General features: G+C 46.9%; 55 protein-coding genes (1 of these 55 running past the window's edge). 8 read left to right on the forward strand and 47 right to left on the reverse strand.

All coding sequences use genetic code 11. The annotated features are described in order from the left end of the window. Nucleotides 1–189 precede the first annotated feature (189 nt). The 3 genes from KNO87_RS11145 to KNO87_RS11155 all read left to right on the forward strand — a co-directional run bounded on the left by KNO87_RS11145 (nucleotide 190) and on the right by KNO87_RS11155 (nucleotide 4,151). Nucleotides 190–1,719, forward strand: coding sequence for a Ppx/GppA family phosphatase (locus KNO87_RS11145; RefSeq protein ID WP_214795742.1), 1,530 nt, complete (start codon nucleotides 190–192; stop codon nucleotides 1,717–1,719). 2 nt (nucleotides 1,720–1,721) lie between these two features. After that, a complete protein-coding gene (locus KNO87_RS11150) occupies nucleotides 1,722–3,887 on the forward strand; it encodes an RNA degradosome polyphosphate kinase (protein WP_214795740.1) in 2,166 nt (721 codons plus the stop codon). Between the two features lie 93 nt (nucleotides 3,888–3,980). Further along, on the forward strand, nucleotides 3,981–4,151 hold the full coding sequence (locus KNO87_RS11155) for a DUF1427 family protein (RefSeq protein WP_012726630.1): 171 nt from the start codon (nucleotides 3,981–3,983) through the stop codon (nucleotides 4,149–4,151). A gap of 28 nt (nucleotides 4,152–4,179) precedes the next feature. Here KNO87_RS11155 and KNO87_RS11160 read toward each other — a convergent pair whose 3' ends face one another. The 5 genes from KNO87_RS11160 to KNO87_RS11180 all read right to left on the reverse strand — a co-directional run bounded on the left by KNO87_RS11160 (nucleotide 4,180) and on the right by KNO87_RS11180 (nucleotide 9,831). Further along, complete coding sequence (locus tag KNO87_RS11160) at nucleotides 4,180–4,749, reverse strand: hypothetical protein (RefSeq protein WP_214795738.1); 570 nt, start codon at nucleotides 4,747–4,749, stop codon at nucleotides 4,180–4,182. A 3-nt stretch (nucleotides 4,750–4,752) separates the two neighbouring features. After that, entirely contained in the window at nucleotides 4,753–5,655 is a 903-nt protein-coding gene (locus KNO87_RS11165; protein ID WP_214789810.1) for a deoxyribonuclease IV, read from the reverse strand. 81 nt (nucleotides 5,656–5,736) lie between these two features. After that, nucleotides 5,737–7,080, reverse strand: a complete 1,344-nt coding sequence (locus tag KNO87_RS11170; RefSeq protein WP_214787439.1) for a DEAD/DEAH box helicase — start codon at nucleotides 7,078–7,080, stop codon at nucleotides 5,737–5,739. Nucleotides 7,081–7,141: 61 nt separating this feature from the next. Further along, the gene (locus tag KNO87_RS11175) at nucleotides 7,142–8,080 is read right to left on the reverse strand and encodes a sugar ABC transporter substrate-binding protein (RefSeq protein WP_214795736.1); all 939 of its coding nucleotides are present in this window, start codon (nucleotides 8,078–8,080) and stop codon (nucleotides 7,142–7,144) included. Then, entirely contained in the window at nucleotides 8,077–9,831 is a 1,755-nt protein-coding gene (locus tag KNO87_RS11180) for a sensor histidine kinase (RefSeq protein WP_251126579.1), read from the reverse strand. Before KNO87_RS11180 ends, KNO87_RS11175 begins: the two co-directional genes overlap by 4 nt. Nucleotides 9,832–9,960: 129 nt before the next feature. On the opposite strand from KNO87_RS11180, the gene KNO87_RS11185 reads away from it, so the two are divergent. Beyond that, entirely contained in the window at nucleotides 9,961–10,914 is a 954-nt protein-coding gene (locus tag KNO87_RS11185) for a 4-hydroxy-3-methylbut-2-enyl diphosphate reductase (protein WP_214795732.1), read from the forward strand. 41 nt (nucleotides 10,915–10,955) lie between these two features. On the opposite strand, the gene KNO87_RS11190 is transcribed toward KNO87_RS11185, so the two are convergent. From KNO87_RS11190 to KNO87_RS11315, 26 genes are all read right to left on the reverse strand, one after another. Beyond that, nucleotides 10,956–12,068 (reverse strand): Nif3-like dinuclear metal center hexameric protein, encoded by a 1,113-nt coding sequence (locus KNO87_RS11190; protein WP_214795730.1) that lies wholly within the window; start codon nucleotides 12,066–12,068, stop codon nucleotides 10,956–10,958. Next, on the reverse strand, nucleotides 12,068–12,784 hold the full coding sequence (locus KNO87_RS11195) for a tRNA (adenine(22)-N(1))-methyltransferase (protein ID WP_214795728.1): 717 nt from the start codon (nucleotides 12,782–12,784) through the stop codon (nucleotides 12,068–12,070). The genes KNO87_RS11190 and KNO87_RS11195 overlap by 1 nt, the downstream gene beginning before the upstream one ends. Nucleotides 12,785–12,880: 96 nt before the next feature. Then, nucleotides 12,881–13,219, reverse strand: a complete 339-nt coding sequence (cccA, locus tag KNO87_RS11200) for a cytochrome c550 (RefSeq protein WP_012726639.1) — start codon at nucleotides 13,217–13,219, stop codon at nucleotides 12,881–12,883. A gap of 132 nt (nucleotides 13,220–13,351) precedes the next feature. After that, a complete protein-coding gene (gene rpoD / locus KNO87_RS11205) occupies nucleotides 13,352–14,446 on the reverse strand; it encodes an RNA polymerase sigma factor RpoD (protein ID WP_012726640.1) in 1,095 nt (364 codons plus the stop codon). A 35-nt stretch (nucleotides 14,447–14,481) separates the two neighbouring features. Further along, the gene (gene dnaG, locus KNO87_RS11210; protein ID WP_214795726.1) at nucleotides 14,482–16,293 is read right to left on the reverse strand and encodes a DNA primase; all 1,812 of its coding nucleotides are present in this window, start codon (nucleotides 16,291–16,293) and stop codon (nucleotides 14,482–14,484) included. 127 nt (nucleotides 16,294–16,420) lie between these two features. After that, nucleotides 16,421–17,263, reverse strand: coding sequence for a pyruvate, water dikinase regulatory protein (locus KNO87_RS11215; protein WP_214787425.1), 843 nt, complete (start codon nucleotides 17,261–17,263; stop codon nucleotides 16,421–16,423). Further along, on the reverse strand, nucleotides 17,250–17,879 hold the full coding sequence (gene ccpN / locus KNO87_RS11220) for a transcriptional regulator CcpN (protein ID WP_012726643.1): 630 nt from the start codon (nucleotides 17,877–17,879) through the stop codon (nucleotides 17,250–17,252). Before ccpN ends, KNO87_RS11215 begins: the two co-directional genes overlap by 14 nt. Nucleotides 17,880–17,900: 21 nt before the next feature. Next, a complete protein-coding gene (gene glyS / locus KNO87_RS11225) occupies nucleotides 17,901–19,955 on the reverse strand; it encodes a glycine--tRNA ligase subunit beta (protein WP_214795725.1) in 2,055 nt (684 codons plus the stop codon). Beyond that, complete coding sequence (gene glyQ, locus KNO87_RS11230) at nucleotides 19,948–20,841, reverse strand: glycine--tRNA ligase subunit alpha (RefSeq protein WP_214789808.1); 894 nt, start codon at nucleotides 20,839–20,841, stop codon at nucleotides 19,948–19,950. Before glyQ ends, glyS begins: the two co-directional genes overlap by 8 nt. 295 nt (nucleotides 20,842–21,136) lie before the next feature. Beyond that, the gene (recO, locus tag KNO87_RS11235; RefSeq protein WP_214787421.1) at nucleotides 21,137–21,886 is read right to left on the reverse strand and encodes a DNA repair protein RecO; all 750 of its coding nucleotides are present in this window, start codon (nucleotides 21,884–21,886) and stop codon (nucleotides 21,137–21,139) included. 3 nt (nucleotides 21,887–21,889) lie between these two features. Further along, nucleotides 21,890–22,798 carry a GTPase Era gene (gene era / locus KNO87_RS11240; RefSeq protein WP_214787419.1) on the reverse strand — a complete coding sequence of 303 codons (909 nt, stop codon included), beginning with the start codon at nucleotides 22,796–22,798 and terminating at the stop codon, nucleotides 21,890–21,892. 30 nt (nucleotides 22,799–22,828) lie between these two features. After that, on the reverse strand, nucleotides 22,829–23,176 hold the full coding sequence (locus KNO87_RS11245; protein WP_214795723.1) for a diacylglycerol kinase family protein: 348 nt from the start codon (nucleotides 23,174–23,176) through the stop codon (nucleotides 22,829–22,831). Beyond that, a complete protein-coding gene (gene ybeY, locus KNO87_RS11250) occupies nucleotides 23,173–23,649 on the reverse strand; it encodes an rRNA maturation RNase YbeY (RefSeq protein WP_214787415.1) in 477 nt (158 codons plus the stop codon). Before ybeY ends, KNO87_RS11245 begins: the two co-directional genes overlap by 4 nt. Further along, nucleotides 23,627–25,714 (reverse strand): HD family phosphohydrolase, encoded by a 2,088-nt coding sequence (locus KNO87_RS11255; protein WP_214787413.1) that lies wholly within the window; start codon nucleotides 25,712–25,714, stop codon nucleotides 23,627–23,629. The genes ybeY and KNO87_RS11255 overlap by 23 nt, the downstream gene beginning before the upstream one ends. Nucleotides 25,715–25,755: 41 nt before the next feature. Continuing rightward, nucleotides 25,756–26,712: a PhoH family protein gene (locus tag KNO87_RS11260; RefSeq protein WP_214789806.1), complete on the reverse strand. Its 957-nt coding sequence runs from the start codon at nucleotides 26,710–26,712 to the stop codon at nucleotides 25,756–25,758. 134 nt (nucleotides 26,713–26,846) lie between these two features. After that, entirely contained in the window at nucleotides 26,847–27,263 is a 417-nt protein-coding gene (locus KNO87_RS11265) for a hypothetical protein (RefSeq protein ID WP_214787411.1), read from the reverse strand. A 5-nt stretch (nucleotides 27,264–27,268) separates the two neighbouring features. Further along, complete coding sequence (gene floA / locus KNO87_RS11270; protein WP_214787409.1) at nucleotides 27,269–28,255, reverse strand: flotillin-like protein FloA; 987 nt, start codon at nucleotides 28,253–28,255, stop codon at nucleotides 27,269–27,271. Further along, a complete protein-coding gene (locus tag KNO87_RS11275) occupies nucleotides 28,252–28,764 on the reverse strand; it encodes an NfeD family protein (RefSeq protein ID WP_074033372.1) in 513 nt (170 codons plus the stop codon). The genes floA and KNO87_RS11275 overlap by 4 nt, the downstream gene beginning before the upstream one ends. A gap of 131 nt (nucleotides 28,765–28,895) precedes the next feature. Beyond that, nucleotides 28,896–29,345 carry a GatB/YqeY domain-containing protein gene (locus KNO87_RS11280; protein ID WP_074033373.1) on the reverse strand — a complete coding sequence of 150 codons (450 nt, stop codon included), beginning with the start codon at nucleotides 29,343–29,345 and terminating at the stop codon, nucleotides 28,896–28,898. 34 nt (nucleotides 29,346–29,379) lie between these two features. Then, nucleotides 29,380–29,574 (reverse strand): 30S ribosomal protein S21, encoded by a 195-nt coding sequence (gene rpsU, locus KNO87_RS11285; RefSeq protein ID WP_029334745.1) that lies wholly within the window; start codon nucleotides 29,572–29,574, stop codon nucleotides 29,380–29,382. A 74-nt stretch (nucleotides 29,575–29,648) separates the two neighbouring features. Continuing rightward, a complete protein-coding gene (gene deoC / locus KNO87_RS11290; RefSeq protein ID WP_214787408.1) occupies nucleotides 29,649–30,314 on the reverse strand; it encodes a deoxyribose-phosphate aldolase in 666 nt (221 codons plus the stop codon). Between the two features lie 79 nt (nucleotides 30,315–30,393). After that, complete coding sequence (gene rarD, locus KNO87_RS11295; RefSeq protein ID WP_214787406.1) at nucleotides 30,394–31,272, reverse strand: EamA family transporter RarD; 879 nt, start codon at nucleotides 31,270–31,272, stop codon at nucleotides 30,394–30,396. Between the two features lie 108 nt (nucleotides 31,273–31,380). Next, nucleotides 31,381–32,538 (reverse strand): bifunctional cystathionine gamma-lyase/homocysteine desulfhydrase, encoded by a 1,158-nt coding sequence (locus tag KNO87_RS11300; RefSeq protein ID WP_214795721.1) that lies wholly within the window; start codon nucleotides 32,536–32,538, stop codon nucleotides 31,381–31,383. Continuing rightward, nucleotides 32,504–33,442 (reverse strand): PLP-dependent cysteine synthase family protein, encoded by a 939-nt coding sequence (locus KNO87_RS11305; protein WP_214795719.1) that lies wholly within the window; start codon nucleotides 33,440–33,442, stop codon nucleotides 32,504–32,506. The genes KNO87_RS11300 and KNO87_RS11305 overlap by 35 nt, the downstream gene beginning before the upstream one ends. A gap of 1 nt (nucleotide 33,443) precedes the next feature. Further along, nucleotides 33,444–33,911, reverse strand: coding sequence for an S-ribosylhomocysteine lyase (locus KNO87_RS11310; protein WP_214787399.1), 468 nt, complete (start codon nucleotides 33,909–33,911; stop codon nucleotides 33,444–33,446). Nucleotides 33,912–33,927: 16 nt separating this feature from the next. Next, nucleotides 33,928–34,551, reverse strand: a complete 624-nt coding sequence (locus KNO87_RS11315; RefSeq protein WP_214795717.1) for a class I SAM-dependent methyltransferase — start codon at nucleotides 34,549–34,551, stop codon at nucleotides 33,928–33,930. Nucleotides 34,552–34,859: 308 nt separating this feature from the next. Between KNO87_RS11315 and KNO87_RS11320 the strand changes: the two genes are divergently transcribed. Continuing rightward, a complete protein-coding gene (locus tag KNO87_RS11320; protein WP_214795714.1) occupies nucleotides 34,860–38,513 on the forward strand; it encodes a S8 family serine peptidase in 3,654 nt (1,217 codons plus the stop codon). A 45-nt stretch (nucleotides 38,514–38,558) separates the two neighbouring features. Here the strand turns inward: KNO87_RS11320 and KNO87_RS11325 are convergent, their stop codons facing one another. From KNO87_RS11325 to hrcA, 6 genes are all read right to left on the reverse strand, one after another. After that, a complete protein-coding gene (locus tag KNO87_RS11325) occupies nucleotides 38,559–39,311 on the reverse strand; it encodes a 16S rRNA (uracil(1498)-N(3))-methyltransferase (RefSeq protein WP_214795713.1) in 753 nt (250 codons plus the stop codon). A gap of 3 nt (nucleotides 39,312–39,314) precedes the next feature. After that, nucleotides 39,315–40,253 carry a 50S ribosomal protein L11 methyltransferase gene (gene prmA, locus KNO87_RS11330; RefSeq protein WP_214795710.1) on the reverse strand — a complete coding sequence of 313 codons (939 nt, stop codon included), beginning with the start codon at nucleotides 40,251–40,253 and terminating at the stop codon, nucleotides 39,315–39,317. A gap of 18 nt (nucleotides 40,254–40,271) precedes the next feature. After that, on the reverse strand, nucleotides 40,272–41,378 hold the full coding sequence (gene dnaJ, locus KNO87_RS11335; RefSeq protein ID WP_214787390.1) for a molecular chaperone DnaJ: 1,107 nt from the start codon (nucleotides 41,376–41,378) through the stop codon (nucleotides 40,272–40,274). 110 nt (nucleotides 41,379–41,488) lie between these two features. Beyond that, on the reverse strand, nucleotides 41,489–43,315 hold the full coding sequence (gene dnaK / locus KNO87_RS11340; RefSeq protein ID WP_214787388.1) for a molecular chaperone DnaK: 1,827 nt from the start codon (nucleotides 43,313–43,315) through the stop codon (nucleotides 41,489–41,491). 29 nt (nucleotides 43,316–43,344) lie between these two features. Then, the gene (gene grpE, locus KNO87_RS11345) at nucleotides 43,345–43,932 is read right to left on the reverse strand and encodes a nucleotide exchange factor GrpE (protein WP_214787386.1); all 588 of its coding nucleotides are present in this window, start codon (nucleotides 43,930–43,932) and stop codon (nucleotides 43,345–43,347) included. Between the two features lie 17 nt (nucleotides 43,933–43,949). Next, nucleotides 43,950–44,972 carry a heat-inducible transcriptional repressor HrcA gene (hrcA, locus tag KNO87_RS11350; protein ID WP_214795708.1) on the reverse strand — a complete coding sequence of 341 codons (1,023 nt, stop codon included), beginning with the start codon at nucleotides 44,970–44,972 and terminating at the stop codon, nucleotides 43,950–43,952. Nucleotides 44,973–45,164: 192 nt separating this feature from the next. On the opposite strand from hrcA, the gene KNO87_RS11355 reads away from it, so the two are divergent. Then, nucleotides 45,165–45,770, forward strand: a complete 606-nt coding sequence (locus KNO87_RS11355) for a DUF1054 domain-containing protein (protein WP_214795706.1) — start codon at nucleotides 45,165–45,167, stop codon at nucleotides 45,768–45,770. 45 nt (nucleotides 45,771–45,815) lie between these two features. Here the strand turns inward: KNO87_RS11355 and hemW are convergent, their stop codons facing one another. From hemW to lepA, 5 genes are all read right to left on the reverse strand, one after another. Beyond that, a complete protein-coding gene (hemW, locus tag KNO87_RS11360; RefSeq protein ID WP_214795704.1) occupies nucleotides 45,816–46,970 on the reverse strand; it encodes a radical SAM family heme chaperone HemW in 1,155 nt (384 codons plus the stop codon). 67 nt (nucleotides 46,971–47,037) lie between these two features. Further along, on the reverse strand, nucleotides 47,038–48,219 hold the full coding sequence (locus KNO87_RS11365; protein ID WP_214795701.1) for a DUF1015 domain-containing protein: 1,182 nt from the start codon (nucleotides 48,217–48,219) through the stop codon (nucleotides 47,038–47,040). A gap of 10 nt (nucleotides 48,220–48,229) precedes the next feature. Then, nucleotides 48,230–49,393: a phosphoglycerate dehydrogenase gene (locus KNO87_RS11370; RefSeq protein WP_214795699.1), complete on the reverse strand. Its 1,164-nt coding sequence runs from the start codon at nucleotides 49,391–49,393 to the stop codon at nucleotides 48,230–48,232. Next, complete coding sequence (serC, locus tag KNO87_RS11375; protein ID WP_214795697.1) at nucleotides 49,371–50,441, reverse strand: 3-phosphoserine/phosphohydroxythreonine transaminase; 1,071 nt, start codon at nucleotides 50,439–50,441, stop codon at nucleotides 49,371–49,373. Before serC ends, KNO87_RS11370 begins: the two co-directional genes overlap by 23 nt. A 114-nt stretch (nucleotides 50,442–50,555) precedes the next feature. Beyond that, complete coding sequence (gene lepA / locus KNO87_RS11380; RefSeq protein WP_214693159.1) at nucleotides 50,556–52,379, reverse strand: translation elongation factor 4; 1,824 nt, start codon at nucleotides 52,377–52,379, stop codon at nucleotides 50,556–50,558. A gap of 219 nt (nucleotides 52,380–52,598) precedes the next feature. Between lepA and rpsT the strand changes: the two genes are divergently transcribed. Beyond that, on the forward strand, nucleotides 52,599–52,859 hold the full coding sequence (gene rpsT / locus KNO87_RS11385) for a 30S ribosomal protein S20 (RefSeq protein ID WP_012726675.1): 261 nt from the start codon (nucleotides 52,599–52,601) through the stop codon (nucleotides 52,857–52,859). A 27-nt stretch (nucleotides 52,860–52,886) separates the two neighbouring features. On the opposite strand, the gene KNO87_RS11390 is transcribed toward rpsT, so the two are convergent. Both KNO87_RS11390 and holA read right to left on the reverse strand, forming a co-directional pair. Then, the gene (locus tag KNO87_RS11390) at nucleotides 52,887–53,324 is read right to left on the reverse strand and encodes a GNAT family N-acetyltransferase (protein WP_214795695.1); all 438 of its coding nucleotides are present in this window, start codon (nucleotides 53,322–53,324) and stop codon (nucleotides 52,887–52,889) included. Between the two features lie 9 nt (nucleotides 53,325–53,333). Then, the gene (holA, locus tag KNO87_RS11395) at nucleotides 53,334–54,353 is read right to left on the reverse strand and encodes a DNA polymerase III subunit delta (RefSeq protein WP_214787371.1); all 1,020 of its coding nucleotides are present in this window, start codon (nucleotides 54,351–54,353) and stop codon (nucleotides 53,334–53,336) included. Between the two features lie 81 nt (nucleotides 54,354–54,434). Between holA and KNO87_RS11400 the strand changes: the two genes are divergently transcribed. Further along, on the forward strand, nucleotides 54,435–54,599 hold the full coding sequence (locus KNO87_RS11400) for a YqzM family protein (RefSeq protein ID WP_214787369.1): 165 nt from the start codon (nucleotides 54,435–54,437) through the stop codon (nucleotides 54,597–54,599). Between the two features lie 61 nt (nucleotides 54,600–54,660). Here the strand turns inward: KNO87_RS11400 and KNO87_RS11405 are convergent, their stop codons facing one another. From KNO87_RS11405 to KNO87_RS11415, 3 genes are all read right to left on the reverse strand, one after another. After that, nucleotides 54,661–56,778 (reverse strand): DNA internalization-related competence protein ComEC/Rec2, encoded by a 2,118-nt coding sequence (locus KNO87_RS11405; protein ID WP_214795693.1) that lies wholly within the window; start codon nucleotides 56,776–56,778, stop codon nucleotides 54,661–54,663. Nucleotide 56,779: 1 nt separating this feature from the next. Continuing rightward, nucleotides 56,780–57,355 (reverse strand): helix-hairpin-helix domain-containing protein, encoded by a 576-nt coding sequence (locus tag KNO87_RS11410; RefSeq protein ID WP_214795691.1) that lies wholly within the window; start codon nucleotides 57,353–57,355, stop codon nucleotides 56,780–56,782. Between the two features lie 252 nt (nucleotides 57,356–57,607). After that, nucleotides 57,608–57,671 carry the 3' end of a methyl-accepting chemotaxis protein gene (locus KNO87_RS11415; protein ID WP_214787362.1) on the reverse strand. The gene runs 1,580 nt beyond the window's last position, so 64 of the gene's 1,644 nt are visible here — the last part of the coding sequence; its start codon lies beyond the right edge, outside the window; its stop codon occupies nucleotides 57,608–57,610.

The following is a 57,671-nucleotide window of genomic DNA, read 5'->3' on the forward strand; positions in this document are numbered from 1 at the left end:
TGTTCGTCATATCTGTCACAGGGGGAAAAGTTTTTTGGACCGGGCGATTCATCTCCAACCTACGCTGGGCTTCGCCCCGAGACGCTTAGAGGAGGGAGAATTCTCGCCTGATTTAGTTAAAATTCACGTAAATCATATGTTCGTCCAAAACCTTGTCGATTACACTAAGAATATGAAGGGGATGTTTTTATGGAAAAGAAACTTGCAGTCATTGACATTGGGTCCAACTCGATCCGGAATGTCATCTTTGAAGTCAATGAGGAAGGACAATATTTCGAGCGCTTAAACGTGAAAGAAGTTGCTCGTTTATCTAGTCATATAAGTGATTCGAATGAAATGACAGATGACGGAATCGCTGCTTTGATCGATACGCTACGTCATTTTAAAGAATTGAATGATTATCATACTGTTACCGATGTACTTCCTGTCGCGACAGCCGCCATCCGTAACGCGAACAATTCGGATGACATCTTACAGCAGGTGAAAAACGCCACTGGTATGACGATTCGCTTACTAAGTGATTATGAAGAAGCATTCTATGGGTACTCTGCGATTGTCAATTCGACGTATGTTGAAGATGGTTACTCCGTCGATATCGGTGGAGGATCAATGGAGGTCACCTATTTCCAGAACCGTGAACTCGTCTTTTATCATAGCTTCCCGTTTGGAGCCGTCACCTTGACGAAAGAGTTCATGAAAGACGATACAATGACGAAAGACGAACGTAAAGCTTTGACCTCATACTTAAAGAAAGCTTTTAAAGAAATCGAGTGGCTAGAACCACATGGTGTCCCACTTGTCGGCGTCGGAGGGACGGCCCGTAACTTAGTTCGTGTCGAACAGACCATGTCGAACTTTCCACTTGAAGGAATCCATCAGTATACAATCTCATCCGATCAACTCGAGGAAGTCATTGACGAACTTGTAAGCATGTCGAGCAAACAACTCGGACGACTCGATGGACTTTCAAAAGATCGCGTGGATATCATCTCCCCAGCTGTCACAGCGATTGGTGAACTTGCGAAATATTTGAAGGTGCCCGAATTCACGATGAGTAACAATGGACTTCGTGAAGGGTTGTTCTATGAGAACTATTTACACGAGCACGATAAAGTCCGGTTTGCAGATGTAAAAGAAGAAAGTTTTCGTCATTTTGAAAAACAATACGATGTAAATCCGACCCGCCATCAACATTTGATTCGATTGGCTCGTCAGCTATATACCGGACTCATCGAAGAGAAGGCCATCAAGCCGAAACCGTTCGAACCTGGTCTCCTTGAAGGTGCTTGCCGACTTGCCTATATTGGCGAATATATCGACCATAATAATAAGAGCGACCACACATTCCATTTGATCACGACGAATGACTTCAAAGGATTGAATAATGAAGACCGGCTCGCACTAGCGCTCGTCACGTCATTTAAATCAAAACGCGTGTTAGAACAACATATCGAGGCATTCCCTAAGTGGTTTGACCAAAAATTATTAAAGAGTCTTGAGCTGCTCGGTTCGATTGTCAAACTCGTCGATGCCCTCGATTTGACAGAGCGACAAATCGTCTCCGATGTTCATGTGTCTAGCTCGAAGGATGGTCTCACAATCTCGCTTGATACGAACGAGTCTGCTCGATTTGAGTTACAGCGCAGCACACGACACAAAAAACATTTAGAGCGCGCCATTGATCAATCGATTGAAATCGTCATGAACGAGGAGGAGTAAGCATGTCCGAATATACGTATGAACATTTCAATAATCGTGAACTTAGCTGGCTCGACTTCAACGAGCGTGTCCTCGAGGAAGCGATGGATGAGCGAAACCCTTTGATGGAACGACTGAAGTTTCTAGCAATCTTCAGTTCCAACCTCGACGAATTTTATATGGTTCGTGTCGGAGGACTAAAAGATGAGGTGCTCGCAGGGTTTAACCGTCCGGAAGACAAGACAGGACTCACTCCGAAGCAACAGATTAAAGCCATCTCGATGCGTGCTCAAGAACTTGTTGAGACACAATACGCGACTTACAAGAAAATCACGAAGCAGTTATCGAGTCAAAACGTACGATTTTTACGTCCAAAACATTTGAATAAGGCGCAACAAGAATTCGTCAAAGAATATTTTCGGACACACGTCTTCCCGGTTTTAACGCCGATTGCGGTCGATGCCTATCGTCCCTTCCCGATGCTATTATCAAAATCATTGAATATTGCCGTTGAAATCGCTTCGAATGACGAAGGAAAGAAACGACTCGCCCTCGTTCAAGTTCCCTCTGTCCTTCCTCGTTATCTTGAACTACCTACCGATGACGAGGAGCACACCGATTTGATTTTGCTCGAAGATATCATTATTCAATTTATCGATTCCCTATTTAAAGGGTTTGTCGTCGAATCGACGATGCCGTTCCGAATCACCCGAAATGCTGATATGCCTTTTCATGAGGAGGGCAGTCGGGATGTCTTGAAGCAAATCGAAAAAGAACTGAAAAAACGACGCTATGGGGTCGCCATCCGACTCGAAGTGCAACAGCGTTCGTTACGAAAAGAGCTGTTATTCATGCTTCAGGACGTTCTTGATTTGCATGACCGTGACATTTTTATTGTCGATGGTCCGATTGACCTGACCTTCCTGTTTAGCATATATAGTCAAATCGGGATGGAATATGACGACATGATCAATGAGACGTTGATTCCGTTCATCCCGGAAGGTCTCGAATCCGGAAAAGATTTATTCCAAAGCATCGCAAAACAAGACTATTTGCTTCATCATCCTTATCACTCGTTCGATCCGATTGTACGCTTCATCGTCCAAGCCGCGAAAGATCCAAACGTATTGGCGATTAAACAGACGCTTTACCGAGTTTCTGGAGACTCTCCGATTATCAAGGCATTGACCGATGCGGCCGAAAGCGGCAAACAGGTCACCGTCCTCGTTGAGCTGAAAGCACGATTTGACGAAGAAAAAAATATTCAATGGGCTAAACAACTTGAAAAAGCAGGTGCCCACGTCATATACGGTTACAAAGAACTAAAAACTCATTCGAAGATCACACTCGTCGTTCGCATCTTAGAAGGTGGCGTCTTGCAGCGGTTCATTCATCTTGGTACGGGCAACTATAATGACTCTACGGCTAAACTGTATACAGATATCGGGCTCCTGACTACAAATGAGGAGCTTGCCGAGGATGCCACAAACTTTTTCAACTGGCTATCCGGTTATGGAGAACGACCTTCCTGGCACCAATTCGAGACATCTCCTGACGATATGAAAGACTTCTTCCTCAACAAAATCGAAGAGGAAATCAAACTACACGAGAAATATGGGAACGGTAGAATTGTTGCGAAGATGAACTCGATTACAGATCGGGCCATCATCACAAAATTGTATGACGCTTCGTCCGCAGGTGTGAAAATCGACTTGATCATCCGAGGAATCTGTTGCTTACGACCGGGTATCAAAGGTGTTTCTGAAAATATTCGGGTCATCTCGATTATCGATCGGTATCTCGAACATTCCCGCATCTTTTATTTCTATCAAAATGGCAAAGAAGACTTATATTGTTCTTCTGCAGACTGGATGACGCGTAACATGAAGAAGCGAATCGAGATTCTCTTCCCAATCCTCAATGCATCACATAAAACGTACATCAAAGATATGATGGCACTGCAACTTGTCGATAACGTGAAGGCAAGGAGACAGCGTTCCGACGGTCGTTATGTATACGTGAAACGGGAGAACAATGAAGAAGAGATTCAATCTCAAATCATCATTCATCAATATACGGGAGGACGCTGGAACAACATTCCTAGCGTATTCGAACGTGAACCTTCAAATTGGGCTGAGCGCGAAGTTTTACGACTCCGAGCCGAAAATGAGAAAATGACAGATGACTGATGTTAGACTTCTCAAAAAGAGAAAGTCATTGTATAATAAATGCGGTTCAGTCATTATAAAGCGCTTTCATTAGAAGATACGGAGGAATAATACATGCAAGAGATTCTATTATCATTACTCGCCGGCCTAATTTGTGGTGCCATCTTCACTGCACTCAAGTTGCCACTACCGGCCCCACCGGTATTACCAGGTGTCGTCGGAATCTTCGGGGTTTTCCTCGGGATGAAAGTATATCAATTTGCCGTGGCGAACTGGCCATTCTAAAAAATCGATGCCTCTCGGCATCGTTTTTTTAGTCTAACGTATGAATCGCTTTATGACAGGTTGGACAAACCCAAATCCCGTGGTCATCTTGCAGATGATACTCCATCAGTTTCGAAGCATCGTTTCCATATCGTTCGAAAAGATTGATCTCACAAACCGAGCATGTTGTCACCGGAGCGTACGGGGCCACGAGCTTTTCCCGAAACAAATGCGCCTCATACGTCTCTTTTGTCCATTTCGATGCGGGCACGTGATTCCCGTCTACCCATTTCTGATGAATCGACTCGTACGGTTCATCTGCCTCATACATACCTACTTTTAAAAGAGGATGGTGAAAATGAAGTTGGATTAAGTCGACTAAGCTATACCTCGCCAACCCTTCCTCCTCAACGACGAGCCAATAGGGATCGTCAGGTTGCTCAATCATCTCCTCTAACAATACTTCTGCCTCTGCCACGATCCCATGTCCCATCACTTCGATGAATGCGGTCGGTGTCGTCACCGTCCCTTTCACATAGACTGGACTTTGTTCTAAGAAATAAGTCGGGAATGCACTCCAGACATCATATCGATTCGGGTCAATCTGCAGGATCGTCATCGCTTATTGATATGAAAGCGTGAAGCGTTCACGCCACTCTGCATCAAATTGATTCGCACGGAACATTTCGATTTCTTGTTTGTATGGTGCCACTTTCGTTTTTTCATTCACAGGAATATATGGCGTCTCTAAAATTTTAGGAAGATGCGCAAACGCCTCATGGTGAATGATTCGATTTAGCGTATCGAATCCAATTTCTCCGTACCCGATATTTTCATGTCGGTCTTTTCTCGCACCACGTACATTTTTCGAATCATTCACATGAATGACACCTAGACGATCGAGTCCGACGATCCGATCAAATTCTTCGATGACACCGTCCAAATCACCGACCAAGTCATATCCTGCGTCATGTACGTGACACGTATCGAAACAGACAGAGAGTCGGTCATTGTGTGTCACACCGTCAATGATTGTCGCAAGTTCTTCAAACGTCTTTCCGAGTTCGCTCCCTTTCCCAGCCATCGTCTCAAGGGCAATCTTAACTTGTTCATCACCCGTCAACACTTCATTGAGTCCTTCAATGATGCGAGCGAGACCAATCTCTTCCCCTGCACCGACATGTGCGCCTGGATGAAGGACGACATGACGCGCCACTTGGAGCGCCTCAGCACGCTTCAATTCTTGTGTCAAAAAGGAAACGGCTAATTCGAACGTTTCAGGCTTTGTCGTATTTCCGAGGTTAATGATATAAGGTGCATGAACAACAATCTCTTCGATGTCATGAGCAGCCATATGGGTAAGTGCGGCCTCGATATTCAAGTCCTCAATTGGCTTTCGACGCGTGTTTTGAGGCGCTCCCGTGTATACCATCATCGTGTTCGCTCCATATGAAACGGCCTCTTCGCTACCTGCAAGTAGCATCTTCTTACCTGATACCGAAACGTGTGAACCTATTTTTAACATCATCATCTTCCCTTCATAAGCTTCTGTCTTTAGTTTACACAAAAAGAAGAACCGACTCCAAGAAGTCGATTCTTCAAACGATTAACGCTTGTTTTTCTTACGAGCGGCACGACGATCCGAGCGTTGCTGTTGCATATGCTCGCGTGAAGCCGTCTCTTTTAACTTATACTTAAATTTCTTCTTATAGCCAGGTTTCACTTTTTTCTTCGCCTTCTTGATTTCTCCGGCCATACGACTATGTGCCGTATGCGAGACTTTCATCTTCCGGTCTGTCTGGCGACGACGACGTGTTTTGATTGGTTGAATCGAACCGTTCCGAACATCGACGTGTGTGAATTCAAAGCCACGCTCTTCGAGTCGGTTGATTGGTCCATTCTCATGGTCCTCATATAACGTGTAAGCTTCACCTGACGCACCTGCACGACCGGTACGACCGACACGGTGCGTGTAGAAGTCAAGGTCTTTCGGGATCCCGTGGTTGATGACATGAGAAACTCCTGAAATGTCGATCCCACGAGCTGCCAAGTCCGTCGCGATGACGTATTGATACTTCGCGTCGTTAATATCTTTGATTGCCTGTTTACGGCGACGTGCTTGCATGTCCCCGTGTAACGTACCGACATTCAGACCTGCTTCACGGAATGATGTCTCCAATTCATCCGCTTCTTGTTTCGTATTCGTGAATACGAGACAAACGAATGGGTTGATGGCTTTCGCAATTTCGACGGTCAATTCCTTGCGGTCACGGTGACGTACCGGAATGACATGGTGTTTGATTTTTGGTGCGACACGATGCTCAACACTAGCTTCTGCAAAACGTGGATCGTGCAAGTATTTCTTCAAGAACGGCTCGAGTTTCTCAGGGATTGTCGCTGAGAAGACCATCGTTTGAAGTTTTTCCGGGAGTGACTGCGCAATGCGGTCAACTTCCGGCAAGAATCCCATATCGAGCATTTGGTCGGCTTCATCGACAACGAAATGCGTCACTTTATGTGGGAACAACGCTTGTGCTTTCATCAAGTCAAGGATTCGTCCCGGTGTTCCGATGATGAGTTGTGGTGGATTTTTCATCTTATCGATTTGACGTTCGCGGTCTGTTCCTCCGACAATCAAACTTGATTTGATATAATCCGGATTCTTAATGAGGATTGATTTTAATTCTTCGTGAATCTGCCATGCAAGTTCACGTGTCGGTGCGACAACGATGGCTTGGACAGATGCTTCTTCTGGGTTGATTGCTTCTACAATCGGTAATAGGAACGCGAGTGTTTTCCCTGTTCCAGTTTGTGATTTCCCAATAATATCTCGACCATTTTGTGCAGCCGGAATAATCCGTGCTTGTATATCGGTCGGTTTCGTGATGCGTTTTTCTGTTAACGCATCGACTATAAACGGTAGCAATTTGAACTGTTGGAAGCTGTTCAATCGATACACCTCCTGTTTCTTTCCACTTTTCCTAGCATAGCGGAATCAAATCATTTGTCAATCAATCTTTTGCCACACCTTCATATAAATAACTCGATGAATAATAGTGCTTGGCAATTTTCTTTCCATTTAAATGTTGTTCGAGCGCTTTGAAGCCCACTTCCATCATCTCGTTCGGTGACTGCACGACAGTCGCGTTGACTTTCCCATTCTGAATCAGTGGATAAATATCAGAAATGCCATCCACCGATACGATTGTCTTGTCTGTTAAGTCATGACTTTCTAAAGCACGAACGACACCGAACGTATTATCGTCATTGTGCGAAAAGACGGCGTCAAACGGGATGTCTTCTTCTAACCAACGTGACATCTCAATCTCTGCCTGAAACGTATCATAGTTTCCGGTGATGGAGGCGATAATTTGGAATTGATCAGCATTCGCTTTTTCGAACTCTCGAATTCCAAGACTCCGATCCATCGTAGATCGAACTTTCGGTGTTCCCCTGACTTCTACTACACGAATCGGTCGATCGAGGTCACTATATTTCGCGGCAATTTGTTCCGCTGCCATCCGACCGATATCGACATTGTCAGAGACAACCGAAGTCAACACACTCGGATGATCAATCATCCGGTCAATCGCAATGATCGGGATGTTTTCTCGCTTCGCACGTTCTAACGACGGTTGGATGAACGTGTCATCGAGCGTCGTCAAGAAGATGGCCTCGACGCCCCGATCAATCAAAGAGTCCAATTTTTCTTTTTCTAACACGCGAGAGTCTTCACTCGTCGTTGGAATCGGGATAAATCCCTTTTGGTTGGCCGTATGAACAAATGAATCCAACAACTTGTTCGCGTGCTCATGTTTATCGCTGACAAATACGAACCCGACCTCTTTTTCATCTGTCTTTTGCTCCGGTAATTGAATGGATGTGATCAGAAGGATTATCATGGCCCAAACGATTGGTAACCAAATCCAATAATGTTTGAGTTTTTTCATGATGGATCTCTCCTTGGAATTTTAATCAACATCGCCGTCCCTTTGTTGACGACGCTATCGACCTCCATCGATCCGTTTACACTCTTCAAATACTCTTTGATCATATAGATCCCTAGACCGTTGCCGTTATCTTTCGTCGTATTGAATGCAGATCCAATCGTCTTGAGTTGTTCTTCTGTCATCCCGATTCCGTTATCTTCAATCAAGAACCGATATTCCTGCTCCGTAAAGAGGACGGTCACGACAACACTTCCCTCTGCGCCCTTCGACTCGACTGCCTCGACCGCATTTTTGAACAGGTTATAGATGATTTGAACGAGCATATCAAAAGAAGCATAGAATGGAGGCATATCATTCGGAACGAGTAATTCCCATTTGGTCGCTCGCTTATAGCATTCGGCGTCCATTAAGAATTCGAGTCGTTTCGCAAAGTCTAACATATCAATCCATTCTTCGTCTTTTCCTGCCTGATCCGGCTTGGCGAGCGTCAGCATCGTCGAGATTAAATCGTTTGCCCGCTCCAACTCTTTAATGGCGACATCCACCATGTCTTTATTGCTTTGCCCTTCTCGCGCCATCTGTAAAGTGATGTGCACCGGTGTGAGGGGATTTCGAATCTCATGGGCAATCCCTGCCGCCAATTGACCGAGTGATGCTAGTTTCTCCTGATGCAAGATCAACTGTTGCTGGCTCAACTGCTCACGCCTTGATGTTTCCATTCGCTGTGCATAGTCGTTATACGTATCGAGTAACGTCTCTACTTCTTTTGAACCGGTTCGCTCTAGGGAGATGGTTCCGAGTGATTGTTGCTTCTTAATATGATTGACAAGTTCCACGAGCGGATTGGTCAATGTTCGTGAGAGCAACAATCCGACAAGGATGCTCAAGAAGAAAGTGACAAGTGCAATCATCAAGTATTGCCAGCGAGTATCGTAGACCGTCTCATACACGGAATCGTTCTGATGTTTCGCAAGCATGCTCCACCCACTGACTCGGGCATCTGGCTCATACATTAACGTATCTTCTTCCGTGCTTAAAATCGTACGTGTACTCCGCCCTAACACATCGTCAATGACTTCACGTGACACTCGGCGTTCTGCATCTGTGACCAAATTGAACGAAGTCGTCAACACTTCTCCTTGTTCGTCCAACAAATAAAGAATCATGTCATCATTCGCGGATTCGAGCGATCGACGGTATAAGTCAGAGTTGAGCACACTGATACTTCCACCAAAAATACCGACCGGTCGGTTATCTTCAATGACAGGAACGTATAAGAACGTCCCCATGTCGCCGCTAATCATGATCGGGTCACTCATATATAGCTCTTTCCCACTCGCCGTCAACACTTCTTTAAACTTTGGATCACGTTTAATGACAGATGAAGAGACTTGACGCTCGGAATACCATTTAAACGAGTTCTTATTGACGTCATAATAGAAAATCGAAGTAAAACTTGTCCGTTGATTCAAATAGCCTGTTCGAATCCGTTCCTCAATCCACGGCTCGTTTCCGACGTAAGCTCCTAGGTAAACCAAATCTTCATACAGTTTTCCAAGTCGGGACTCGACATTTTCAATGCTATCGTCAATCGCGTAGTCAAACTGCTCTTTTGCGAGCTCTTCTGCACGAGACACCGTGACGCGATCAGCAGAAAAGGCAAGTGACGAGATGACAAGTGCTAGAATAATGATGATGATGAAAGTGATTTGGAAAAAATATGATTTTCTAAGTTCACGCAACTGTTTCATTCGATTCACGATGTCCCTCCTTTCTAACCTAAAAATTATAGCATGAATACACGCAAATCTTTTCGTATTTTCGAAACAATGTTAGACTAATACGTATGAAAGCACTTCGAAAGGAGCCTTCGTCTTCATATGAAAGTTAAAAAAATTAGTCCACGCGGATATTGCTATGGTGTCGTTGATGCCATGAAACTCGCAAATGAGGCGGTTGCAAATCCCGATTTGCCACGCCCGATTCATATACTTGGAATGATCGTTCATAACCGTCACGTCACACAGGCGTTCGAAGATCTCGGTGTCAAAACGGTTGACGGGGAGGACCGGATGCAGGCGCTTGAAACCATCGATCGCGGAACGGTCGTTTTCACAGCGCATGGGATTTCCCCACTCGTCCGCAAACGTGCCATTGAAAAAGGATTGACGATTGTCGATGCCTCTTGTCCTGACGTACTCGTCACACACGACTTGATTCGTGAAAAGACGGCAGAAGGATATGATGTCATCTATATTGGAAAACACGGGCATCCAGAACCAGAGGGTGCGATCGGTGTCGCACCCGACCATGTTCATTTAATTCAATATGAACATGAAATCGATCAGTTACCGAGTCGTTTATTCGACCGGAAAATTCTTGTGACAAACCAGACGACGATGAGTCAATGGGACGTCTCCACACTGATCGAGACAATCCAAGCCCGCTATCCGCACGTTGAAGTGCATAACGAAATTTGTAATGCGACTCAAGTCCGCCAAGAAGCCGTCGCCGAACAAGCGGGTGACTGTGAATTGTTGATCGTCGTCGGAGATCCAAAATCAAATAACTCGAATCGCTTGGCACAAGTCTCAAAAGAGATTGCCGGCACAAATGCATATCGTATCGGCGATTTGAGCGAGCTTGATTTGAACTGGCTAGAGGGCGTCGAGACCGTCGCTGTGACATCTGGTGCCTCTACACCGACACCAATCACGAAGAAGGTCATCGACTTCTTGTCACAGTACGACCCAGACGATTTGAGCACACATGATAAAACACCATATCTCGAACTTCGCAGTATCTTACCGAAAGTAAAAGCATTGCGTAAGTGAAGGAATCCCCCATTCTCTCAGAGGATGGGGGATTTATCGTTTTATTTAAATTGGAACGGGTTCGTGTTCGCTTCGGAAATGATCAAATCGACATCGATTTTCGCTTTCTGAAACTTCTCTGCGAGCACATCGACAACGCCTTGCTTCATCACGCTCTCAACGTGATGGCCCGGGTCTACGACCGCGAGTCCTAACGCCATCGCATCATGAGCTACATGGAAGTATAAATCACCTGTCACGTAGGCATCTGCACCTTTGAAGTGCGCAGCGGAAACATATTTGTTTCCGTCCCCTCCAAGGACGGCCACTTTTTCAATCAAGCGCTTCGAATCTCCGACGAAACGCACACCTTCCACGCCAAAGCTCGTCTTCACATGTTCGGCAAACTCTTCAAGTGTTAAAGCCTGTCCAAGTTTACCAATGCGCCCTAGACCGTAGACATGCCCTTCAATCTCATCTCGAATCAAGTCGTAAGCCACTTCTTCGTACGGGTGAACATCTTTCATCGCTCTTAAGACTCGTTTCTTCTGACTTTCGCGAACGACCGTCTCAATTCTCACCTCGTTCACTTGTTCCGTCTCATTTGGTGTGCCTATGAACGGTGTCGTCCCTTCGAGCGGCGTGAATTGCCCCGTACCAGCCACACGGAACTGACAATCCGCATAGTCTCCGATATGTCCGGCACCTGCTTTGCCTAATGCACGGGAAACGTCTTCTGCGTGTGTTTCCGGAACGAATACAGTTAGTTTATAAACCGGTTCCTCATACGTCGGCACGAGTACTTTCGTATCGTGTAACCCTATTGCCTCGCTCATCCAATCGTTCACACCGCCCACACAGACATCTAAATTCGTGTGTGCTACATATACCGCAATGTCATGCTGAATACATTTCATCGTGATTTTCCCTGCCGTGGAGCGATCGTTGACTTGAGATAACGGGCTAAAGATAGGCGGATGATGTGCAATGATCAAGTCCACTTCTTTCTCGATCGCTTCGTCTACGACCGATTCAAGCACATCGAGCGTCACCATGACCCGTTTGACCTCTTTGTTCAGCGATCCGATTTGCAAGCCGATTTTATCACCTTCGACAGCTAAGTGTTTTGGCGCAAACTCTTCAAACAACTGAATCACTTGATTGCCGTTCGCCATTACTGACTCACCTCTCTCATTTTGTCACGCATCCGTTTGAATTCGACCTGTTTTTGAACTAACGCCTCTGATTGAATGCCATCTGCCATTTGACCGAGTACGTATTCGAGCTTATCCGCTTCACGACTCCATTTCAGTTTGAACGGTTCAGGGCGTTCCTGAATCAAATATGGGCCGAACAACAGTTGCCAAGTCCGCTCATTTAGATCGTCACTGTAAATCGTCTCAGTCCCTTTTTCGCCGACGAGAATCTCATATACCTTATCATTTTCTTCGACAATCGCTTCTTCAACGAGAACGTAACCATTCTCAAGCAACCAGCTTCGAACGTGTTGTCCATCGACATTCGGTTGAAGAATAAGACGCTCGACTGCACCGAGCTTCTCTTTTCCAGACTCCAGAATCGAACGAATCAAACTGCCTCCCATCCCACAAATCGAGATACAAGTCGCTTCGTCTTCTTGAAGCACGGCGAGACCATCGCCTAGTCGCACATCGATGACTTCTCGTGCTCCAATCAAATCTACTTGCGCTTTTGCGGCCTCCATTGGACCGACATTTACTTCACCTGCAATCCCCTTTGAAATGATTCCTTGTTGAAGGGCATAACATGGTACATATGCGTGATCTGATCCGATATCGGCGAGCACACTTCCTTTAGGAATATAATCGACAACCTGCTTCAAGCGGCGGTCTAAGATGACACGTTCTTGCATGTAAGACAACTCCTTTGTTCTACTTCTTCCTTAGCGTATCGAATTCTCTAGACTTCGACAACAAAAAACGCACCCCGTTACGGAGTGCGCCATCTCTTATTGTTCAATCAACCAGTTTGCAAGCACTTCTGCTTCTTCAGCTGAAGCAAGTCCTGCAGGCATCGCACCTTGTCCGTTGACAATGATGTTTGCGATTTCTTCTGGTGAAAGACGATCGCCAACACCAGTAAGTGCTGGACCAACGCCACCTTCAAGGTTTCCGCCGTGGCAACCTGTGCAACCCTTCGCTGCATATAACTCTTCTGGGTTCATTTCAGTGACTGCTGGACCTTCAGCCGCTTGTTGCGCCTGATTCACACCAAAATACGATAATGATACCATGGCAATAATTGCGACGATTGCGATTGCCGCAAACGGTAACAATGGATTACGCATTGTAGTTCCCCCTCATGTTCATTCCAAATTTCTATCCAACACTATTTTACTCAAAAAATAATAAAGAAGGAAGGAAAATCACTCATTTTCCTTCCTTTCTTCTAAAACTTCACACTTTATTCAAATATGAAATCAATCGAGGAAGTCTTTCAAGCGTTTGGAACGACTCGGGTGACGTAATTTACGAAGAGCTTTCGCTTCGATTTGACGAATTCGCTCACGCGTGACGCCGAACACTTTACCGACTTCTTCAAGTGTACGGGTACGACCATCGTCTAAACCGAAACGAAGACGAAGAACGTTTTCTTCACGGTCCGTCAACGTATCGAGAACATCTTCTAACTGTTCTTTCAATAACTCATAAGCTGCCGCATCTTGTGGGGCCATCGCATCTTGGTCTTCAATGAAGTCACCGAGATGTGAATCGTCTTCTTCCCCAATCGGTGTCTCGAGCGATACCGGTTCTTGCGCGATTTTTAGAATCTCACGTACTTTTTCAGGTGTGAGTTCCATCTCTTTCGCAATTTCTTCTGGAGACGGTTCGCGACCGAGATCTTGGAGCAATTGACGTTGGACACGAATCAATTTGTTGATTGTTTCAACCATGTGGACAGGAATCCGGATGGTACGGGCTTGGTCAGCAATCGCGCGTGTGATTGCTTGACGAATCCACCATGTCGCATAAGTCGAGAATTTGAACCCTTTCATATAGTCGAATTTCTCGACTGCTTTGATGAGGCCCATGTTCCCTTCTTGAATCAAATCAAGGAAGAGCATTCCACGACCGACGTAACGTTTCGCAATCGAAACGACGAGACGTAAGTTCGCTTCTGCAAGACGTTTTTTCGCCTCTTCGTCTCCTTGCTCGATTCGTTTCGCAAGCTCCGTCTCATCTTTTGCACTGAGAAGGTCGACACGTCCAATTTCTTTTAAATACATTCGAACCGGGTCGTTAATTTTAATGCCAGGTGGTACCGATAAGTCGTTTAAGTCGACTTCTTCATCTTCTTTTTTCGCAGGTGTTTCCTCTGCGTCAGCTGCGTCCTCTGTGACACGAATATCTTTTGCTTCTAAATCCTCGATGAAGTTATCAATGAAATCCGAGTCCACCTCAAAATGACTGAGGCGATCTTGAATCGCTTGCATTGAGACGACGCCTTTTTTCTTACCTAACTTTTCGAGCTCTTCTATGGCGTTAAATAAATCCTCTTTCTTCTTCTCTGCCATCTAGCAGTTCAACTCCTTCCAAACTTCATCCACGTTCATCGTTCTCGTAGACGACGACTACGGGCAATCAATTCTTGTAGCTTGGACGCCTGGTCAACAATACTTTCGGCGTCTTGTGCGATTTCCCTTTTTGCACGCTCGATTTGACGTTGCTCCTCATAACTGTTTATGACCCGAATATATTCGTCTAAAACATCTTCAGACAGTTCATCCGGTCCAGCCATCAGTCGAATCTCCGCAAAGCGCATCGCATAATCGGGACGCTGGTCGCAGTAACGCTCCATAAATGGCGGCGTCACTTGGTCAAACTCGTCTTGTGTCATCGTCTCAGAGACGATTTCATACAATGCCGAGCCTAACATACGATGTATTTCGTCTTGATAACGAAGCCCTAGACGGTCACGCACGAATCGAACTTGTTCCGGTCCAGTCAACATGGCACGCAACAAATATTTCTCTGCTTTCATCCAGCGCGGTTCACCTGTTTTACTCGAACGCTTTCGTACGGGTTCAGCAGGTTCCATCGTACGGACTGGTGTTGATTCGCTTGACGTCGGACGAGGGATTCTCGAACGAAGGGTCTCAAGCGGAATCTCAAATTCATCCGACAATTTTTTCACGTATAAATCTCTTCGAATCGAATCATTCGTCTTACCAATCTCTTCAAGCATAGATTCAATAAAACGAATCCGTTCTCCTTCTCGATTCAAGTTTTTTCCTCGTCTGAGCATACGATTCATGAAATCCAGAACACTCAACTGCTCAGTCTCGACAAACTGTTGCCAGTGCGTTGCCCCATGTTGACGAATATAATCATCTGGGTCCGTCTTCTCCGGTAATGGCAAAATTTGTACATCAAGAGGTGATGACTCTAATAAGCGAATGACTTTTTGAGTCGCCTCTTGTCCTGCATGGTCTCCGTCATAACAGATGATGACTTCTTCCACGATGCGAGACAATGCTCTTGCATGTTGTGGAGAGAACGCGGTACCAAGTGATGCCACGACTTCTTGTATACCCGCTTGTGCGACTTGTAAGACATCTACGTTACCTTCTACGAGGAAGACTCGCTTTTTCTTTCGCATCGTTGCACGGGCTTGTGAGAAGCCAAATAGCAATTCGCTCTTGTTGAATAACGGTGTTTCCGCCGTATTCACGTATTTTGGTTGTCGGTCATCAATCGCACGTCCGCTGAAGCCAACAATGGTGCCGTCTCGATCCGCAATCGGAAAGACGACCCGACCTTCAAATCGGTCAAAATATTCACCGGATTTTGACTTTGAAATCAAACCTGCCTCAACCATCACTTCTAAATCAAACCCACGCCGCTCCAACAACTCGACAGTAAAGCGCCGTTGGTCTGGGGCAAATCCAATCCGATATTGCGCAATCGTCTCTTCCGTTAAATCACGATTTCGCAAATACGTTAATCCCACTTCGCCAGCTTCTGTCTTCATCAAGACTTCATGGTACAAGTCAGCGACAAGTCGGTGCGCATCCCGCATCTGTTTGCGCCATACTTGTTCACGCGTTAGTTCTTCGTCCCCTTGTATGCCGTCTACTGAAATGTTCGCACGCGTTGCTAAGCGTTCGACTGTCTCAGGAAAAGACAACCCTTCGGTCTCCATCACGAACGTAAACACGTTCCCTCCGGCTCCGCAGCCGAAGCAGTGATACATCCCTTTTTCAGGTGAAACGGAAAAAGACGGTGAATTTTCGGAATGGAAAGGACATAACCCGACAAGTCGATGTCCTTGTTTCTTTAATTCGACACGCTCGCCAATCAATTCTACGATATCGGTCGCTTGCTTCACTTCTGCGATGACTTCATCTGGTATCCGTGGCATCTTGACCACTCCCTGTTTCCAATCTCGCAACGAAACGGAACGCTGATCACGTTCCGTTTCACTGTACTGTCAATACTCTATTATACCCTCTCAAAGCAACGATTACTAATTGAAACACTTATTCAAATTAGTCATCTTTTGATTGCTCGAGATGACGCAAAATAATACCCGCCGTCTCTTCGACCGCCTTATTCGTCACGTCGATGACTTCACAACCGATTCGCTCATAAATGCCACGAGCATATTCAAGCTCTCGATTGATTCGTTCGAGTTGAGCATAGTCCGCTTCTGGCTTCAAACCGAGTGACTTGAGTCGCTCCATCCGAATCGAAATCAACTTCTCTGGTGAGATGATCAATCCGACACATCGCTCTGCCGGCAAATCAAACAACTCCTCAGGCGGTCGTGATTCTGGAACGAGTGGAACGTTGGCAACCTTGTATCGTTTTAATGCTAAATATTGGGATAATGGCGTCTTAGACGTTCGCGAGACACCGACAAGTACGATGTCGGCTTTTTTAAGCCCACGCGGGTCCCGACCGTCATCATACTTGACCGCAAATTCCATGGCCTCGATTTTGCGGAAGTAATCATCATCTAATCGATAGATGAGTCCCGGTTTTTCACGCGGGGCCTCTTTCAATTGTCCCGATAACACATCAAGTAAATCACCGAGCAGGTCGACCGTCTTGACTTGGTGTTCTTCCCCGAGTCTCATGAGAAGAGCCCGATGCTCTTCGTTGACGAGCGTGAATGCAATGAGCGCCTGTTGCGCTTTCGCTTGTGTGACAACATCGATAATCGTCTGCTCATCCTCAACGAATGGGATGCGGAGCGTTTCGATTGCATTCTCATGGAATTGGATACTCGCTGCACGGACGACAAGTTCACACGTCTCCCCGACCGAATCACTTACAACAAATACGAGTTGTTTCGTAGTCAAATCGGTTTCCTCCTCAAATCGACTCATCGTTCGCTAACGCAATGAGCACCTTCGTCATGTTCGTCTTCGTCATTCGACCAAGAACAATTAGTTTCCCGTCCTTCTCTTCAACGACCGGCATCGCATCGATTTGCTTTTCAATCAATTTCATGCCCGCACGGATTAATGTCTCGGTTTTCTCGCATACTGTGATGTTCGGCATACGTGTCATGATGACATTGACAGGTAATTGATCCAAGTCTTGGTTCCCGATTGCAGCACGGAGTAAGTCTTTACGAGACAATACTCCCACTAGTTCCCGGTCACGTCCGACAACGAACAGTGAGCCCACATCTTCTAAAAATAACGTGACAATCGCATCATATACCGTCATCTCATCTCGTACGACTTTTGCAGAGGACATGAAGTCCCCTACAGTCAACGAGTCTAACTTTTCACGGAGCATCGACGAATTCCGTTTGCCAACGAACGTGTAGCCGACGCGAGGTCTAGCTTCAAGTATTCCTGTCATCGTCAAAATTGCAAGGTCTGGACGCAAGGTCGCACGAGTGAGCGATAATTCCTGGGCGATTTGTTCCCCTGTAATCGGTCCATTCTCTTTTACAATCTCGACGATTTTTTGTTGGCGTTCATTCAGTTGCATAGCCAACCCCCTCTAGTTTGTTCAGAGTACGAGCGCGTTGAAGTCTGCGACACTCTTAATCGTCGTAGCAAGTCGGTTCATTTCGTGGAGTCGGTTTTGGCGTACCGCCTCGTCATCACTCATGACCATCGTATGTTCAAAATACTGCATAATTGGTGATTCGAGTGTTTGAAGAAGTTGAAGCGCTTTGTTATAGTCTCCCGCTTGAACGGCCTTCGTCGCTTCAGGAGCTGTCTGTTCAATCGCTTCATTTAACGCAACCTCTTGGTCATTTTCAAACAATGAAGGATCAACGTCTCCCTGTTCACCTTTTTTCGAGATATTGACGACGCGCGAGAGTTGTTCAATCAACGATTTAGCGTCCGTAGAGACGAACTGTTGAATCGCCTGTGCACGAGCATCGAGACGGTCGACCGTAAGCGTTGTCGTCAACACTGCATCGATCACATCATAACGTACCTGCTGTTCTTGTAGGCGATATTTCAAGCGAAGTTTAAAGAACTCGACGAGCTGTGCCTTTACTTGTTCTTTATCGGCTTCATAGAGTCCTGCTTCCAGTTGTAATTCGACAACTTTCGAGAGAAGTTTGTCGATTGAGAGATCAATCTTCCAATCGCCAAGGATTTGTACGACGCCTTGAGCTTGACGACGAAGTGCGAACGGGTCCTGTGAACCGCTCGGAATCATTCCGATGCCAAAGAACGCAGCAATCGAATCGAGTTTGTCTGCGAGAGCAAGCACCGCACCTGTCGCTGTCTCAGGAGATGCATCTCCTGCGAAACGTGGCATATAGTGCTCACGAATCGCAGCAGCCACTTCTTTGTCCTCCCCTTGTTGAAGTGCGTACTTCTCTCCCATGATTCCTTGGAGTTCAGTAAACTCGTAAACCATCTGGCTGACGAGGTCAAACTTGTGGATTGCACCAGCACGATTCACTTTTTCAAGATCCGCATCAAAGAGTGGTGCAAGGGTTTGTGCGATTTCTGTCACGCGACGCGCTTTCGCTCCAGTCGTTCCCAATTTTTCATGGAAGACGATTCGGTCGAGACGAGCAAGCTGGTCATCGATTTTCGTCTTCTTATCCTCTTCATAGAAGAAGACGGCATCCGCAAGACGCGCACGAATGACTTTTTCGTTTCCGCGTGCGACGTTTTCAAGATGATCGGCATTTCCGTTTCGAACGGTGACGAAATAATTTTTCAACGTTCCATCGACATATACCGGGAAATAACGTTGGTGCTCTTTCATCGTCGTGATGAGTACTTCTTCTGGTAAGTCAAGATACGTCTCATCGAACTCACCAAAGAGGGCAGTCGGCCATTCGACTAAGTTTGTGACTTCTTCTAACAAGTCAGCATCAAGTGGGATCGTCCATCCTTGGTTTGTCGCAAGTGCTTGGATTTGACGTTCAATTTCTGCTTTACGCGCTTCGTAACTTGCCATGACAAAGGCAGCATCTAGCGCTTCCACATATTCAGCTGGTGAATGGACAACGACGTCTCCTTTACTGAGGAAGCGATGTCCTCTCGTCACGTTCCCTGTCTTCACGCCTTCAATCGTAAAGTCGATGACATCCTGACCGAAGAGGGCAATCAACCAACGAATCGGACGCATGTAGCGTAAACTGCTCGTTCCCCACTTCATGTTTTTCGGGAACGTCAAGCTTCGAACTACGTCTTCAAGACCACTTAACAAAGAACCTGTTGCTTGTCCCTTTTCATGACGCTCCGCGAAGACATACTCGACTCCCTTTTCTTCCGCAAAGTATAGGTCTTCCACTGACAATCCACGACCACGGGCAAATCCTTCTGCCGCTTTCGACCAGTTCCCTTCTGCGTCTTGAGCAATCTTCTTCGCAGGTCCGCGAAGTGTTTCCGTCAAATCTTGTTGTGTTTCCTCCACATCACGAACGATTACAGCTAAACGACGAGGTGTCGAATATACTTCGATTGATCCAAACTCAACTCGCGCTTCTTTCAAGAACGAGTCGATTCGTTCTCCTAACTGTTTTTCTGAACGCAAGACGTATTGAGCCGGAAGCTCTTCCAATCCAATCTCTAGTAAAAGGTCACGCATTCAAGTCACCTGCTTTCTCTTGTTTCAAAAGTGGGAAACCGAGACGCTCCCGTTCTTCAATAAATTTAGAAGCACATGCACGTGACATATTACGGACGCGTTGAATAAATCCAGTCCGCTCTGTCACAGAAATCGCGCCTTTTGCGTCTAACAAGTTGAACGTATGTGAACATTTCAAAATGTAGTCGTACGCAGGGAAGACAAGATTTTCTTCAAGAGCACGTTTTGCTTCCTTCTCATATGTGTCAAATAGCGTAAAGAGCATATCGACATCTGATAACTCGAACGTATATTTTGAGTGTTCGAACTCAGGCTGATAGAAGATATCTCCATACTTGAATCCGTCTGTCCAAACGAGGTCGAAAACGCTCTCGACTTCTTGAATGTACGAGGCGAGACGTTCGAGACCGTATGTGATTTCAACGGCAATCGGATCACACTCGATGCCACCGACTTGTTGGAAATACGTGAATTGCGTGATTTCCATCCCGTTTAACCATACTTCCCAACCGAGACCGGCTGCTCCGAATGTCGGGTTCTCCCAGTTATCCTCAACGAAGCGGATATCATGTTCGAGCGGGTTAATTCCGATCAACTCGAGACTTTCTAAGTACAACTCTTGGATGTTGCTCGGAGAAGGCTTCATGATGACTTGGAACTGATGATGTTGATACAGGCGGTTCGGGTTCTCCCCGTAACGTCCGTCAGCCGGGCGGCGCGACGGTTCTGTGTAACAGACATTCCAAGGTTCTGGTCCTAGCGTTCTTAATGTAGTCATTGGGTTTAACGTACCTGCCCCTTTTTCCACATCATACGCTTGCATCGTCAAACAACCTTTCGATGCCCAAAAGTTTTGTAGCGTGAGAATGATTTCTTGCATAGTCATATGCTTCATAGATGACACCTCCAATAGTATTGAAACGACAAAAAACGCCCCTATGTGCCTAGCACATAGGGACGGGATTGATTCCCGCGGTTCCACCCTACTTGCCCCAATCATTGGGACCACTCTTAACAAGATGTGGGCGCTCTGGAATCGCCATTCACTCTTCTCATGACGCTCGGCTCACACCACCCCGAACTCGCTTCATTCATGACATGAAGAGTTACTTATTTCCTTCATCGCGCACGCTATTTCATTGTCTAATCGTAACTCATCGTATCGAATTCACTTTAAAAAGTCAATCCTCATTCAGATGAAGTCGAATCATTTGATCGAGCACTCGCTTCGTCTTCAGTCGCAATCCGCTATACGATTCCATGTACGCATCGAACAGTTGACGCAATAGGAGTCTCGACTCGTTTGACAACGGCACGTTCCGAAATTCCGACAGTTCGTGCTTGCTCATCAAATAGAGTAGTTTGGCTAGGCGCTCTGACAATTGAATCGATCCTTCTTCTCGATGGCGACCACATAAAAATCCTCCGGATGCGACCGAGAAATACATCGGGTCCGTCACGTCCCCGCAGCGGACACATCCGGTCAGCACAGGAGAAACACCCAGAAGATGTAGCATGCGCAGTTCCATGTGATGCGTGATCACATCTGGGTCCATTCCTGCATTCAATGCTTGAAGCGCGTCCTGTAAAATCCGGAATAACGGACGATTTTGTACGCGATCCTCGACAGATCGGTCGACGAGCTCTAACCAATACATCGCGTACGCCATCCGATCGACATCTTTGCGAACCTCTGGATAGGACGTCATGACATCAGATGATTTTAACTGAGCGAGTCCTCGGCTAGACGGGAAAATATAAACACCTTCTACAAACGGTTGGCTCGAGGCATGGAACCGACTTCCCGGTTTCTTTGCGCCTCTTGCCATAATCGCAACTTTGCCAAGCTCTTCCGTAAACAATGTCACGACTTTATTCGATTCACCATAATTGACGGTACGAATGACGATTCCCGTGACTTTTTGTAACATAGCTTAGTACTCGTCGTCGCGGAAACCGAGGTCACGAAGCTGACCCATCTTGTTACGCCAGTCTTTTTGAACTTTGACCCAAAGGTTCAAATACACTTTCGTACCTAGAAGCGCCTCGATATCTTGTCGGGCATCTGTTCCGATTTCACGAAGCATCGTCCCTTTTTTGCCGATGATGATCCCTTTTTGCGAATCACGCTCTACCATGATCACCGCTTCGACATCAATCATCTCGGAGTTTTCACGTTTCTTGATTGATTCGATTGCAACAGCAATTGAGTGCGGGACTTCGTCACGTGTCTTATGCAACACTTTTTCGCGAATCATCTCAGAGATGATAAAACGCTCCGGGTGGTCTGTCACTTGATCGGCCGGATAATACATCGGTCCTTCAGGTAACAGTTTCTTGATTTCTCCTAGGAGCGGTTCGACGTTATTGCCTTGCAGTGCTGAAATCGGTACATACGCTGCAAAGTCCAACTCATTCGTGTATTGCTCAATCACTTTTGGAAGTTCATCCGGATGAATCAAATCGATTTTGTTCATCACCAAAATGATTGGTGTGTCAAGTCCTTTCAGTTTTTCGATGATGAAGTCATCACCTGCACCGCGAGGTTCCGTCACATTCACCATGAAAAGAATCGCATCGACTTCGCGAAGGGCGTTTGTCGCCACTTTCATCATGAAGTCTCCGAGGCGATGTTTCGGTTTATGGATTCCCGGTGTGTCAATGAAAATGATTTGGGAATCATCCGTCGTATACACACCTTGTACTTTGTTTCGTGTCGTTTGTGGTTTATCCGACATGATGGCAATCTTTTGTCCGATCACGCGGTTAAGGAATGTCGATTTACCGACATTTGGTCGACCGATGATCGACACGAAACCAGATTTAAAATCTTCTTGATACATAATGCACCTGCTTTCTCAATTTCAGAACTCTTAGTATAGCACGTTCCATAGTCTTGGACCGAATATAATGAGTGCTGTTACAGCGGCTCCTATAGAAGCGACGAGTACGGCTCCTGCAGCCACATCTTTTGCCTGTTTCGCGAGCGGATGGACCTCTTGTGTGACTAAATTGACCGCCCGCTCGATGGCAGTATTCATCAATTCTAGGCTGATGACCAACGTCACCCAGGCGAGAAGAAATAGATTTTCTAGTTTCGTCGTTTGTAACCATATCGCCACAGCGAAGACGAGTAAGGCCGCGATGAGGTGGATACGCATATTCCGCTCTGTACGAATGGCATGGAGGATTCCCTCGCATGCCACACGGAACGGTCTCACACGTTGCCTCGCTTCAACTCGAAGTGAGTAAGGACTTCTTCTTGTCTTGCGGTCATTTCCGCTTCTTCCTCTGGCGTCATATGATCGTATCCTAACAGATGAAGGAATCCGTGGATGGCCAAGAAACCGAGCTCCCGCTCGAACGAATGACCGTAGTCCGCCGCTTGTTCTCGGCAACGTTCCACTGAAATGACCAAGTCTCCGAGGAGATGTGGTTCATCCTCATCAAGCGTGAAATCCATCTCGTCTTCACCCATTTCATCAAAGGCAAAACTAATTACATCGGTCGGGGCATCTTTACCCCTCCATTCCCGATTCACTTCATGGATCTCTTCATTCGTTAAATACGTGACGGATAATTCACTCGGTTCTTCCACATCTTCTAATTGTGCGGCATGTTGTAAAATCGACTCGACAAGTTCGATTTGAGACACCGTTAACAATTCATGTTCATCGTTCGAGATGATTTGCATGCAATTCTCCCTCTTTCTTTAGCTCTGGATATTCAATTCGTTCATGGAACAAGCCCGTTAACGTCTCGCACGCACTCTCACCAACGCGCCAAATTTCTTTTGTCGTCAATTCACAGTCCTCAAACTGCCCATCTGCCAGCTTGTCTCGGATAATGGCACGAACGAGCATCCGAATTTTCTCAGGCGTCGGCTGTTTTTGCGAACGAACGGCTGCCTCGATCGAATCGACAATCATGACGACCGCCGCTTCTCGCGTTTGAGGTTTCGGACCAGGATAACGGAATCGAGATTCCACAACGTCTTTCTCATGATCTTCTTTCGCTTTGACATAAAAATATTTCAATAAGGAAGTCCCATGATGCTGTTCAGCAATATCAATGATTTCCTTTGGTAATTTATAGCGTCGTAACAGATCGGCCCCGTCATAAGGATGAGCCATGATGATATCCGCGGACTCTTCTGGCGTCAGTCGATCGTGCGGATTCCCTCCACCTTGTTGGTTTTCAATAAAGTGAAGAGGACGTTCCGTCTTTCCGAGGTCATGGTAATAACTCGCTACCCTTGCGAGCAAGCCGTCTGCACCAATCGCTTCACATGCCGATTCCGCCAAGTTTGCTACCATCATACTATGATGATATGTGCCCGGTGCTTCCATCAAAAGTTTGCGTAACAACGGATGTGTCGGACTCATCAACTCGACAAGTCGACCAGACGATAAGACGCCAAACCACGGTTCTAGGAAAGGTAAGAATCCAAACGTCAACACGATGGACAACAAGGCGCTAATGACGGCGAATCCAGAAAGATACATCGCCATTTCCCAAGTGATCTGAACGTTTCGTAATAAAAGTAACGCGATGACCATAATAATGTTCACGACACCGAGCAAGATCCCCGACAAGAACAAGCGCTTCCGCTGAATTTTCGGCTCGACTAAAAAGACAGCTAAAAAACTCCCGGTTGCGACGTACACTAACGTCATGAAATTCGTACTTTGTCCGAACGTGACGACGATACTACCCGCAATCATCGTAATGAAGGCAGATGCGAGCGCGACCCGTTCGTCAATCAAGATTCGGAGTAACAAAACGACGAAAGCGGTCGGCGCCAAGAGATAAGCATACGTCGTATAGTCGACACCGATATATCCGACGCCGAAGAAGATACCAAGTTGTAAAAGAAGCAACCCATAGACAGTCACTAATATTTTTGGGCTCAATAATAAATCTTTAATCTTTGAACGGATGAGCATGAATAAGAAACCACCCGTCAACAATCCGCTCAACAAGAACGAGCCAAACAGTGGCGCGAGTGAACGGTTCGGATCGATTGCTCCAGTTAATTCTAGCTTCCTATAAATCTCACGTGTGACGACTTCTCCTTGACTAACAAGGAGTTGTCCCTCTTGAATGATGACAGGGTCGACCGCATCAACAGCCTCCTGCTCTTTTTGACGCGTCGCCTCAGAATCGAACACATAGTTCGGAACGATGAGTTCATCACTGAGCGTCTTCGCGATTGCACGGAATTCGAACGAGAGCGGTGATTGATCGACGATTGCAGCCGCACGATCTCGAGCAGCTGCGACTGCTTCATTACTCGTCTCGATCCGGTCGTCCATCACTTGTTGCAACGCCGTCACCGTCACGTCTTCGACGGTTTGCCGAGTGTCTTCCGTCGCCTCAAGAAGTGAGTTTAGTTCTTCGTCTGCGAGAATCCCGTTCGCCTCCGTCGAATTCAAACGGCTCTTAATATCCGCAAGTTCCGTCTCGTCGTCCGTCTGATCGAACGCTGCAAACAATTGCTCGACTTTCGCAATCTGTTGGTCAGCAAATTCTCTTCGGAGCGAGAACTGACTACCGACGCCGTTCGTCACTTCTTGTTTCAACCGTTCAGTCGCCACTCGGTCCTCGACTGTGATCGGAGACCGGATGTCTTGTTCAGCAATCCCTAGTGGTTCCACACTGATGATGGACGGGCGCACGGTGAAGTAAAGAATTGCACCTAATAAGAGAAAGAAAATCAGCGAAATCGTCGCGACTGTCCAATGTTTAGCTTGCTGCATTCGTGTCCCCCCTTTCACGATCAATGACCTCTTTCACTTCCTTACTTGAGGTCTGTACTATAGGCGTTAATGATTTTCTTGACGAGTGGATGGCGGACGACATCAGATGCGCTAAAGTGTTCAAAATGAATCCCGTCCACGCCCTCTAATAAGTGCAACGCCTCTTGTAAACCTGACGCCTTCCCTTTCGGTAAATCGACCTGTGTCAAATCCCCTGTGACCACCATCTTCGATCCGAATCCGAGTCGCGTCAAAAACATCTTCATTTGTTCTTTCGTCGTATTCTGTGCCTCGTCTAAAATGACAAATGCATCTTCTAGCGTACGTCCACGCATATAGGCGAGAGGCGCCACTTCGATTGTCCCTCGTTCTAACAATCGATTCGTCTGCTCCACACCATAAACGTCGAATAAGGCATCATATAACGGTCGAAGATATGGATCTACCTTCTCTTTTAAGTCACCTGGTAAAAATCCGAGGTTCTCGCCGGCTTCAACGGCAGGTCGCGTCAAGATAATTCGTTTCACTTGACCTTCTTTTAGCGCACGTGCTGCTAGAACGACTGCCAAATACGTTTTACCCGTTCCGGCCGGTCCAATTCCGAAGACAAGATCTCGTCGTTCAATCGCGCGAACATAACGACTCTGGCCAACCGTTTTGGCGCGAATCGGTTTCCCCTTGTTCGTCGTAAAGACGACACGCTCGTAATGCTCGAGCAATTCGTCTCCCTTTCCGACTTGAATATGTTGGATGACACTGATTGCGTCACTTTCATTGAGACGCGCACCTTTTTTCACCAATGTCTGTAACGTGATGATGACTTGCTTCGTCAATTCTAATGCCTCTCCTGTGTCAGCTTGGATAATCAATTCCTCGCCTCTCGGGATAAGCGCCACTTTCAATTCTGTCTCAATCGCTTGGAACACTTCATCTTTCGGTCCGAGTAAAGCTTGTGCTTCATTCGCATGTTCCATGACGAATGGTATTTTATCAGTCATAATCAATGGATACGTTGCCCCCTCTAAATATCGGTTATTCCTCTTTTACTTTAGCACTAACACGCCTATCGTGAAAGAAAGACCGCGTAATTTCCCCATGCAAAAGGCAGTAACACGAGGTTACTGCCTTTGCCTTACTTCTTTCGTTTCGAGACCGGAGGTTGTAACACCTCGCTCCAAATGACCGCTTCCTGCATTCGCTTTTTCGAAACTTTCAGTTGTTTCGGTTTGGTCTTCTCCTGAATCGGAGGGATTTTTACTGCTTGCTCGAACTGCGCACTCACTTTCGGTCTCTCGACTTGACGTTCTTGAGGAACCGGTCGCTCTTCAGCTCGAGCGACTCGCCGTCTCACCTTTTGCGGCGTGGGCTTTTGCTCCGAATCATCAAACGCCGTTTCAATCTCTTTCATCACGTCTCCGACCGAATCCAAATAACGCTTTAGCTCACTGCTTTGAGGACGATCGCCAGAGGACGATGACTTTTCAAGACGCTTCATCACAGCCGAGGCGATCCCGAAAGCGGCTAACAAGAGTACCCAAAGTCCTTCCATATCAATCACTCACTATCTGATTCAGAATCGACAGGTGCCCCAATCGCTTTTCGCATTTCCGTATCTGCTTGTACGTTCAGGTAATTCACATAATCCATCACGCCAAGTTTACCATTACGCAACGCTTCTGCCATCGCGAGTGGAACTTCCGCTTCGGCCCCGACGACTTTCGCACGCATTTCTTCAACAGAAGACTTCATTTCCTGTTCGCGGGCAATCGCCATCGCACGGCGTTCTTCCGCCTTCGCTTGCGCAATCTTTTTGTCTGCTTCGGCTTGGTCAGTCTGCAAGACCGCACCGATGTTTTTACCGATATCGATGTCTGCAATATCAATCGATAGAATTTCAAACGCCGTTCCCGAATCTAACCCTTTCGTGAGTACGGTACGTGAAATCATATCCGGATTTTCTAATACATGCTTATGGTTGTTTTGCGAACCGATCGTTGATACGACCCCTTCGCCGACACGTGCGATAATCGTTTCTTCCCCCGCACCACCAACGAGACGGTCGATATTGGCACGTACCGTAATACGCGCTTTCGCTTTTACTTCAATCCCATCCATTGCCACACCGGCGATGAAAGGTGTTTCAATGACTTTCGGGTTAACGGACATTTGTACAGCCTCGAGCACGTTACGACCTGCCAAGTCAATGGCAGCAGCACGCTCAAACGATAATTCGATATTTGCTCGATGTGCCGCAATCAATGCGTTCACGACACGGTCTACGTTACCACCCGCTAAGAAATGACTCTCTAGCTGGTTCGTATTTAATTCGATGCCTGCTTTGACCGCTTTAATCAACGGGTTCACAATTTTTGATGGAATTACGCGGCGAAGACGCATTCCAATTAATGTGAAGATGGAGACATGGACCCCTGCTGCAAACGAACTGATCCATAGTCCGACTGGTACGAACGTGAAGAACACGGCAAGCGCAATCAATCCTCCACCTGTGATGAGTAACGTCGTCAATAGTTCTGGTGTCATTCTGTTACATCCTCCTTCGGTTCTATAAAGGTCCGAACGACAATCCGCCCTGAATCCACTTTATATACCTGAATTTTTGTCTGCTGATCGAGATAGCCACCCTCTGTCACGACGTCGATACGCTCTCCGTCGATTTCGGCAGTACCGGCCGGGCGAAGTGGTGTTAACGTCACACCTACTTTCCCAAGAAGTTGTTTACGGTCATCATGGGACAAGTAACCTTTTTCGGTCGATGTCGAATCTGTCAAAATCAACCCTTTATAAATGAGCGGTCGATTCGTACTTAATCGGCGATATGCCCAGAAACCGAGTCCAGTGAGCACCGCTGCCGCCAAACCGATTGAGAGCCATAGCTGACCGATCGTCGCACCCGCCATGATCAAGCTGGCAACGACCGCTCCGATCCCAAGCAAACCAAACAATCCAAACCCTGCAACGAACACTTCAATTCCAAGAAGGACGACTCCGACAAAAAAGACTGTCAGAATCACTCCGAGACCAAATGTCATCGTCTTGCTACCCCCTTCCAAATTCAAAGCTATCTCCTATCTCTAGTGTATACGAAACAAGATTGAATGTGGTTTCAGAATACGCAAAAAAAGCAGAAACTTTCGGTTTCCCGAAAAGTTCTGCTTTTTCATCAATTCGTCAATTGTTGTTTGACGATTCGGTTCACAAGACCACCGTCTGCCTTGCCTTTGACTTGCGGCATGACGACGCCCATCACCTTACCCATATCAGATGGAGCGGATGCGTTCGTTTGAGCAATTGCTGCTTGAACGATCGCAGTCACTTCATCTTCTGAAAGTTGTTCAGGCATATAGGCTTCTAGGACGACAATCTCTTCTGCTACTTTGGAAGCAAGGTCTTCACGACCAGCGCTTTCGAATTCTCGGAGGGAGTCTCTGCGCTGTTTCATCTCTCGGTTGAGCACCGTGAGTTCCTCTTCCTCGGTAAGATCTTGACGACCTAGTTTGATAGCCTCATTTTGGAGCGACGCTTTTACCATCCGGATCGTCGTGAGACGATCTTTCTGTTTAGCGCGCATGGCTTGCTTCATGTCGTCCGTCAAGCGTTCTTGAAGACTCATGAGCCAACACCCTCTCTACACAATGAAACTGGAATCAGAATTTCTTACGCTTACGCGCAGCTTCTGATTTCAATTTACGTTTTACGCTTGGCTTTTCGTAGTGACGACGTTTACGAACTTCGGCAAGTGTGCCATCTTTCGAAACACCGCGTTTGAAACGACGAAGAGCGTCTTCAAGCGATTCGTTTTTACGGACACGAGTTTCCACTAGTTTTCCCTCCCTCCGAATTACACGACTAAGGAAACGTGTTTCACACGTCATATCATATTATAGTGAAATTAAGTCGTGTGGTCAACCACTTATTAATAGTCGCTGTCTGAACGTCCACCAGTGACGATTGCGATACCAGCTGAAGCACCGATACGTGTCGCACCAGCATCAATCATCGCTTTCGCGCCTTCGAAGTCACGAACACCACCTGAGGCTTTTACGCCGAGGTCTGGTCCGACTGTTTCACGCATGAGACGAATGTCTTCGACCGTTGCGCCACCAGTTGAGAAACCAGTTGATGTTTTGACGAAATCTGCTCCAGCTTTTACTGAAAGTTCAGCAGCTTTCTTGATTTCTTCTTTTGTAAGCATGCACGTCTCAAAGATGACTTTGACGAGTGTACCGTTTGCCGCTTCGACAACCGCACGAATGTCACGCTCTACGAGATCGTAGTCGCCGTCTTTGAGCGCTGCGATGTTGATGACCATATCTACTTCATCCGCACCGTTTGCAATCGCGTCTTTTGTTTCGAATGCCTTCACTTCAGGAGTGTTCGCTCCGAGTGGGAACCCGATGACTGTACATACTTTGACGTCGTCATCTGATTGAAGTTGCTCTGCTGCATATTTGACCCATGTCGGGTTGACACAGACACTTGCGAACTTATATTCGAGTGCCTCTGCACAAAGTTTTGTAACTTGATCTTTTGTAGTTTCAGCTTTTAAAGCTGTGTGGTCGATATAACGGGCTAATTCCATTATTCATTTCCTCCTCTGACAAATAAGTCTGACATCTAACATATTACCACGTTTTTTCGAAATGTAACAGCTTTCAAACTCAAATGAGTTGACGACGTTTGCGAGCGACGACCCAGCTATTCCAACTGAAGAAGAAGATGGCTAGCCAAATACAAGTGAATGCGAAGACGTGATATGCCGTGAACGGTTCATGATACATGACGACCCCGATTATCAGACTGATGGTCGGTGCGATAAATTGAAGAAACCCGACGAGCGTAAACGGGATATGTTGTGCCCCGTATCCAAATAAAAGAAGCGGGAGCGCCGTCACAACACCCGTCCCTAGCAATGCGACCCAAATCATCGGTGACATGTCGAAGGCAATCTGGTCTGTGACGACCTGATTGCTGAGAAAGATGAGCGCGACAGGAACGACAGCTAACGTCTCAATCCCGAGACTCACGGTTGAAGCGAGAGGTCGACGTTTCTTCACCATCCCATAAAAACCGAACGTACTCGCTAATACGAACGAGATCCACGGAAACGAACCATACCCAAGCGTCAAGACGAGGACGCCGATCGACGCGATCCCAACCGCCATCCATTGGACTCGATTTAATGATTCCCGAAAGACGAGCACCCCTAACACCATACTGACAAGCGGGTTAATGTAATATCCGAGGGATGCCTCGATAATATAACCGTGATTGACAGCCCATATGTACACAAACCAGTTTGCACTGACGATGAATCCGTTCAACATGAATGCGTTTCGTGTGGCAGGGTGGCGAAGAGCGTATCCGAACTCTTTCCACTGATTCGTCCATCTTAAGACGAGTAAAATAAATAAAAAGGACCAAACGATACGATGTGCCAAAATTTGTCCACTCGGCACTTCCTGCAAAAACTTCCAATAGATTGGGAGGACGCCCCACATGACGTAGGCCCCGATTGTCGTCCAAACTCCCTTATTCACACGTTCACCCGCTCTCTTTCAAGTTAAAATCAGTTTAGTCGATGAACGACTTCCGATACAAGGCTTTTGTCTCATGAAAAAAGGACGCGAAAATCGCGTCCTTACTCATTATTGTTTGACTTGTTCAATGGCGGATAAAGCTTGCGCCAAATCCTCGATTAAATCATCGATATCCTCTAATCCGACTGAGATTCGAACGAGCCCGTCCGTGATCCCAAGTTCTGCACGGCGTTCGGCTGGAATCGACGCATGTGTCATACGAGCCGGAACACTGATTAGGCTTTCTACTGCACCTAAGCTTTCTGCGAGTGTGAAGTACTTCGTCTTCGCGACCATCATTTCCGCCGCCTCGGCCGAACCGACATCGAACGCAATCATCCCACCGAATCCACGCGCTTGAGACAAGTGGACTCGTTTTGCCTCTTCACTTGAGATACTCGGGTGTAGGACGCGTGACACGTTCTCATTCGATTGTAGGAAGTCGACCAACGCTCGTGCGTTCGATTCGATTTCTTCCATCCGAACGGCAAGCGTCTTAATCCCACGAACGACGAGGAAGCTGTCTTGAGGTCCGAGTACTGCCCCGACCGAGTTTTGTAGGAACGCTAGAGCTTCTCCTTGTTCTTCCGTTCGAGCGACGACGAGTCCCGCCACGACGTCACTATGACCACCTAAGTATTTTGTGGCACTGTGTAAGACATAGTCGGCACCAAGGTCGATTGGATTTTGGAAGTAAGGGGTCATGAACGTGTTGTCCACTACGAGTAAGACGTCTGCCTCATCCGCAATCGTGCGCATTGCACGGATATCTGTCACATTCAAAAGTGGGTTCGTCGGCGTCTCCACATAGATCATTTTCGTGTTCGCTTGTAGCGCATCACGAACCGCCGCTTCATCGGATGTGTCGACAAAAGTTGCCTCCAAGCCTCGTGACTGAAATACTCGATTGAATACACGGTACGTTCCTCCATATACATCAGACCCGACGATGACGTGGTCTCCAGATTTCAACAACATGAGTACGGTCGAGATGGCCGCCATCCCAGAACCGAATGCGAAACCTTGCACGCCGCCCTCGATATCCGCAATCAGCGTCTCAAGCGCAGTTCGTGTCGGGTTGGCAGATCGAGAATACTCGTAACCTTCCCGCAAGTTTCCGATCCCGTCTTGCTTGTATGTGCTCGTTTGATAAATCGGCGGTGTGACTGCCCCTGTTAATGGGTCCGTCGTCTTACCGCCGTGAATGAGTGCTGTCTTTGTACGCATATTCTGCCTCCTTGACAATTCCTTGACTTAAATATCGCTCTGCACTGTCTGGCAAGATTGTCACAATCGTGCCTTCCGACATTTGATTTGCTTCCTTTACACATGCTGCAATGGCAGCCCCAGAAGAACTCCCGATAAGCAATCCTTCTTGTTTTGCGAGATGCGCCACATAGTAAAACGCTTCCTCGTCTGTGATCGTATGAATCGCATCGACATAAGACCGTTCCAAGAAGGGAGGCCATTTTTCGACACCGATTCCTTCAGTTTTATGTGGCCCCGGCTCACCGCCGTTCAAAATCGAACCGACCGGCTCGACGACGACGGTTTTCGTCCCTTGCGGCTTTAATGATTTAGCGACACCGGTGAATGTACCACCCGATCCCGCCCCCGCCACAAACACATCAATCTGCGGCACGTCTTTCAATAGTTCTTGTGAAAGAATGTCCACATAGGCGTCAGGGTTATCCGGGTTTGAAAACTGTTCTGGCACGTACGCATCATATTCTTCCGCCAACTCGAGCGCGTGACTGATTGCGCCTTTCATCCCTAGCTCAGTCGGTGTATTGACGACGGTCGCCCCAAGGAGACGCATCAATGCTTGTTTCTCTTTACTAAACTTTTCAGGGGTCACGGTGATGAGGCGAATGTCGTACCGCTGACAAGCGAGTGCGAGGCCAATTCCTGTATTCCCCGCTGTCGGCTCAATGACTGTACCACCTGGTGCTACGTCTCCACGCTTCATCGCCCGCTCAATCAAATTCATGCCGAGTCGGTCTTTGACACTCCCTCCCGGATTCATCATCTCCATCTTCCCATATACTTTTACCGTAGATGGTACAGGTAATGAACGGAGCTCGATGAGCGGCGTGTCCCCGATGAGTTCATAGACGTCACGGACAATCATCTTATGCTTCGTCCTTGAAGATGATATGCCACTCGTCACGTTTCGCAAGCATGTCAGCCGCTAATTTTTTAGCTCCCTCAAAATCATGATGGTTCGCATTCCCACATTGAACCGGATTTTGCGCTGGTAATTCTTCCGCGTTCATCGCATCGCGTAACGTTGCTTCGACGAGGTCGAGCATTCGTTCATAATTCCCATCATTTAGCATCGTCCAATAGAAACCTGTTTGGCATCCCATCGGAGAAATATCAACGATGTCTTCTGAATGGTTGCGGCTGTTTTCAGCGATCAAATGTTCGAGAGAGTGAACTGCACGCATCGGCATGAGTCCTTCGTTCGGTTGAATGAAGCGAATGTCATACTTGTAAATGGTATCCGCCGTTCCTTCTTTCACACCAGCTAAACGAACAAATGGAGCCTGTACTTTCGTATGATCCAGGTTAAAACTTTCGACGTTATATGTTTTCATGAGTGATTCCTCCTAATTATTTTGTAGCGACGACAAGCCAAACGAATTTATTTTTCTGCGTCATCGTGACGTTGTATCCGTTCGCCTCTAACATTGTACGAATGGTTGTTGTGTATGGATAATATTCACGGTTTAGGTCTTCGACCAAGTCTGAATACCCTTGTGCCGTTGCCCAGTCAATGATGTCCTGTCGAGCTTCCGGAGATTCGAACATCGTATCGAGCAATACAAATTTCGGATGTCCCCACTCCCGAACGTATTGATCAATTGCTGATTCTTTTTCAGAATCCGTCAAGTGATGGAAAGCGTACGAAGATACGACCGTATCGACTTGCGAGAAAGATGGATAACGAAGAAAATCACCGTTTTCTACCGAAATACCTAATTTATCAATCGCAATCTGCCTCATCTCCGGAGAAGGTTCGATTGCAATTAAAGGATGTCCTTTTAAAATACGGGCACTCAAGTTACCTGTGCCGACGCCAAATTCCAAGACTGTTCCTTCAACGTGTAACGCAACATCATCAAGCATTTGATCATATCCGATAAATACTTCATGATATTGCTCGTCATGCCCCCCGACTGCCGTATCGTAATCTTTCGCCCAATCTTTAAAGATATCCATGAATGGTAAATTCATAGCGCCACCTCATTCTTAATTCTGACTAAATTGATATGTTTTATTGGTATTTAACATTAACGTTACATTAACAGGTTTTTTTGCACTTTTCAAGTCATTCGCGCAAATCATCTGATCAAAAAAATCGGATATAGGTCTTATGTTTTAGGTCTTTAGTAATTGTCTGAACATTAAAATTTGTGCAAAAACACTCCCCTATTTTACAAAAAAATCCACTCTTTTTCGTTTGAACAACGATATGATAATTCACAATGTAAGTAGAATCTTTATTTTTTACAGGTAATAACAAATATTAGGGGGTATCTACATTGTCACGAAGAAACATTTATTTAAATGCATCACTTGCTACATGTATCGCTTTAACACCTGCCTTCATTCAAGCAGGTACAACATCCGTTTCGGCAGAAGCTTCGATCAAACCAAAACTCGTTCTTGAAAAGAAACAGAAAAAAGTTCGGGTCGTCGTCGAACTCGTCGGTGCACCTGCGATTGCAGAAGCAGCACAAAAAGGGAAAAAGTTTAACGAGTTGACAAAATCAGAACAAAACAAAGCGCAACAATCTGTTCAGTCTGAACAAAAACGTGCAAAATCCGCTTTGAAGAAACAGGGAGTGACCGCTACGCCGATTGAAGAGTTCACGACCGTCTTTAACGGCTTCTCTACTTTCCTCACTACAAGTGAAATCGCGAAAGTCGAAGCCCTTCCAGAAGTGGCGACTGTCTACGTCGTCAATGAATATGAACGTCCTGAAGTGAAACCAGATATGGTCACAAGTAACGGAATGGTACAAGCCGAACAAACGTGGGGCGATTATGGATTCGCTGGGGAAGGCACCGTCGTCGCTGTCATCGACTCAGGAATTGATGCCGACCACCGAGATTACCGAATCACGGATGCGAAAACAGCAGAATTGACGAAATCAGAAGTCGATCAGGCCATCACTTCTTTTGGTCTTCCTGGTGAATATGTGAATGAAAAAGTTCCATACGCGTATAACTACTACGACGAGAACGATGATATTAAAGATGATTCTCCGGGTGCTTCCATGCACGGTCAGCACGTTTCAGGAACGGTTGCCGCAAACGGTGATTTAGAAAACGGCGGGATTAAAGGTGTCGCACCTGAAGCTCAAATCCTAGGTCTTAAAGTATTTAGTAACGATCCGAACTATGCGTCTACATACGGAGATATTTATATTAAAGCGATTGACGATGCGATCAAACTTGGAGCAGACGTCATCAATATGAGCCTTGGATCTACAGCAGGTTTTGTCGATGCTGACTCACCTGAACAGCAAGCCGTTCAACGTGCTGTTGATAACGGCGTCTTTATGTCGATCTCTGCCGGAAACTCGGCATACTTCGGCCATGGTTTCGACTTACCGACAGCTTCAAATCCTGATACAGGTGTCGTCGGGGCACCAAGCGTCAGCCAAGCCTCTACATCGGTCGCCTCACTTGAAAACGATCAAATCCAATTGGATGCTTTCCGCGTTGGTGAAGAGAAGATTGGATGGAAAAAGCAAGATGGACCAGCATTCTCAGAAGGCACATACGACATTGTCTATGTCGGGGACGGACAACCAGAAAATTATGCTGGTAAAGATGTAAAAGGAAAACTCGTCCTCGCCGTTCGCGACGGTGGATATTTCTATTCGAAGATTCAAAAAACGGCTGAAGCACAAGGCGCAGCTGGTGTCATCGTGAGAGGTGCCGTTTCTCACGGCGACTACGTATCGATGGCTCTTGACCAACCACTTATCCCGATGGCATCACTTAGCATCCAAGACGGGAACGAGTTAAAAGAGAAATTAGAGGATGGACCACTCCAACTCACGTTTGCAGGTGACCGCATTAGCGTAAACAACCGAGCGGCAGGTGCAATGTCTGATTTCACTTCTTGGGGCGTCACACCGAACCTTGACTTCAAGCCAGAGCTTTCAGCTCCAGGCGGTCAAATCTTCTCAACGTTTAACGACAACCAATACGGTTTGATGAGCGGAACATCGATGGCTGCACCACACGTGGCAGGCGGAGCAGCACTTGTCCTTGAACGAGTCGATCGTGATTTCGACTTGAGTGGAAAGTCACGCGTCACGATGGCCAAAAATTTACTACTCAATACATCGAAACCTGTCACAGACATCGGACCGTATAACCAGGAACTAAAACAGTCTCTTCCATATTCACCACGTCGTGCGGGAGCGGGTCTCATGCAACTCCATGCTGCTGTCACTTCTCCGGCGGTCGCATATGAGAAGAAAACGAAAGAAGCAAAAGTCGCATTAAAAGAATTATCGAAAAGTAAGGCGAAATTCACCATTGTCGTCGAAAATATGTCTGACGAATCTCTCACATATGATGTAGCGGCTTCCCTACAGACAGATCTCGCCGTCACGAACAAGGACGGGGTCATTCAAAACGCAATGGAAGCTCAGGCACTTCAACAGGCCGTCATTAAAATCAACGGCAAAAACACGAGTAAAGTCACGTTGAAAGCAAACCAAAAGAAAGAAATCACGGTCTCGATTGACGTCTCAAAGGCAAAAGTTTTAAATCCCGAGACGCTAGAAGGAACGGTAGACGCAAAATCAGTCTTTGAAAACGGGTATTTCGTCGATGGATTCCTCCGTTTGACAGATCCACGTGGTACTGACGGTCACCCGTCACTCGTCGTCCCGTTCGTTGGATTCGAAGGAGATTGGGGTAAAGCACCAATCTTTGATGAGACTATTTATGAAGAAGGCTCATTCTATGGAATCTCTGGATTGGTTGATGCGGCTGGGAACTATTTAGGAGAGAAACTTGATGAGTCCGTGGCTGAAGAGGCGGTAGCGATTTCGCCAGACGGAGACGGTTCAAAAGACACAGCAACTCCTGTCTTCTCACTTTTACGTAATGCGAAAGACATGAAGTACCGGATTGTCGATGAGCAAGGAAACGTCCTTCGTACCCTCAAGATGGATGACGAATTGAGAAAGAACTATTTCGATGGTGGAAGTGGCGACCCTTATTACTACACGTCTGATAACGCTTGGGATGGAAAGCTAAATGGAGAGATGGCGCCAAAAGGAACGTACTACTACGAGATTGAAGCAAGCATCGACTATATGAAAAAACAAGCCCAGACGCTACGTATCCCAGTCAAAGTGGATTACACAGACCCTCGTTTCACGATTCGATGGAATGATGGCGTCGCAAGCGTCAAAGCATCAGATGATTTCGCCGGCATTAATGGAATCGAGTTCCTTCTCAACGGTAAGGTCATAGCGAAAGAAGCGAAAGATACAGCTAACTTCACTCTCGATGCGCCACTTGAATCAACAGATCAGCTCTCGGTACGTGTCTCTGACAATGCGGGTAACGTGATCACACGGGACGTATCTACAGAAAATGATGCGGATAAACCAGGTGTCTTCGTCGATGCACCACTCGCCCTATCTCCATACGGTTCATCGATTGTACCAATCATCGGTCAAATTAAAGACGCCTCTGACGTTGTATCGTTCACTGTCGATGATGTGGACGTACCACTCACGTATGACGCAACTTTAAAACAATACACGTTCAATACGACACGTGCGTATGAAGATGGATTCCACAAGATTCGCTTCATCGCTGAAGACACGTCTGGTAACGTGACGAACTTCGTCCGTCCAATCTTTGTCGACTCAACGGAAGCGACGCTATCGATCAGCAATGTGCCGAAAAACGTTTCGGCGAAGCAAAACACCGTGAATGTGAAAGTACAGGTGTCGGACAACTTTGACGATATCAAACTTCGTGTCAACGGAGATTTAAAATGGAGCCACACGTTGAAGGAGCCATACGCGATGCGAGCATTCTCGCGTACCGAAACTATCTCACTCCCTGTGACGAAAGGACAGAACACCTTTACATTTGAAGTAACTGACCTTGGTGGGAACGTGACGCAAAAAGTAATTACAATCAATAAAAAATAATCGATTTCATGAAAAAACGGCTGCCCCCGAGGGACAGCCGTTTTTCTATTCTTTCGCCAATTCAAGCGCGTACGAGATGGCAGACAGTGCATATAATGGAGCCGTTTCCGAGCGGAGAATGCGTGGTCCAAAGGCACAAGCCGTTGCTCCTGCCTCCACCCATTGCGTGACTTCTCCTGAATCGAACCCGCCTTCAGGTCCTGTGATGACGAGGAGGCGTTGTTTCGGATTGAGTCGATTCAATGTTTTGGCAAGCGCCGACTGTTCGCCTTCTTTTGCGGATTCTTCATATGCGATGATGACTTCATCGTACTGCTCAAACTGCTGTGACAGTTGTTTCGAAGTGAGGAACGTACATGTTGGGACGACGGCTCTGTACGATTGCTCGGCCGCCTCTTGCATGATTTTTTCGATACGTTCTACCTTTTTCGGTACTTTTTTCGCGTCCCATTTGGCGACTGATCGCGAGGATTCAAACAATAGAAGATGATGAATCCCGAGTTCGGTCGCTTTTTGAGCAACGAGTTCGACCTTGTCCCCTTTCGGTAACGCGTAAGCAAGCGTCACGTCAATCGGCAATTCAGTCTCAGAACGACGAGATGACAGTACTTTCGCCACTCCACTCTTCTTTTCAAGTGACGTCACGACACATGCATACTCATTCCCCGCACCGTCAAGAAGTACCATTTCGTAACCCGCCCCTTGTCGTAGGACCGTTCCGATATGATGAACGATATCTGAAGGAAGTGCCACAGCATCACCTGTGAAAGCTTCTGGTGTCAAAAAATAACGTTGCATAGCTTACTCCTTCTTGGCGATGATTGCGACCCAGTCTTCCATGACGCGTGTCTCTTCAATCTCGAAACCTGCAGCCATTAGAGCGCTCGTGACTTCCACCCGTTTCTCTCCGATAATACCAGACGTGATGAAGCGACCGCCCGTTTTGGTGCGTGCATACGCATCTTCGATGAAAAGAAGAATGACATCAGCAAGGATGTTCGCCACGACCAAGTCATATTCTCCGTCTACACCTTTTAATAAATCTCCAGTGTCTACTTGAACGAGTGATTCGACACCGTTCGTCTCGACGTTTTGACGAGCTGATTCAACGGCAACCGAATCCAAATCTAACGCTTTTACGCTCGTGGCTCCGAGTTTCGCAGCAGCAATCGACAATACGCCTGAGCCTGTGCCGACATCAATGACGCGGTCGCCTTCCTCGATATAGTTCTCAATAGCTTGAATGCATAACATCGTTGTCGGGTGAGTGCCTGTACCGAACGCCATACCTGGGTCGAGCAAGATGACATTCTCTTCCGGTTGTGGTGTGTACTCTTCCCAAAGTGGCACAATCGTCAGATGTTGTGAGATTTTGACCGGCTTGTAGTACTGTTTCCATGAATGTGCCCAATCTTCTTCATCAATCTCTGCGACCGTGACTTCGCCTGATCCGATATCGAGCATGCTCCGGAGGCGCTCGATTTCTTTTCTTAAGTTTGCGAGCACATCTTGGAAATCACCTGAAGCTGGCACGTACGCTTTGACGTGTACACCAGAAGTCGGATACGTTTCACGGTCCGAGACATCCCAAATCTCTCCGAAATGGTCTTCCGCCATCATTCGGTCGAAGTCTTCGACGTCCTCGATGACGACACCTTGTGCCCCCACTTCGTGTAATAAATTCGATACGGCTTCCACCGCAAGCTGTGTCGTGTGGACACAAATTTCAGACCATTTCATCGTTTGTACACACTCCTTTTAGTGACTAAAGAATTTCTTCATTTTTTGGAACATGCCATGTTCCTCTTCGACACCCGATTCGCCACTGATTTCTTCGAATTCACGAAGCAATTCTTTTTGGCGATCTGTCATATTTTTCGGTGTCATGACGACGACGCTGACATACTGGTCGCCATTGGCGCCACCACGTACACTCGGCATTCCTTTGCCGCGCAAACGGAACTTCGAGCCGGTTTGCGTCCCGGCCGGCACTTTCAAACTCACGTTCCCGTGAACTGTCGGCACTTCGATTTCTGCACCGAGTGCTGCTTGTGCGAATGTGACCGGCATTTCCATCGCGATGTGTTGGTCGACACGTTCAAAAATTTCGTGGGCTTTCACTCGTACGACGACATATAAGTCGCCCGCTGGTCCACCATTTACTCCAGGACCACCTTTTCCAGATAGACGAATCTGTTGCCCGTTATCGATACCGGCTGGAATTTTCACTTCGACGGTCTGTTTCTTCTTCACATGACCTGAACCATGACAAGTCGGACATTTTTCTTTAATCGTCTTACCGCTACCATGACACTTGCTACAAGGACGCTGGTTGACCATACGACCGAGAATTGTGTTTTGCTCAACCGTTTCAACGCCACTGCCGCCACATTGGTTACACGTTTCTGGTTTCGTTCCAGGTTTCGCACCGTTCCCCATACATGTGTCACACTCGACTTCGATTTCAAGCTCGATTGTTTCCGTCTTTCCTGTCACGCTTTCCATGAAGTCGAGGTCGACTACGTATTGATAATCTTCCCCGCGACGCGGTGCGTTCGGGTCTTGACGACGTCCACCGCCACCGAAGAACATGTCAAAGATATCGCCGAATCCACCTTGGAAATCGCCTCCGCCTCCGAACTGGTTTGCCCCTTCAAAACCGAATCGGTCGTATTGGGCACGTTTTTGTTCGTCAGAAAGCACTTCATAGGCTTCACCGATTTCTTTGAACTTATCCGCCGCATCTGCCTCTTGGTTGATGTCCGGGTGATATTGACGGGCCAGTTTTCGGTATGCCCGTTTAATTTCTTGCGCCGAGGCCGACTTGTCGAGCCCGAGCACTTCATAATAATCTCGTTTCGCCACTATTCTCGCTCCTATCCTTACAATCTACGTATCGATTTTACCGATTCTACCTTAACATGGAAAGAGCCAAAGCAGAAACCTGCTTTGGCGCTCTCCTTTACAACGGCTGTTTATTTACGGTCGTCGAGATCCTCAAACTCTGCGTCCACGACATCATCGTCCTGTTTCGCTTCCGTTTGTGGTTCTGCGCCTTCAGCACCTTGCTGTTCAGCCATTTTAGCATATACTTTTTGCGTCAACTCTTGAACGACAGCTGACAATTCGTCTTTGGCTGTACGGATCGCCTCAAGGTCTGAACCTTCGAGAGCAGTTTTCGCTTTTTCTTTCGCAGCTTCTGCTTTTTCTTTGTCCGCCTCTTCCACTTGCTCACCAAGGTCTTTGATCGCCTTGTCTGTTGCGAAGACGAGTTGGTCCGTTTCGTTGCGGAGTTCTGCTTCTTCTTTACGTTGGTTATCTGCTTCGGCGTTCGCTTCAGCTTCTTTCACCATACGCTCGATTTCTGCCTCATCGATACCTGAAGAAGATTGAATTGTGATTGATTGTTCTTTGTTCGTACCGAGATCTTTCGCCGATACGTGAACGATTCCGTTTGCATCGATATCGAATTTAACTTCGATTTGTGGCACACCACGTGGTGCTGGTGGAATGTCAGTCAATTGGAAGCGACCAAGTGTCTTGTTGTCTGGTGCCATCGGACGTTCCCCTTGAAGGACATGGATGTCAACAGCAGGTTGGTTATCTGCCGCAGTCGAGAACACTTGTGATTTCGATGTCGGGATCGTCGTGTTGCGATCGATCAATTTCGTCATCACGCCACCCATTGTCTCAATACCGAGTGAGAGCGGAGTCACGTCGAGAAGAACGACGTCTTTCACGTCTCCAGCAAGAACCCCACCTTGGATTGCCGCACCGAGTGCAACAACTTCATCCGGGTTTACCCCTTTGAATGGTTCTTTCTTCGTGAAGTCGTGGATCGCTTTTTGAACGGCAGGGATACGTGTCGAACCACCGACGAGGATGATCTTGTCGAGGTCAGATGGCGTGAGTCCTGCATCTTTCAAGGCACGACGAGTCGGTTCCATTGTGCGTTCGACGAGATCAGCCGTCAACTCTTCAAATTTCGCACGTGTGAGTGTCATTTCCAAGTGGAGTGGACCTGCTTCACCTGCTGTGATGAACGGAAGGCTGATGTGTGCACTCGTGACACCTGAAAGGTCTTTCTTCGCTTTTTCAGCTGCATCTTTCAAACGTTGAAGTGCCATCTTGTCTTTTCCAAGATCGATGCCGTTCTCTTTTTTGAATTCTGCAACGAGATAGTCGATGACTTTTTGGTCGAAGTCATCTCCACCGAGACGGTTGTCACCAGCTGTTGCGACAACTTCGAATACACCATCACCGAGTTCAAGAATCGAAACGTCGAACGTACCACCACCGAGGTCATAAATCAAAATCGTATGGTCTTCACCTTTATCTAAACCGTAAGCGAGTGCAGCGGCCGTTGGCTCGTTGATGATTCGTTTTACATCAAGACCAGCAATTTTACCAGCATCCTTTGTCGCTTGACGCTCAGCATCGTTGAAGTATGCAGGAACTGTGATGACTGCTTCTGTAACTGTTTCACCGAGGTAGTCTTCAGCATCTTTCTTCAACTTCTGCAAAATGATTGCTGAGATTTCTTGTGGTGTGAATTTCTTGCCGTCGACGTCAACTGTATGTGAAGTACCCATGTGACGTTTGATTGATTGGATTGTGTTCGGGTTCGTGATCGCCTGACGTTTTGCGACCTCACCGACTTGGCGCTCTTCTCCTTTGAATGCGACTACCGAAGGAGTCGTACGGTTACCTTCTGCGTTTGAGATGACGACCGCTTCGCCACCTTCCATTACTGCCACACATGAGTTTGTAGTCCCTAAGTCAATACCGATAATTTTACCCATCGTTAATTCCTCCGTCTCGTTAAGTAGTGTTATTCTGCAACTTTTACCATGCTCGGGCGAATGACTCGACCGTGCATCGTATATCCTTTTTGAAGCTCCATCGTCACGATGCCAGACTCGAACTCATCACTCGGCTCTTGCATGACTGCTTGATGGAAATTCGGGTCGAATGGTTGTCCGACTGCCTCAATTACTTCGACTTGCTCAGCATTCAATACATCGAGAAGCTGACGATGAATCATGTCAACGCCTGATTGAATTTGCTTCGCATCCTCCGAAGTTGCTTGTACTTGAAGTGCACGCTCAAAGTTATCAATGAGCGGAATCAATTTTTCAATGACAGACTGTGAAGCAAACTTGACGCGTTTTGCGTTCTCTTCATTCGTCCGACGACGGAAGTTGTCAAAGTCGGCACGAATACGGAGTTCGCTCGCTTTCAACGCTTCGATTTCTTTTTGTAAGTCCGTCCCCTCAGAACTTTCTTCCACAATCTCAGCATTTAAAACCTCATCTTCATTTGATTCAGTTGACTCGTTGTCTTCTGTCTGTGCCGAGTCTACAGATTTTTCTTCAAGCACTTCTTCTTGCTCATGCCCGTTTTGATGATCTGCTGTCATAGTAAAACTCCTTTCCGTCACTCATCTAGTTTCGTTCGTCGCAACGCTTCGATAATTTGTCCCATCATTTGCACACCGTGACGGTAATTCATCCGAGTCGGACCAATCATGGCAATTGTTCCGAATGTTTTCCCGTCTAGTGTATAATCCGAAGTGATGACACTACAATTTTGAAGGGCGACAATTCCATTCTCGCTCCCAATGCTCACATAAATCTCGCGATTTGGCAACGATTCGAGCCAATGCGTCAAACGTTCTTGCTCATCAATCCATTCTAGGAACGGCCGGAGCGTGTCCAGCGTCTGAAACTCGGGTTGGTTAAAGATATTTTTCTTACCTCCGAGATAGAGCGAAGACGGCGTTTGAATCCCAACCGTTGATTGAATCAGTTGCATCATATTTTCGTATTGCTGTCGCTGTGCGAGTTGCAATTTTGCAACCTCTTCCCCGATTCGGACTTTGAGTTGCCCGATCGATGTCCCAACGAGACGATCGTTTAACAATCGAATCGTTTCCTCGATGACGTCAGGAGCTACACGTGATTCAAACATGACGGTACGATGCTCGACATGACCTTGATCCGTGACGATGAGGACGACACCCCGTCGCTCATCTAATGGCATAAAGTCCACACGTGCCAATGTTTCAGACTGACTGTTTGGACCGAGGGCGACCGTCGTATAATTGGTCAAATCAGAAAGGAGATCTGCAGCTTGGCGAATCAGGATCTCAGACTCTTTCGAAGATTGTTTTAAACGCTCTTCTAAACGACCCGTTTCACGCTCGTCGATAATTTGTTTCTCGACGAGGTGGTCCACGTAATATCGGTATCCGACTTCTGACGGAATTCGACCCGCGGAAGTATGTGGTTTTTCAATTAACCCCATGTCTTCCAAATCGGCCATATCGTTCCGAATCGTTGCCGAACTAAACGTCAAATCGTCTCGTTTCGATAACGTACGCGAACCGACCGGTTGAGCCGTCTGAATATAATCATCAATGATGGCTCGAAGAATGAGCAACTGTCGATCTGTCAGCACAACATCACTCCTCTCTGAAAAAGTTACCTCGCTTTATTAGCACTCATATTTAACGAGTGCTAATCACACTTCAAATATTATCACGTTCTCACTATTTGTCAATTCATACACTCCGATTTTTTCACCTTTTTTACAGACAGCAAACCTGAAAAAGAAGCAGTGTTTCGTTATGATAGAACGTGAGGTGATGAAATGTTTACAACGAAACAATTTAACGTATTCAAACAGGACGGACTCGACGAACGAATGTCTGGCATCCGTTCGGATATCCAACCGCTCTTTCATCGGATTTATGACGAGGTCGGTCCACAACTCGAGGCAGATGTCGGAATCCCACTCTACCTACATGTGGCAAAACATGCACGCCGAACAGTGAACCCTCCGAAAGATACGTGGATGGCCATTTGTCATGATAAGCGCGGATATAAAAAGCATCCACACTTACAAGTCGGGCTTTTTGACGACCGTGTATTCATCTGGCTCGCGTTCATTTATGAGATGCCGAACAAAGACGCAATTGCGAAGCATCTGCAACAATTGGATTTCAAATCAACGTTCAACGATTTCCATATCGCTGGCGACCATATGAAAAAAGATGCGATTCTTGTCGAAGAGACATCGAACGAAGACATCCAATCGTTACTCGAGCGATTTGGTACTGTCAAAAAAGCCGATTTCTTAATCGGGCGACAACTTCCTGCCGACGCATCGATTCTTCAAAACGAAAACGCCTTCCTCGCACTAGTCGAAGATACGTTCGCGCGACTCACACCGCTTTATCGTGACCTCGTCTTATAACCCTACAAAAATGGACAAATCCCTCACAAGGGATTTGTCCATTTTTCATGACTCGGCATGCTCGAGTTTCGCTTCTCCAATAAACGCTGCGAAAGCTTCATTCGCAAGTGGTAAACCGGACGCCGTCAGACGGATATGTGTGTCCGTCCGTTCAATCAGTGACTTCTTCACCAATTCATCGATGACGTGACCGAACACATCATCAAGCGACATGCCATACTTCTGTTTAAACGTCTGAAAGGAGACCCCGGAACGCATCCGTAGACCCAGGAATAACTCTTCCTCCATTTTTTCCACTTCTTCAAGCTCGGTCACCCGTTTCACCGGGATGCCTTCCGCTTTAATATAGTGAGGAATCGGTGCGATGTTGGCACGACGCGTACCGTTCAAATAACTGTGCGCACCTGCCCCGAATCCATAATACTCTTCATTTCGCCAGTACACTTGATTGTGACGACTTTCTCGACCCGGCAATCCATAGTTTGAGATTTCATATTGCTTCAGTCCGTGTCGTTCAAGCGTCTCCATCACTTTCAGGTACATCTCGACCTCGACATCTTCACCCGGTAAACGGAGTTTCCCTTTTCGGTCCTGTATCGCAAACACGGTATGCGGTTCAAGGATCAAGGAATAAGATGAGACGTGCTGAATCGGAAGCTGTAGCGCGAGTTCTAAGTCTCGCTCAATTTGCTCGAGCGTCTGTTCTGGTAATCCGAACATGAGATCGATTGAAATATTATCAAAACGTTTCGCCGCTTCGTTCACGGTTTCAAACACATCATCTGCCCGATGCGTTCTCCCAATGCGCTCAAGTCCACCATCATCGAACGTCTGGACACCGAAACTGAGTCGATTGACGCCACCGGCTTTCATCGTGTCGAGTTTTTCCGTGCTCACGAAGTTCGGATTCGCTTCAACAGAATACTCTAGATCTTCTGAAGCAAGCGGGAGGAGATGTTGACGGACCATGTCCATCAAGCGAGCCATCTGCGCTTCATTGAGCGCGGTCGGTGTGCCCCCTCCGATAAAGATGGTCTCGATCCGCTCTGTCGGGAACGCTTCGAGCGTCAACTTCATCTCTCGTTCTAATGCATCTAAATATTCATCAACAGGTTGATTTTTCAAAAACACCTTGTTGAAATCACAGTAATAACAAATATGTTCACAAAATGGAATGTGAAGATATACGGCTTTAGCCAATTTCGGCCACCCCTTTCTTCTCATTCCATTTATAACGCTTTTCGTCCGTTCTTTCCAGCCTGCGCCATCAATCGAACCGATGAATAAAGAGTCCGCTCTTTAATTTCGGTTCGAACCATGTCGATTTTGGTGGCATTTGGCCACCACTATCGGCCACTCGCATCAGCTGAGGCATCGTCGTTTCATGGCATGTAAATAATAATTGGTCCGGTACTTGCGCGAGTTGTTGCAATTCTTCGATTGACCTGTTCCCTCCCACAAAATCGACTCTAGCATCCGTACGAATATCTTCAACGTTGAAGTAAGGAGCAAGGAGATCACGCTGTAACACGGCGACATCGAGATCGGTTTCATTTTTTTGTTTCGATAACCTGTAATAATTTCCTCGATACGCAGCGCCGAACACGCCATGACTTTCAGGCAAGACGAGTTCATCTACTTCTGTCACTTCATATGAGAACGAAAGTCCTTCCAACATATGTTCCACTTCTTCAGGTGCGATTTTTGTAAGCAGACGGTGATATGGTAAAATCGTCAACTCGTCACTCGGGAAGAGAACGCCTAAAAAGTGGGTGCGCTCGTTCTTTTGAGAATGACCTCCGCCCATCCCGGAAACGACTGCTGCCGCTTTCGCACGATGATGCCCATCTGCAATATAAATGGATGGGATGGTGGCGCCAATCATCATGACACGAGCGAGTTCTCGGCTCGGAATCATGAACCCTTCGTGCAACACCCCACGCTCATCCGTAAACGAGAACAACGGCTCTTCTTCCGTGGCACTATTTAAAATCTGTTTGAGACTCGCATGAGGCGGATGGCTGAGTAAAATCGGACCGGTGTGCGCTCCTGTCGCCTGAACATGTTCGACTCGTTCTCGCTCTTTTTTTTCACGGGTATGTTCGTGAATTTTGATTCGACCGGCTTCATAATCTGCGACTGAAAACGTGGAAACCAAACCGGTTTGTTGACGATCGTTCCGCGTCAAGCGATAGACGTAGAAACCACTTGGGCGGACCGTCAACTCGTCTGCATACAAACGCTCTAACTCCTGACGTGCCAGTTGTCCCCAGTCTTCAAGTGAGAGTTCCGCTTGGAGCGCTTCTGGTTTATCGACTCTTAAAAATGAGTTCGGTTGCTTCGCGATGATCTCTTTCGCTTCTTCTACGGACACGACGTCATATGGATCTGCGGCAACGTTTTCCGCATGTATCGGCATATACGGGCTAAACGGTTTAAATACGACCATAATATCCTCCTTAAAATTCTCGGACGCGAATGACGCCTTTGATGTCATACAGTGCATGAATCGATAACGGTTCATGTTCGTTGTTGTCTAAGTCGATCAACGTATACGCCATCTCACCACGACTACGGTTGATCATATTATCGATATTCAACCCATGAGAGGCGAGCTCTCCTGTAATTTGTCCGACCATGTTCGGTACATTTTGATGTAAAATCGCGAGGCGACGTTTTCCGGTATACGGAAGCTCCGCATTCGGGAAATTAGCGGACGAACGAATGTTGCCGGTCTCAAGATATAATTTAAGCGTGTCGACGGCTTGAATCGCACAATTGACTTCTGATTCTCTCGTCGAAGCACCGAGATGTGGCAACGCCATCACTTGAGGATGACCGATGAGCGTATGACGAGGGAAATCGGTAATGTAGAGTCCGACATGATGATGGAATGCCTCTACTAAATCGTCATCTTTCACGAGTTCCCCTCGTGCGAAATTCAAAACGGTCATGCCGGGCTTCATCCGCTCGAACCAACTACGGTCGATGCTGAAACGCGTCTCTTTCGTAAGTGGCATATGAATCGACAAAAGGTCAACCGCTCCTAAAACCTCACTTAAATGTTTGGCGCGTGTGACGTGTTTCGAAATGTTCCAAGCGGCATCGACCGAGAGATGAGGATCATATCCGATAACATCGACCCCGAGTTGAAGGAGATCATTGGCAAGTGAAGCCCCGATGGCACCAAGCCCAATGATTCCTACTTTCTTCCCCCGTAACTCGGCCCCGAGGAACTGCCGTTTCTGTTGTTCCATCGCTTTTTCTAACTGAGATTGCGACTCGGTCGTCTGTTCATTTACCCAGTTGAAACCTTTGACAATCGGTCTTACTGAGAGAATCATGCTCGCGAGGACAAGTTCTTTTACGGCATTCGCATTTGCACCCGGAGTATGGAACGCCACAACGCCTTGTTTCGCGAGTTGATCGAGCGGTAGATTGTTGACACCAGCCCCGGCTCTGGCGATGGCAAGCAGGTGCGGCGGAATTTCTTCATCGTGCACATTATGACTTCTCAGTACCCAGGCGTCTGCTTGGTCTGATGCATTGATGACATACTCGTTCGGCTCAAATCGTTTCAGGCCGGCAGCAGCGATTTGGTTAAATGTTTTGATGTGATACATCGTTCTCCTCCTCAAATGCTTTCATGACGTCGACAAGGCGTTCAGCACCTTCACGTGGCATCGCGTTGTATAAACTTGCTCGAAGCCCACCGACGGAACGGTGCCCACCTAGTTCAAGCAATCCTCTCTCGATGGCAAATTGTTGAAAACTTAAGTCTCGACCATGATCACCTGTCGTGAACGGAATGTTCGTCAATGATCGACGTTCACCTGAAACGAGAGGAGAAAATACATTCGATTGTTCAAGGAATGAATAAACCGCCTCACTTTTTTCACGATTTAGTCGCTCCATCGCCTCAACGCCTCCTTGGTCTTCCACCCACTTCAGGACACGTTCGGCTGCATACATACTGAACGTCGATGGTGTGTTGAATAACGTATCGACATGAGACGCATAATCAAGATAGCTTGGTAACTCCTTCGACTGAATCAAGTCGCGACGTATGATGACGACCGTAAGTCCTGCAGGTCCGATATTCTTCTGGGCACCAGCATAGATTATCCCGAAACGCTCCACGTCGATGTGCTCCGCCAAAATGTTCGATGAGGCATCCGCAATAATCGGCACAGTCGTTTCTGGTAAATTTGTAAATCGGGTTCCTTCGATCGTGTTGTTCAGCGTCACATGGAGATAGTCGACATCTTGGACAAGACTCGGCTCGAATGACATCCCACCCGCCTCATCTATGAGTGGATGGATGACGTCGACCTGTCCAAAGTGTTTCGCATCTTCCATCGCTTTTTTAGACCACACCCCAGTATCGACATAGGCGAATCGATTTTGATTCCGCAAGTTCATCGGAATCATTGAAAATTGAAGCGTCGCCCCACCTTGTAGCCAAAGAACCGCATAGTTCTCAGGGATATGCATGAGTCTCCTCAGCCTCGCCTCAAGAGAGTCGACTACATGTTGGAAAGACTCCGAGCGATGACTCGTTTCGATAATTGAAATCCCATCGTATTCAAACGTCAGGAGATGTTGTTGAATCTCTTGCATCACTTCTTTTGGTAGCATGCCGGGACCCGCAGAATATGTATACGTCGACACGGTGTTTCCTCCTCTATAGTCTGTCTAAGGGTGTACTCTTCCTTACACGAAGTCCCATTTCCTGCCTAAACAAAAAAATCACCCTGATTCGAAAATCAGGATGATTCGATCCAATTACTCTTCGTCCATAGAAAGTACAGACATGAACGCTTCTTGCGGGACTTCGACAGACCCGACCATCTTCATGCGCTTCTTACCTTCTTTTTGTTTCTCAAGGAGTTTCCGCTTACGCGAGATATCTCCTCCATAACATTTAGCAAGAACGTTTTTACGAAGTGCTTTGATTGTCGAGCGGGCGACGATTTTTGTTCCGACAGCAGCTTGTACCGGGACTTCGAACTGCATCCGCGGGATGAGCGCCTTCAACTTCTCGACGATGACTTTTCCACGTTCATATGCAAAGTCACGGTGTACGATGAAGCTGAGGGCATCGACTACTTCGTTGTTGAGCAAGATATCCATCTTCACAAGACGCGATTGGCGATAGCCGATCAACTCATAATCGAGAGACGCATAGCCTTTCGTGCTCGATTTCAATTGGTCGAAGAAGTCATAAACGATTTCACTAAGCGGAATTTCATACGTGATTTTGACTCGTGTCGTATCGATATATTGCATATCGATGAACGTCCCACGTTTCTTCTGACAAAGCTCCATGATGGCACCGACATAATCGTTTGGTGTCATGACAGCCGCTTTGACGTATGGTTCTTCAATCGACTCTACCTTTTGTTGTTCAGGCATCTTCGATGGGTTATCGACGTGAACGACTTCTCCTGAAGTCGTCGTCACGTGATAGATAACCGATGGTGCTGTCGTGATCAAGTCGATTCCAAATTCACGTTCAATCCGTTCTTGGATGATTTCCATGTGAAGCATTCCGAGGAACCCACAGCGGAAACCGAATCCGAGCGCTTGTGACGTCTCCGGTTCAAACTCGAGCGCAGCATCGGAAAGTTGAAGCTTTTCGAGTGCCTCACGGAGGTCATTGTAGTTGGCTGCATCAATCGGATACAATCCGCAGTACACCATCGGGTTCATCTTACGGTAACCAGGAAGCTGACTCGTTGCCGGGTTTTTCGCGAGTGTGATCGTATCCCCGACACGAACATCTCCAACTGTTTTAATTGACGCAGAAAGCGTACCTACGTCACCGACGTTCAATTCTTTGACCGAGACCGGCTTCGGTGTCGATACACCGAGGTCTGTCACTTCGAACGTCTTGCCAGTTGCCATCATTTGAACTTTATCTCCTACTTTGACCGAACCGTTGACGATACGAATCGATGCGACGACACCACGGTAAGCATCATAATACGAGTCGAAAATCAAAGCTTGCAACGGTTCTGAAGGGTCACCCGTCGGAGGTGGGACGAGTTCCACGATTTGCTCGAGAATCTCTTCAATTCCGATACCTGCCTTCGCAGATGTCGGAACCGCATCGCTCGCGTCGAGTCCGATGACGTCTTCAATTTCTTGACGGACACGATCGACATCCGCTGACGGCAAGTCGATTTTATTGATGACCGGAATGATTTCGAGGTCGTTATCGAGAGCTAAGTAAACGTTCGCAAGAGTTTGCGCTTCAATTCCTTGAGCCGCATCGACGACGAGAATCGCACCTTCACATGCCGCAAGCGAACGCGACACTTCATACGTGAAGTCGACGTGTCCTGGCGTGTCGATCAAGTGAAGAATATACTCTTCTCCGTCTTTTGCCGTATAATTCAACTTAACGGCGTTCAGTTTGATTGTAATTCCGCGCTCGCGCTCTAAATCCATCGCGTCGAGCGTCTGCTCTTTCATCTCACGAGCCGTGAGTGCACCAGTTTTTTCAAGAATCCGGTCAGCGAGTGTCGATTTTCCATGATCGATGTGAGCGATGATCGAAAAGTTACGAATCTTCTTCTGACGATTCTCTAATTCTTGTTTGTTCATATATGGGTTCACCTATCCTTCTCATGCATACCGTGTCATTATATCAAAATCCTAAAGTAATGTGTACGACCTACTACAACAATACCACATATAGTTTTCAGAATAATCATCAAGTGGTTGCTTTTCATATAACCGTTTGCTACAATTGTGCTTGTTCTGTTGAATGATTACTTGAAGTAATAAGAACATACACTTTCTTGTTTCAGGAGGTGACAAACAATGGCAAACATCAAATCAGCAATCAAACGTGCAAAAACTTCTGAAAAACGTCGTGTTGCGAACTCTCAAGAGAAAGCGGCAATGCGTACAGCAGTAAAACGTGTTGATGCTCTCGTACTCGAAGGAAACAAAGAAGCTGCTCAAGAAGCTTTCGTCCTCGCTACGAAGAAGCTCGACAAGGCTGCATCAAAAGGCCTTATCCACAAAAACAAAGCAGGTCGTGATAAATCACGCCTCGCAGCTCGTATCGCTGCTCTCTAATTAGAGACCAAACGAAACAGCCGCCTCCTACTCGGAGCCGGCTGTTTTTTTGTATACCATGACATAATGAGGACCAATACCAGGAATGTCGAACGGTTTACCGATTCGCACGAGACCGTTCCGTTCGTAGAAACGAACGGCCACTTCCCTGGCGTTGCACCACCATGACCCACCTAATTCTTCATGCAACGCCTGTAAGAAGCACGATCCGATTCCTTGTCCGGCCAGATTCGGGTCCGTCGCCATTCCACGCAGTTGGTACGGTACCGATTCCCCATTGATTAGTCTCGAGGACAACATGACAGTCGCGACCGATTGTACGCGATCTTCTTCGACCCAGGCAAAGTGACGTGTCGTTGACGCTTCATCCCCTTCAAAATAACAGGTCTCAATCCCTCTACCTGGTCTAAGAACAATATGCCGAAGTGGAATCACATCTTGTAATGTCACTTGTTTCAACCCCATCTTCTCACCTCACAAAAGGGCCAGTTGGCAAACGAGTGTATCAAAGATAATTTGTTTGTCGCCACGACCTGTTTTCATTGCTTCATCTGCATCTGCAATCAATGTCAATGCTTGCGCGAGTTGGGCTTCCGAGAAGTTACGGCTCGCTTGTGTCGCTAGTTTGACGGTGTAAGGATGGGCCCCAATTTTTGATGCGATTTGTTTTTCCCCATACCCTGACTCTGTCAATTGTTTCGATAAATACATGTTTCGATATTGTCTTGCTAACAATCCGAGAAGTCCAATCAATTCTTGCCCTTGCTTCTCTAAGTCACGTACTAACCGAAGCGCTGCATCCGCTCGCCGTTTGACGAGTAGTTCGGATAATTGAAACACGTTATCTTCTAACGTACGTGGTACCAAATCATTCACGATGTCAATCGGGATCGTTGCACCTGTTCCTGCATAAAGTTGCAGTTTCTCTAATTCTCGGACTAATTTTCCCCAATCATCCTGGCATAAAAATAAAAGTCGCTCCATAGTCGCACGTTCCATTTTTTGTTGATCTTGACTGAGCGTATCGTTCACATATCGCATCAATTCTGCTTGGCTCGGCTTCTTGGCTTCGAGTACGATGGCTCGTTCTTTTAGACGTTTCACAATCTTTTTTCGTTCATCGAGTTTTTCTGACTCGACAATTAAGACGAGAACAGAATAAGTCGCCGGCTGAACAACATATTCGGCGAGTCGGTCCACGTTATGCTTTTGTTTTTCTTTTGCCCCCGTCAAAAATTGCGCATTCTTGACGATAACCGTCCGAAATTCACTGAAGAAAGGGACGGTCTCTGCTTCATCAAGCGCAGTATCTAATGACGTCTCTTGCAGGTCGAGTTGCATGACATCAAATTGATCACCGGATGGATTGGCCGCCTTCACGATTCCCCGTTCCCAGTTCTCTAATAAATATTTTTCAGTTCCATAGAGAACATAGACGCTCGCTAGTTTACCATTATGTAACCACGGTTCATTCAAAACACACACCACTTTCACAATTTATTCTCATCTAAACATAGATTATCTTCGCATGATTCGCTATACTTATAAAGGAAGTATGATAAGGAGGGACCTAATATGCAAATCAACTCTGTACGTCCACCGAGTGAAAACCCGTTTGAAAATGACGTTCAATGTAAACGTAATGACGCCATCGACTCTGCGATTGGCTTCATCGTCCCATTTGGCTTTTTCTTCACGATTTTCTTCATCGGTGTCGTCATCAAATTCTTGAGCTTATAAGTTTTCAAACGATTGCCCCGGGGGAGCAATCGTTTTTTAGTGTATCATATTTGTTCATGTGCTAGTCGATGATCCCCCGACACATTCTTTTTTCGCAAACGATCATCCCGTCGAGGTCGGTCCGTAACAAACGGCGCCCTACAATCCGGTCTAACGTTTCCTGATGCGGGTGACCATAACGATTGTTCGCCCCGACGCTTGCAATCACCCACTCCGGATTGATTCGCTCGAGCAACGCTTCTCCTGAAGACGTATTCGAGCCATGGTGCCCTAATTTAAACACGTCGACATCAAGTGTCGGAAGCCCCAATTCTTCTTCAATCGGCAAATCTCCTGTCAATAAATACCGCATGCCACCTACATTCATGTAGAGACTGATTGAATGATCATTTTCATCCTCATGTGCTTTGTTCGGTGCAACGACCCACATCCAAGGCATCGGACGATCTCCTGCCTCGAGATAGCGGATGGACGCCCCGTACTTCACGGCTAGCCGCAGAATCTCCTCACGTTTCTCAACATTCGCCACTTCTTTCGATAACCAGATTTCTTTTACATGCACGAACTTCAACAACCCTTCTAAACCACCGATGTGGTCGTGGTCCGCATGCGTTAGAAGGACAAAATCGACTGCGCGTTCTCCTCGCTTCCATATGTAAGGTGCCACAACGTCCGCACCGGGGTCATATATAGTCCGCTTTTGTTCCTTTGGATCCTGAAACACGCCGCCGACATCAATCAAACCAATCGTTTCTCCCGACTCGACGACGATCGCATCACCTTGACCGACATCTAAAAATGTCACCCGTGGAGACTCTGACCACTCCGACCATCCAGCAACGAGAATACACGTGACAAGGGCCATACACCATCCCAGCCTTCGTTTATATTGAAGAAGAAGCAGACTGCTCCATATTCCAACCCATAAACTGACTTGTTGCGGAAACAGCAATTCATGCAACGGCATCCAAGGGCGATATGCATCATGCATGGAGAAGATCCCGTTGATGGCGTCTAGGATCATCATGAATACAGGTGCGGTTTCAGGAATGACCCAGACGATGAAAGCGAGCGGCATCATCACCCATGATATGCAAAAGGTCATCACGATATTGAGAAGTGGAGCGGTGACGGATAGAATCGGTTGAACTTGCCAGAGGATAAGTAATCCAAATAATTGGGCGAACACGGACAAACCCAACAATCCAGTCCACATTTGTCTTGTGACCAACAAGAAGAACGTCATCCCAACCGTTAACTGAAATCCTAAATTCGAAAGAAGGTATGGCTGGAAGGCGAGCATTGCGGCCGCGCACCAACTAAGCAGACGAATCGGGTCTCTGACCGATATACCAAACAAAGAAAGGATGAGCAAGACATCCGCCACAAGGACAGCTCGCGCGACCGGTGGCGAAAAACCTGTCAACCATCCGAACGCTGTGATCGTCAAAAGGATCAATATCGTCTTTGTCTCTCGTCGAATCGGGATTGGTCGAAACAGTGCTCGCAAGGCAACAATCAACAGAGCGATATGCGAACCTGAGATGACGAGGAGATGTAAGAGTCCTGTCACCCGATATGAAAAGGAGGTCTCTTCATCGAGCATCCGGCTTTCTCCGAACAGTAATGCTTCTATATAAAGTGCGACATCGGCGCGATACCGTCGTTCGATTTGTTGGAGATGTCTTTCTTTCCACCTTAACATCCAACCGTTCATTCCAGGTGTCGGACGGCACTCATCGATTCGCTTGATCTTTCCTTTAAAAGATAAGTTCGAACTCGTCGCCCACTCCCTTTCATCAAATCCCCCAATATTACGCAATGGCTGAAACGTTTCGTGTTCCATTTCTACGAGACACGTCTCACCTGGTCTTCCAATAGAAAGTTCTCTCCCCCGCAACACTCCTTCATGCGTCTCGACGTTTCCATATAACCGAACCGAATTTCCGTTCTCTTTACGACTCTCAATCGAAAACGCCACTGTGTCTGTCGGTGTCCATTCTGCTGTATCAGCGTGTAGCCATGCAATCAAGACGAGGAGAATAACACCGACTTTCGCATACAGGTTTTGTCCATCTCGTGACGCCACGTATAACACACCAGAAACGAGTGTGACGAGGTAGACTCCTTCAGTCAATCCGCTCACCATCAATACCGCAAATAGTGGAAATAACGGCATCTCATGGTACCAATAAGTAAGGCTTCATACTTTCTAATGTTTTCTCTCCGAATCCTTTCACATCACCTAAGTCTTCGTATGTTTTAAATGGACCATTCTCTTTTAGATGGTTTAGAATCGCGTCTGCTTTTGCAGGACCAATACCAGGGACCGACATTAATTCTTCTTTCGTGGCACTATTCACATGTACCCCATTTGATTCTAGCTCTGTGCTTGGTACCTCTTGCGCGATCGGTGCTTCTCCTTTTTTCGGCACGATGATTTTCACCCCGTCCACGAGCAGTTGTGCCAAATTTAACTGTTCCGGGTCGGCTTCATCTGTTAATACTGCCAATGAGAGAACATCCCCGACTCGCGCGCCTTCTGGAACGGTATAGACGTTCGGAGACTCGACCGCGCCTGTGACATAGACCACGATTTCTAATCGCTCTACTGTCTCAGGTGGAGCCACTTCTTCTGATTCTACGACTAATTCATCGACGACACGTTCTTCTGGTTCTTTATTATAAAATAAATAACCAACCCCTAAAAACAGGACGACGACAACACCGATGATGACCTGCTTCCACTTTTCCAAGGCGATTCTCTCCTCTGATTAGACTGTTGACTCTAGTATGGCGAATCACGAATGACCACACTTGTGATGTTGACGGTGTCTACCCATTCAGAACGAAATCGTTTCACTGTGTGCTGTGTAACCGATTTTCATATTTTATGAAAGACAATCACTAATTTTATATCGCCCCAATTGTTTCGGATCCTAAAACACTAAAACAGCAAAAAAACCGAAAACCAATAGTTGGTCTTCGGTCATTCTGCATAAGGATGCTTACTCTTCTTCGAAATGCTGGACTTGGTCGGCGAGTGCCGCTGCCTGCCCTTCTAGTTCTTGC

This window comes from Exiguobacterium sp. s34, from assembly GCF_018617435.1.
In the GTDB taxonomy this organism is placed as follows: domain Bacteria; phylum Bacillota; class Bacilli; order Exiguobacteriales; family Exiguobacteriaceae; genus Exiguobacterium; species Exiguobacterium aestuarii.

Bases quoted from the DNA above. Each gene is read 5' to 3' on its own strand.
- KNO87_RS11300 (WP_214795721.1), bottom strand. From the start codon at position 32,538: ATGCGTACAAAGACAGCACTCATTCACGGCGGTAAGACGACGGACCCA.
- KNO87_RS11255 (WP_214787413.1), bottom strand. From the start codon at position 25,714: ATGCAGCAAGCTAAACATTGGACAGTCGCGACGATTTCGCTGATTTTC.
- KNO87_RS11175 (WP_214795736.1), bottom strand. From the start codon at position 8,080: ATGAAAAAACTCAAACATTATTGGATTTGGTTACCAATCGTTTGGGCC.
- KNO87_RS11355 (WP_214795706.1), top strand. From the start codon at position 45,165: ATGTTTACAACGAAACAATTTAACGTATTCAAACAGGACGGACTCGAC.
- KNO87_RS11265 (WP_214787411.1), bottom strand. From the start codon at position 27,263: ATGGAAGGACTTTGGGTACTCTTGTTAGCCGCTTTCGGGATCGCCTCG.
- dnaG (WP_214795726.1), bottom strand. From the start codon at position 16,293: ATGCCACGGATACCAGATGAAGTCATCGCAGAAGTGAAGCAAGCGACC.
- KNO87_RS11280 (WP_074033373.1), bottom strand. From the start codon at position 29,345: ATGAGTCTTCAAGAACGCTTGACGGACGACATGAAGCAAGCCATGCGC.
- deoC (WP_214787408.1), bottom strand. From the start codon at position 30,314: ATGGAATTAGCCCGTTATATCGACCACACAGCTTTAAAAGCTGAAACT.
- KNO87_RS11160 (WP_214795738.1), bottom strand. From the start codon at position 4,749: ATGACGATCCTGCAGATTGACCCGAATCGATATGATGTCTGGAGTGCA.
- KNO87_RS11260 (WP_214789806.1), bottom strand. From the start codon at position 26,712: ATGACTGATAAAATACCATTCGTCATGGAACATGCGAATGAAGCACAA.
- KNO87_RS11145 (WP_214795742.1), top strand. From the start codon at position 190: ATGGAAAAGAAACTTGCAGTCATTGACATTGGGTCCAACTCGATCCGG.
- KNO87_RS11155 (WP_012726630.1), top strand. From the start codon at position 3,981: ATGCAAGAGATTCTATTATCATTACTCGCCGGCCTAATTTGTGGTGCC.
- KNO87_RS11315 (WP_214795717.1), bottom strand. From the start codon at position 34,551: ATGAATTTACCATTCATGGATATCTTTAAAGATTGGGCGAAAGATTAC.
- floA (WP_214787409.1), bottom strand. From the start codon at position 28,255: ATGACACCAGAACTATTGACGACGTTACTCATCACAGGTGGAGGATTG.
- prmA (WP_214795710.1), bottom strand. From the start codon at position 40,253: ATGAAATGGTCTGAAATTTGTGTCCACACGACACAGCTTGCGGTGGAA.
- KNO87_RS11405 (WP_214795693.1), bottom strand. From the start codon at position 56,778: ATGCCGTTATTTCCACTATTTGCGGTATTGATGGTGAGCGGATTGACT.
- KNO87_RS11190 (WP_214795730.1), bottom strand. From the start codon at position 12,068: ATGGCGAACGGCAATCAAGTGATTCAGTTGTTTGAAGAGTTTGCGCCA.
- rpoD (WP_012726640.1), bottom strand. From the start codon at position 14,446: ATGGCAGAGAAGAAGAAAGAGGATTTATTTAACGCCATAGAAGAGCTC.
- grpE (WP_214787386.1), bottom strand. From the start codon at position 43,932: ATGACAGCAGATCATCAAAACGGGCATGAGCAAGAAGAAGTGCTTGAA.
- KNO87_RS11215 (WP_214787425.1), bottom strand. From the start codon at position 17,263: ATGAGTCGATTTGAGGAGGAAACCGATTTGACTACGAAACAACTCGTA.
- glyQ (WP_214789808.1), bottom strand. From the start codon at position 20,841: ATGACTATGCAAGAAATCATTCTCACGCTACAAAACTTTTGGGCATCG.
- KNO87_RS11165 (WP_214789810.1), bottom strand. From the start codon at position 5,655: ATGTTAAAAATAGGTTCACACGTTTCGGTATCAGGTAAGAAGATGCTA.
- KNO87_RS11305 (WP_214795719.1), bottom strand. From the start codon at position 33,442: ATGATTGTCCGTGACGTCTATGAACTCATCGGGGACACGCCGCTCATC.
- KNO87_RS11180 (WP_251126579.1), bottom strand. From the start codon at position 9,831: ATGAAACAGTTGCGTGAACTTAGAAAATCATATTTTTTCCAAATCACT.
- recO (WP_214787421.1), bottom strand. From the start codon at position 21,886: ATGTTACAAAAAGTCACGGGAATCGTCATTCGTACCGTCAATTATGGT.
- KNO87_RS11195 (WP_214795728.1), bottom strand. From the start codon at position 12,784: ATGCAAGAACGTGTCATCTTAGACCGCCGCTTGAAGCAGGTTGTCGAT.
- KNO87_RS11310 (WP_214787399.1), bottom strand. From the start codon at position 33,911: ATGAAAACATATAACGTCGAAAGTTTTAACCTGGATCATACGAAAGTA.
- KNO87_RS11325 (WP_214795713.1), bottom strand. From the start codon at position 39,311: ATGCAACGTTATTTTTTGACACCAGAAGCTTTCACAGGTGATGCTGTG.
- rpsT (WP_012726675.1), top strand. From the start codon at position 52,599: ATGGCAAACATCAAATCAGCAATCAAACGTGCAAAAACTTCTGAAAAA.
- KNO87_RS11275 (WP_074033372.1), bottom strand. From the start codon at position 28,764: ATGACATTTGGTCTCGGAGTGATTCTGACAGTCTTTTTTGTCGGAGTC.
- dnaK (WP_214787388.1), bottom strand. From the start codon at position 43,315: ATGGGTAAAATTATCGGTATTGACTTAGGGACTACAAACTCATGTGTG.
- KNO87_RS11150 (WP_214795740.1), top strand. From the start codon at position 1,722: ATGTCCGAATATACGTATGAACATTTCAATAATCGTGAACTTAGCTGG.
- ccpN (WP_012726643.1), bottom strand. From the start codon at position 17,879: ATGCAACTGAATGAACGCCAACAAAAAATCGTCGAGATTGTAAAAGAG.
- ybeY (WP_214787415.1), bottom strand. From the start codon at position 23,649: ATGCAAATCATCTCGAACGATGAACATGAATTGTTAACGGTGTCTCAA.
- KNO87_RS11365 (WP_214795701.1), bottom strand. From the start codon at position 48,219: ATGGTCGTATTTAAACCGTTTAGCCCGTATATGCCGATACATGCGGAA.
- glyS (WP_214795725.1), bottom strand. From the start codon at position 19,955: ATGCGTGACCTTTTACTAGAGATTGGATTGGAAGAGCTTCCGGCTCAA.
- cccA (WP_012726639.1), bottom strand. From the start codon at position 13,219: ATGCGTAATCCATTGTTACCGTTTGCGGCAATCGCAATCGTCGCAATT.
- KNO87_RS11400 (WP_214787369.1), top strand. From the start codon at position 54,435: ATGCAAATCAACTCTGTACGTCCACCGAGTGAAAACCCGTTTGAAAAT.
- KNO87_RS11185 (WP_214795732.1), top strand. From the start codon at position 9,961: ATGAAAGTTAAAAAAATTAGTCCACGCGGATATTGCTATGGTGTCGTT.
- KNO87_RS11390 (WP_214795695.1), bottom strand. From the start codon at position 53,324: ATGGGGTTGAAACAAGTGACATTACAAGATGTGATTCCACTTCGGCAT.
- KNO87_RS11370 (WP_214795699.1), bottom strand. From the start codon at position 49,393: ATGTATCACATCAAAACATTTAACCAAATCGCTGCTGCCGGCCTGAAA.
- era (WP_214787419.1), bottom strand. From the start codon at position 22,798: ATGTATCAAGAAGATTTTAAATCTGGTTTCGTGTCGATCATCGGTCGA.
- lepA (WP_214693159.1), bottom strand. From the start codon at position 52,379: ATGAACAAACAAGAATTAGAGAATCGTCAGAAGAAGATTCGTAACTTT.